Below are 57671 nucleotides of genomic sequence, written 5' to 3'. Positions count from 1 at the left end.
CATCCCGGTGCTGGCGCTGCCGGCGCATCGAGAGACGGAGATCGTGCATCTGGCAGAGCTCTCCCAGTCGGTCGCCTATGTGATCGCCGACATGCATGTCGGCTTCGATTACCGGTCGCTCGCCCGTTCGGTATGCAAGCGGGTGGCGAGCCTCCGGCATGTCCTCGTGGTGGGCGACGCAGAGGAGTTCGTGCCGCTCGCCGAGGTGGACGCGCCGCCGGAGATCATGGCCGGGCCGGACGCGCGCGACGTCGCCCTGCTCTTGCTGTCGGGCGGCACGACCGGCGCTCCCAAGCTGATCCCCCGTACCCACGACGACTATGTTTGCAACGTCCGCCTCAGCGCCGATGTGACTGGCCTGGACGCGAACACCCGGTACCTGGTGAGCCTCCCCATCGCGCACAACTTCGCCCTGGGGTGTCCAGGCGCCCTCGGCGCCCTCTACGCCGGCGGAACCGTGGTGTTCTGCAAGGACCCGAGCCCCGAGGCCGCGTTTCGGCTGATCGAGCAGGAGAAGATCACCGTGACCGCCCTCATCCCGCCGCTCGTCCTGCTGTGGCTCGAGGCGGCGGAGTGGGTGCAGGCCGATCTGAGCAGCTTGCGGTGGATCCAGGCGGGAGGCGCTCGCCTCAAGGCCGAGACGGCGGCGCGCGTCCGACCCGTCCTCGGCTGCGGGCTGCAGCAGGTCTACGGCATGGCGGAAGGGCTGCTCAACTTCACGCGGCTCGACGACCCCGAGTCCGCCGTGATCGACACGCAGGGCCGGCCGATGGCCGAGGACGACGAGGTGAGGATCGTCGACGCCTCGGATGTCGAGGTAGCGGACGGCGAGGTCGGTGAGCTGCAGGTCCGCGGTCCCTACACAATCCGCGGATATTATCGCGCGGAGGAGTACAATCGCCGGGCGTTCACCGCCGACGGCTTCTATCGGAGCGGAGATCTGGTGCGGCGGCTCCCCGGCGGGCACCTGGTGGTGGAAGGCCGGAGCAAGGACGTGATCAACCGGGGAGGGGAGAAGGTCCCGGTCGAGGAGCTCGAGAACTACCTCATGGCTCACCCGGCGATCCGTGACGTCGCCATCGTCGGCGTCCCGGACGCCACCCTGGGGGAGCGCACCTGTGCCTGCATCATCGCGCGCGGTGCGGCGCCCACGCTCGCCGAGGTGAACGCCTATCTCGGCCGTCTGGGGGTGGCTGCGTTCAAGCTGCCCGATCGTTTGATGGTCCTGGAGAGCTTTCCGCAGACGAGCGTGGGCAAGGTCAACAAGCGGGCCTTGGCGAATCAGGTCTGTGGCGCCTCGCCAGCCATGCCCAGGTAGTCGACGGCTTAACCTCGGTTCAGATGCCGATCGTTCCTCGAGACATCAACACCGACCCGAGAACCCATGAACAGCTCTGCCCGAAGTTTGCGCCGCATCGTGAGCGCGTCTGCCCCGTCCAGCCCGCACCTGATCGTCTGTCCCTTCGGTGGTGGGAGCCACAGCGCCTTCCGCAGCTGGAAGGCGATGTCACATGGGGACGTCTCGGTGTCCCTCGTGACCTACCCGGGGCGTGACCATCGTCTACACGAGTCCGGGATGCGGAGCGTTCAGCACACCGCGTCCGAGCTGGCGCACGAGCTGTGCGCGGAGCCGCCCAGCGGCCAGTGGCTGCTGATTGGCCACAGCGTGGGGGCGCAGATCGCGTTCGAAGCGTGCCGCTTGCTCGAGCAGTGGGGCCGGGCGCCAGCCGGCATCGTCCTGTCCGCTTGCCACGCTCCCCATCTGATCCCACGTCGCATGCTCAGCCCGCTCGATGACGAAGGGTTTGTCGAGGAGCTGATCCGCCTGGGAGGGTGTCCAGCGGAATTCCGCACCGACGCGCAGCTCAGAGAGGTATTCCTGCCGATGCTGCGCGGCGATTTCCTCGCCTCGGAGAGCTACCGCCTTGCGCTGGACCGCTGTACCAAGCGTCTCCGGACGCCGACCCTCCTGCTCCACGGATCCGCCGACGATGAGGCCCGTCAGGACGAAGTGGAGGCGTGGAAGCACTGGCTGGAAGGGCGGGTCGAGCTGCGCGAGATGGCTGGCGATCACTTCTACATCACGCAGGATCCACGGGCGTTCGTCTCGGAGGTGCTGCGCGTGTTCCGGCTCCCTTCCAGGTCGACGGCTCCCCTCGGACTGGCGCAGGTTCCTTGGGGCTATTTCCCCTGAAATTCCTCTGTCCAGTGGGCCGTTTGACCGGGACGGCCTGCGCGTGGGAGAACGCCCGGCCCGGACGCGATGACGTTTCTCCCGCTGCAGCCGCCCGATCTGCCCCCCATCCGCGCGCGCGGGACGCCGCGCTGCCGCGGCTGCGGTTTGCCGCAGGCGATGTGCCTCTGCGGCGCGCTGCCCCGGCTCCCCGTGCGCACGCGCGTCGTGCTGCTCACCCACCGGATCGAGCGCACGAGGAGCACGAACACGGGCCGGCTCGTCGCGCGCCTGCTCGAGGGCGCGGAGGTGCGCGTGCGCGGCGAGATCGAGCCGCGGCCGCGCCCGCCGCTGCCGGAGGGGCGCCGGCTCGTGCTCTTCCCTTCGCCCGAGGCGCGCACCCTCACGCCCGACGACGCGGGCGGCGAGCCGGTGGTGCTGCTCGTCCCTGACGGCAACTGGAACCAGGCGCGCCGCGTGGTCCACCGGGATGCCGACGCGCGCGGCGCCGAGCCGGTCACGCTGCCCGAGGGCGCGCCGAGCCGCTATGGCCTGCGCCGCGCGCCGCACGAGGGCGCCCTGTCGACGCTGGAGGCCGTCGCGCGCGCGCTCGGGCTGCTCGAGGGCCCGGCCATCGAGCGGCGCATGATCGAGGCGTTCGACGTGTGGGTGCACCGCGCGACGCGCGTGCGGCTCACCGGCAAGCTCGAGGAGGGCGCCGCGGCCCTGGGAGAAGGTGAATCCGCCGAGGCCCGCGCGAGCGCGGCTTCCGATGGATCAGGCGGCCCGTGAGCGTCTCCGTGCCCGTCACCGGAAGTTCTGCACCGCCCAGACGCTGCCGTCCGGGAAGGTGTGGAACCCGCAAGCCACCTTCGTGTAGCGGGTGCTGCTCATGTTGATGTAGTGGCCGTGCTTCTCGAAATCCTCGCCCGGCCCCTCGTCCCACATGAGCTGCAAACACGGGACGATCATCGAGTCCGGCGGGCCTCCCCACCCGGGGCACTCGTTCTGGGCGTTCTCGTCGCAAGCGCCGAACGCGCCGTGAAACTCGCCGGTGTTCCCATCGGACTCGGCCTCTCCATCGGAGCACGACTCCGCCTCGACCCAGCGCGCGAGGGGCGGCAAGCCGAGCGTGGCGCGGTGCTCGTTGATCGTATCGACGCACAGCTGCGCCGCGCCCGTGGCGCCGCCCGAGCCGCCGGCGCCGCTCCCGGAGCCCTCGCCGCTCGAGCCTCCGGTGCCGGCCGTGGTCGAGGCCGTGGCCGAGCCCCCAGCGCCCTGCGCGGAGGAGCCGCCGGCGCCCTCGGCCGACGAGCCGCCGGCGCCCGCCGTGGCCGAGCCACCAGCGCCGCCGGCGCCCTGCGCAGCCGAGCTGCTGGCGCCGCCGGCGCCCTCGGCCGACGAGCCGCCTGCGCCTGCCGTGGCCGAGCCGCCGGTTCCCTGGGCCGACGAGCCGCCGGCGCCCCCGGTCGCCGCGCTGGACGAGCCGCCCGTGCCCGCCGCGGTCGAGCCGCCGCTGCTGGTGCTCGGTCCGCTGCCGGAGTCTCCCGGGTGGATCACGACGCCGGCGCCGCTCGACGGCCCGCCGCCTTCGCCATCGAGCGACCCGTCGCCCACCTCACCGACGCAGCCCGACAGCACAGCACCGATGAACGTCGCGGCGAGCGCGACGGCGCATGAAGGAGTCCGAGGGTTAAGCATCCGTCGAGTCTATGGGGCATTCGACGCATGCTCAACATCGACCGATCCTGCTTCACTTTTGCATGCTTGAGCGGTTCAGGCTCGATTGGCGGGCTTCACGCGTGTCTGTGCGGAGAGAAGCGCGCTTGTCGCACGAATGTGTGTTCGTTTGCTTCGAATTCCACTCGTGCGAGACAGGACAACGCATGCCAGCGAGCTGCGACCGCCCTTCAGATGTCGCCCCCGCGGGCCGGCGGCCCGTGGAAACTTGAACGCTCGCCGGGGCCTGGCCTCGTCTTGCGCCGACCGAGGCGCGCGGCGCCTCCGCTGGAGATAAACGATCGTCGCGCCGGCGAGCGCGTTCGCGACCATGAGCGAGTTCGTCGCCACGAAGACCCAGCTCTCGAGCATCCAGCTGTAGATGACGAACCCGATCGACGCGGCCAGCTGGCCGACGAAGAGCCACCTCGAGATGCCCTGGCTCGTCTTGCTCCTCCACTGCTTGTAGACCTGATTGCCGATGGTCAGCACGAGGATGCCAGAGCTGACCCAGCCGATCGCGTCTTTCATGTCTCACCGCCGGACCGCCGCTCGACCCCTCTCCTCGAGCGGGCCTCGTCAGGCCCGGGCCACGCCGTTCGCGTGGCTCTCGTGGATCGCGTGGCTCGCCTGGTCAGCGGACGTCTTCTTGTAGCCCGCCGGCAGGAGCGTCTCGTAGCCCTCGGCCAGCCGCTGCTCGAACTCCGCCTTCATCGACCTGCCGAGCTCGCTGAGGCGCTTCTCGTCCACGGCCTTCTCGACCGCCGGGAAGAGCTCCTTTTCCTCCTCCTCGACGTGGTGCTGGATGAGCTCCTTCAGCGTCGTCACGCGCGCCTTGAACGAGAGATCCTCCGGGGAGGTCGAGAGCAGCCGCTTCAGCGCGAGCTCGGCGATGGCGTGCTCCTCGTAGCTCTCGAGGATCACGTCCTCCTTGATCTGCTGCACCGCGGGATAGAACGTCTCCTGCTCGATCGCCATGTGCGCGGCGAGCTCGTTGGCGAGCTCGGCGAGCACGAGCGCCGGATCCGACCTGCCGCTCTCGAGCTGCTTGAAGAGGGACTCCACCTTGCGATGCTGCTTCTCGAGCAATGACGTCGCTTTCATCTTCCTGCCTCCATGGTGCGCCGCGCCTCGGCGCGGCCGGGGTTGTTCGGGGTTCATCGCCGGCCGGGGCGATCTCGCGCCCGAGGCGCTCCGGCCGGCCTTGCTCACGGTTCGAGACGCAGCGAGGGGCGAGCGCACGGGCTCGCCCCTCGCCACGCGAACGGCCCGAGATCGCTCGGGGCCGCTAGTCGGTCTTCTCCTCGATCTTGTCACCCGCCTTCTCGGCCGCGTCGCCCGTCGACTCCGCGGCGTCCTTCGCCTCGTCCTTGACGTCGCGCGCGGCGTCGTCCGCGGCCTCGCCCGCCCTCTCGGCCGGCCCCTCCGGCTGAGGCTTGTTGCCTCCGCAACCGATCACACCGACGCAACCGATGACCATGCTGCCCAGGAGCAGCGATCGAATCCCTGTTTTCACGGTATCCTCTCCTCCGCGCTCGACCATGTCAGCAATGCCCGGGCCAAACCGCGCCGAGCGCCCGCGCGTGCTCCTCGTCACCCCACCCTCGGATCCGGGGATCGCGCCCCTGAGACACATCGCCTCGACCGTGGCGTCCTGCGACGCGCAATGGCCGCCCGCCCAGGATCCGGGAGGCGGGCGCTCTCGGCGCAGGGGCAGGGGAGGCCCCGCACCGCAACGTGGGCGCCTCCGCTTGGCCTCCGCGGCGATCGGAGCAAGACTCCGCCCGGAACCGCGACATGACCCACGACTTCGCCAGCGCGCTCAGCGCCATCTTCACGGGCGAGCGAGCCCGCCTGCTGCACGTGATCGTGCCGGCACACGTCCACGGCCACACGCTGGCGCTGCTGCGAGCGCTCGGTGAAGCAGGCCCGGCGCCCCGTCCCGTCTGGGTCCTGGCAGATCCGGTCTACGGGCCCAGCCGCGGCTGGGCGGCCCGAGAGCGCTCGCTGTCGCGCGAGCTCGGCGCCCCGGCGGCGCTCGCGACGCCCGAGGACGGCCCGCTGCGCGAGCCGCTCGACGCCTTCGCCAGCGCCCTCGCGGCGCACGTCGCCGCCAGCGCCCCGGACGGGACCGCGGTCGTCGTGCTGGCGCCGCAGCACGTCGACGACCCGCGCGCCTATGCCCGCGACCTCTTCTGGCTCGCGCATTGCCCCGACCTCCCGCTCGTGCGCTGGGTCCTCGTCGACCCTGTCCACTCGAGCGTCGGCGATCTGCTCGCGCGCCTCGGCGAGGGCGCGTCCCGCGTCGTGTGGCCGGAGGCCGACGGCGCGGCCATCGCCGATCTCGAGCGCGTGATCACCGATCTCTCGGCGCGCGGGCGGCGCCTGCCCGCCGATCTGGAGCTGCGCATCGCCGCCGAGTCGCCCCTCCGCGCCCCGGAGCTCCTCCCCGCGCGGCGCCTCCTGCACGAGGCGGACACGTGTTTTCACGCGGGGCGGCACGCCGAGGCCGCGCAGCTCCAGCAACGAGCCGAGGAGATGCTGGCGAGCCGGGGGCTGGGCGAGGAGGCCCTCCACATCGCCATGCAGCGCGCGCGCTCGCTGATCGCGGCGGGCGTTGTCGAGGAGGGGCATCGGGTGTTCGTCGCCGCGCTGAAGGAGGCGGAGCGGCGCGGCCTGTTCGCGATCGTGCCCGAGGCCTACGCCTCGCTCGGCAGCCTGCACAGCAAGCAGCGCCGCTTCCTGGACGCGTCGGAGGCGTACGCGCGCGCGGGAGAGCTCGCGGACCGCCGCGGGAGCCACGAGTTCGCGGCGGACATGCACCGCTGCTCCGGCCACGCGGCGCTCAACGCCGACATGCCGGACGCCGCGGCGACGGCGTGGCGGCGGGCGTTCGAGCTGCTCGGCTCCGTGGCCCCGACCGTCGGCGCGCTGGAGAAGCCCCAGCAGATCGTCGTGCTCGGGCTCTCCCTTGCCGACGTCTTCGAGGAGCACGGCAACCTCCCTGCCGCGCGCGGGCTGCGGGGGCACGCCGAGGCCATCGAGACCCGCCACCCGCGGCGCTCCGCGACGTGGAGCTGAGGCGCGGCGCCGGCCGGGTCAGGCCGGCGGGCGAGCGGGCGGCGGGGCAGCGCCTGGGCCGGGCCGCTCGGCGACGAGGAGCCGGGTGTTCGTGGCCGGGTTGGACGGCGCGAACGGGGCTCCGAGCTGCCGTGCCCAGTCCGCTGCGCCCGTGTCGCGCAGCGCTCGGAACCCGGCCCGCTCGACCTCCGCGAGCATCACCTCGCGCCGGCGCAGGCCGATGAGCGGCTCGCTCCAGAGCCACGTGAGCAGGCGGAGGATGCGCTGCGCCCGGCGCGGTTCGGGGGGTTCCATGTAGTACACGAGGAGGACGCTGCCCGGCGCCGAGGCGTCGGCGAGCGCCCGCAGCGTCGACCGCAGCGCCTCGTCCGACAGGTACATCACCACCCCTTCCCAGACCCACGCGGTCGGCTCGTCGGAGCGATGGCCGGCCGCCGAGAGGCACGCGGCGAGCGCGTCGCGCTCGAAGTTGACGGGCACGTAGGTCAGCTGCTCCACGAGCGGCGGCAGCCCCGCCGCCTTGCGCCGCTTGAAGGCCTGCGTCGCCGGGTGATCGATCTCGAAGAACCGGGTCGCCGAGAGCGCCTTCATCCGGAAAGCGCGCGTGTCGAGCCCCGCCCCCAGGCTCGCGACCTGGCGGCACCCGAGCGCCACCGCGCGCTCGAGCTCGATGTCGATGGCCATCACGCGCAGCGGGACCGCGGAGAGCCGGGCGAGGGCGCGCGCGCGCTTCGCGGGGTCCAGGCGCCGGAGCCGGCGCGCGAACAGCGCCAGCGCGGCGCTCCACCGGCGCGACAGCAGCCGGTGGACGATCGGATCCTCGAAGCCCGGGACATCGGTCAGGCCCTGGTCCGCGAGCGCCCGGATGAGGGCGACGATGGATGCCGTCTGGCTGGGGCGACGCTCACGCATGCCTCGTGCATAGCCTCCGGCGGCGGGCTTTCAATGCGCGAGGGCCTGGGCAGCGGCCCCGCGGCGCGGTGACGCGAGGAAATTTCGTCGATTCCGGTTCATCGATCCCGACCCGGCAGCTCCGAGCGGCGCCGTCGCCGTCCAGGCCGGACACGGGGCGGAGCGGCTCGGTGGTCATCGCCCCGGCGCGGCCTCAACACCCCACGAGGCGGACCGTCTTTCCCCCGTGCGCCACCTCGCGCACGAACAGCTTCTCTGCCCACGATCGCTCCTTGCGCAGGTCGAACATCACGAGCCATCCCTCGCCGAGCCCCGCGTGCTCCAGGTACCGCGCCACCTGATCGAGCGCCTCGGCCTCGGTCTCGGTGTCGCGGCGGACCTTCACCTCGATGGCGTGGCGCTCCTCGCGCCAGCAGATCGTCAGGTCGAGCGCCCCGCGCCCGAGCCCGTACTCGCGCTCCACCCGTCCGCCGCCGTTCACGACCCGCTGCAAGAAGGCCATCAGCATCAGGTGCGGCCCGGCCTCGCGGTACCCGAACCCCTCGGCGGCGAGGTGGCCGTCCTTGCGCCAGAACGCTTGCCAGTCGGTGAAGAGCTTGCCCATGTCGAGCGAGCCGTCCGGGTGGACGTAAGCGGCGGGCTCGGCCGGGATCTGCGCCTGGCGAATGAACGTGAGCGCCCGAGGGACGACCTCGCGATAGATCGGATTCGCGATTTCGAAGCGCCCGCCGTGGAAGCGGATCAGGCCCAGGCCGAGGACGTAGGAGAAATCGTCATCGAGCACATCGCTGTCCGTTTGCGTGCCGGCCAGCATGGGATCGAGCACGCGCCGCACCCGGGGCTCGCGCAGCCGGGCGATGAGCGAGTCGATGTGCGAGCGGCGCTCCAGGAGGAGCGTCTCCTTGGCCGCCTCGACGTGTGTTGTCGTGATCGGGACGGCGCGGTCCTCCACGTCGCGGCGGACGATCTGGTCGGCCATCGCGTTGGTCAGCCACGGGTGGCCCTGTCCCAGCTCCCAGATCCGCCGCACCGCCTCGGGCTCGAAGCGCTGTCCGGTCGCGGCGGTGTGCTGCGCGAGCAGCTCGGCGACCTCGGCCTCGGTGAAGGGGCCGAGCGTCGTCGCCTCGGCGGTGATGTTGAACGGCGACGTCGTGCCCAGCCACGCGACCGCGCGCCGCTCCTCCAGGGCGAGCGCGTAGTCGCGCACCTGGCGCTGGCCGATGAGGGCCAGGCTGGAGGGGAACGGGATCCGGCTCCGGTCGAGGTAGCCCTGCCGGAGCTGGGTCAGGAACGAGACCATCGCCGCCCCCACGAGCCCGTCCGCCTCGTCGAAGAGCACGACCAGCGGCCTGTCGCTGCGCGCCGCGAGATCGCGCAGGTAGCGCAGGACGAAGGTGCTCGCCGGATCGACGTGGCGGACGTCGTCCGCGGGGCGGCCGAGGTCGGGCAGGTCGCGGTCGATCGCGGTGTCGAGCGCGTAGAGGACGGCCTCGAAGGCCTTCGCCGGATCGGGCTCTTCGCGGGCGATCTGGACGTCGACCCAGACGGCGCCGAGGTCGCCTTTGTGGTTCAGGTGCTCGACGAGCCAGCGGGCGCTGGTGGTCTTGCCCGTCTGGCGGCCGGCGTGGAGCGTGAAGTACCTGCGTTCCTCGATCGCATCGAGCACCGGCCCGAGCCGGCGCTCGGGCGGCAGCATGTAGTGCTCGCCGGGGATGCAGGGGCCAGCGATGTTGAACGAGAGCTTCACGGGCGAAAGCTACCACGCGAGGGGCGGCCCGGCGGTCAGGCCGCTGGGCCGAGCGCGGGTCGGTTGCGCCGGTTGCGCCGGTTGCGCCGGTTGCGCCGGACGCGCCGCCGCCCTCGCTCGCGCCGTCCGTGGCGGCCGGGACTCCCGTGCTCGGATCAGCCGCCCGTGGTGTCGATGAACCGCATGTCGCGCCCGCTGCGCTCGGTCTCCTCGGGCGGCTCCCACATGTCGCTCGCCAGCTCGAACATGTCCGGTGGAACCACCATGGAGAACGTCTCGCCCTTCTCGCGGTTGCGCTGCTCGACCCGCTCGCGACGCAGCTCGCGGGGCGCGTCGAGCACGTAGACGGTGAGCTCGTACCCCGCAGCGTCGACCCGCCGGTACAGCCGCTCGCGGTCGCGCCGGCGGATCAGGCCGATCTCCAGCACGACGTTCGTGCCCACGTCGATCGAGCCCCTCGTCAGGCTCCAGATCTGCTCGATGCAGCGCGCGGTGCGCTCGTGATACCATTCGATGATCCCCGTCTCGGGCCGATCGGGGCGGAACAGCCGCGCCATCCATTCATCCAGGTTCAACCGGAGGGCGGCGTGGTCCCGGTAGAGCCGCTGTGCGAACGTCGATTTCCCTGCGCCCACGGGGCCGATGATCAGGTGGATTCGCGCCATTCCCCGACGCTATCCTGCGGTGCTGTCGGCGAGCAAGCGGCGTGCACGTTCGCGCGAGACAGGGCCTCTCGTGACGCCAGGAGTGTCAGGAGGGGACGACGCCGCGCCTGGAGCAGCGCCTGGCGAACCATAAAAGGACCATGACGGCCACCGCGACGGCCCCCATTCCGGCCCACGCCGACGGGGGCGCGTCGCGCAGGGCGTCGAAGACCCGTTGACCGAAATAGGCAGTCGCCAGGAGCGGCAGGGCGTACCCGGCCAGCGAGCCCCAGAAATGTGTCCAGAAGCGCACCCCGGAGACGCCGAAGAAGACGTGGAGCATGGGCGGCATCCAGAGGACAAGGCGGAGCACGAACACCGTCAGGAACGCCCGCCGCTTCAGGGCCTCGTCGTAGGCGCGGAAGCGCGCCGGCACACGCGCGGCGACCCAGTCGCGGGCGACGAAGCGCGCGAACGAGAAGCCCACGACGCTCGCCGCCATGGTGCCCGCCATCGAGAGCGCGAACGCCACCGGCCAGGGCCAGATGAGCGGCGCCGCCAGGATGAACACCGTGCCCGGCACGCCGAACGGCTGGAGCGCGGCGTAGGCCAGGACGAACGCGACATACCCCCACGGCCCGAGCGAGAGGAGCGCCTGCTTGATGCGCGCGGGCTCGCCGAAGATCTCGAACAGCCCCATGCGCTGCGCGACGACGAGGAGCGCGGCGGCCGCGGCGACCACGCCGATCTTCACCCCCCGGCGGGCGCGGAAGGGAGAGAGCGCGGGATCGGCCGGGGAGGCGGGCTGGCGCACCCGACGTACCTGACAGCCCACCTGCGCACCGTCAAGGTTCCTGTTGACAATTTGGTCTATTATTGTCAATATTGACCATCGTGAACGAGGGCGGCCCGAGCTCCACCGACAGACCCGCCGAGGATCTGCGCCGCCGCAAGCTGATGGACGCGGCGTTCGCGGTGTTCCTGCGCTTCGGCTTCCGGAAGACGTCGATGGACGAGGTCGCGCGCGCGGCGGGCGTCTCGCGGCAGGGCCTCTACCTCCACTTCGCCACGAAGGAGGAGCTCTTCCGCGCGTCCGTGGGGCACTTCCTCGACACCGCGCTCGCCGCGGCCGCGGCCGCGCTCGCCGACGCGGAGCGCCCCCTGGAGGAGCGGCTCGTGGCCGCGTTCGACGCGTGGATCGGCCGGTTCGTCGGCGCGCTCGGGGCCGACGCGGCGGATCTCTCGACCGCCGCGAACGAGCTCGTCGGCCCCCTCGTCGCCGAGCACGAGGCGCGGTTCGTCGAGGCCGTGGCCGAGGCCTTGCGCGCCTCCGGGCTCGCGGCCGCCTACGAGCCCGCGGGGGTCACCGGGCGCCAGCTCGCGGACACCCTGGTCTCCTCGGCGCGCGGCCTGAAGCACGGCGCCGCGACGCGCGAGGCCTTCCTCGAGGGCATGGCCATCGCCGCGCGCGTTGTGTGCTTGCCGGAGCGGCGCGCCCGGGAGGCGAGGGCGGGGCAATCACCGCAGTCACTGCAGGCGGCGCCATCACGGCAAGGAGAGCCGTCCGCGCCGGGCCCTCGCCGCGAGGCCAAGGGGCGCGGCAGCACGGCGCGCAAGGCGCGCGGCACGACACGATAGCCGGAGGGCCACCCGAGCTCGGCGCGGCGGCCCCTCGCCTCAGCCGCGGCTGAAGCGCAGCCGCGAGCGCTCGCGCGCCTTGGTCGCCTCGATCTCGCGGTCCCGCGGCGCGGCGGTCGTGGACAGCGACGCCATCAGCACGCGCGCCGCGGCCGCGACGTCCTCCACGGCCTGCGCGAACGCCGCTTCGTTGGCCTGCGACGGCCGGTTGAAGCCGCTCAGCTTCCGCACGAACTGCAGCGACGCCGCCCGGATCTCCTCCTCCGTCGCCGGCGGCTCGAAGTTGAACAGCGTCCTGATGTTCCGGCACATGGCGATCTCCCGAGGCTCGATGTGTACGGGGAACGATCCTAGTCTCGAGCCACGCCGGCGGTCCAGGCGCTCCGCGCGGCGGCGATGAACACCGGGACGCCCGCCAGCAACAAGAATCCAACGGCCCTTCGATCCACGCGAGACGTCCTCCTCGCCACGCGCGCGGCGTGCGCGGCGCCGCTCTCCTTCTCCCTATCGGTCTCTCTATCGGCCCTGGCGGCGAGCTGCTCTCGCGGCGCGCCAGCGCCTCCGCTGGCGCACACCACAGTCGTTGACGCGGCCACCGTGTAGGCAATTCGCGCATACACGCGGCCAGACACACGACGAGATCGCGGCGAGATACGTGACAAACGCGACACGGCCGCATCACGACATCGCCCTTGTTGGCTGCCCAACAGGAAGCACACTGGCGGCATCAGGAAGTTCTTGATTCCTCAAGGATAACCGTGCACTTCTACACTGAGGAGTCCTATTGCCAAAGCCCCCTGGCAAGGAGGTCGGTATGCGCCCACATCGTGCACTGCGCTCCCAGAATCGCCTGCTCTTCACCGCCGCCACGCTCGTTTGCCTCGCTGTCGGACCAAGCGCGGAGGCGGCTCCGTCGTACACCCTCTTCGAGAGCGGTCAGGTCCGACCGCTCGCGCTCTCACCAAGCCGTCACCTGCTCTTCGCGGCCAATACACCCGACGGCCGCCTGGAGATCTTCTACGTCTCGTCGGGTGGTCTGACACACATTTCGTCCGTGACCGTCGGCCTGGAGCCCGTCGCCGTCGCCGCGCGCAACGACGGCGAGGTATGGGTCGTCAATCACCTCTCCGATAGCGTCAGCGTCGTCGACGTCTCGTTCCCCTTGCGGCCGCGGGTCGTGCGCACGCTCCTCGTCGGGGACGAGCCGCGGGACATCGTCTTCGGCGGTCCTGGGCGGTCGCGCGCGTTCATCACCGCTGCTCACCGCGGCCAGAACGCGCCGTTCGATCCGCAGCTGACGACGCCCGGGGTCGGCCGCGCCGACGTGTGGGTGTTCAACGCGAGCGCCGTCGCGACCCAACCATCGCTCGGAGGCACGCCCCTCACGATCCTCTCCTTCTTCACCGACACGCCGAGGGCGCTCGCGGTCAGCCCGGACGGGACCTCGGTGTACGCCGCCGGCTTCCACACCGGCAACCGCACGACCGCGGTGCACCGCGCGATCGTGGAGGACGAGGGCGGGATGCTGCCGCCGTTCACCAACCACCTCGGGGAGCCGCAGCTGACGACGTCGCTCATCGTCCAGCACGACGGAACCCACTGGGTCGACGCCGGGGGCAACCCCTGGGACGACTCGGTCATGTTCTCGCTGCCCGACAAGGACGTCTTCGTCATCGACGCCACGGCCAATCCCCCTGTCCAGCGGCCCGGCAGCGCGGGCTTCTTCACCGGCGTCGGGACCGTCCTCTACAACATGGTCGTCAACCCGGCGAACGGGAAGGTCTACGTCTCCAACACCGAGGCGTTCAACCTCGATCGCTTCGAGGGCCCGGGCACCTTCGCCGGCACGAGCGTCCGGGGACACCTGCACGAGAGCCGGATCTCCGTGCTCGGCAGCGGCGGCTCGGTCCTGCCGCGGCACCTGAACAAACACATCGATTACTCGACGTGCTGCGCTCCGGTGCCCAACGCCGAGAACGCGAAGAGCCTGGCCACGCCGGTCGACATGGCGGTGACGAGCGACGGATCGAAGCTCTACGTCGCGGCGTTCGGGTCGAGCAAGGTCGGGGTCTTCCAGACGGCCCAGATCGAGAATGACACCTTCACGCCGAGCCTCGCGAGCCAGATCCAGGTCACCGGCGGCGGGCCGAGCGGGCTAGCGCTCGACCAGCCGCGCGGCCGCCTGTACGTGCTCACGCGCTTCGACAACTCCATCTCGGTCGTCAACACGACCACGAACGCCGAGACGGCGCACATCGCCCTCCACAACCCCGAGCCGGAGAGCGTGGTCCGCGGGCGGAAGTTCCTCCATGACGCGAGCTTCTCGTCGGCCCACGGCGACTCGTCGTGCGCGAGCTGCCACGTCTTCGGCGACCTCGATAGCCTGGCATGGGACCTCGGCAACCCCGACGGCGACACCGTGACGAACCCTGGGCCGTTCACGAACATCAACCCGCCGTTCCCCGCCGATACCTCGCTGAAGCCCATGAAAGGGCCGATGACGACGCAGAGCCTGCGCGGCATGGCCAACCACGGCCCGATGCACTGGCGCGGCGACCGCACGGGCGGCAACGACGCGTCCACCGCGCAGCCGGACAGCGGGGCCTTTGACGAGCGCGCGGCGTTCGAGAAATTCCAGGGCGGCTTCACCAACCTGCTCGGCCGGCACGCGCCCATCCCCGACGAGGACATGGAGGCGTTCACGGACTTCATCCTCCAGCTCTCGTATCCGCCGAACCCGATCCGGAACCTGGACAACTCGCTGAACACCGATCAACAGGCCGGGCGCGATCACTTCTTCCGCGAAGGCGGCGCCGGGACCTTCTCGTGCAATTCCTGCCATACCCTGGACCTTGACGGGAACGCCGGTACCAGCGATTTCCCTGGCTTCTTCGGGACGGACGGCGCGAGCATCGGCCAGGAGAACGGCCAGAGCTTCAAGATCCCCCACCTGCGCAACATGTACCAGAAGATTGGCATGTTCGGCATGGCCCCCGTCCCGAGCCTCTTCCACCTGGGAGACAACGACTTCAAGGGTGACCAGATCCGCGGCTTCGGGTTCATGCACGACGGCGTGATGGACACGCTCTTCCGCTTCCACCAGGCGATCGGGTTCGAGCAGAGCGTGTTCTCGCCGAACGGCTTCCCGCCCGGCGCGCCCGGCGAGCTCCTCCGCGAGCAGGCCGTGGAGTTCATGCTCGCGTTCGACACGAACCTCGCCCCCATCGTCGGGCAGCAGGTCACGCTCGGCTCGCACAACGCCACGGCGGCCTGGCCGCGCATCGACCTGCTCCGCCAGCGCGCCGAGGTCGGGGAGTGCGACCTCGTGGCGAAGCTCCCGTTCCTCCTCGAGGAGACGGGCCTCCTCTATATCGGAGGTGGCCAGTTCACCGCGGCGCGGGCCGCGGCCCCGCCCTTGAGCGATCTCGTCCTGCGCTCGCTCGCCGCGCTCACCGGGCACCCGGTGACGTACACCTGCGTGCCGCCGGGCTCGGGCGCGCGCATCGGCATCGACCGCGACGGCGACGGGTTCCTCGACGGCGATGAGTGCGACGCGGGCACGGATCCCGCGGATCCGACGAGCCACTGAGTCGCCGCTGCGTAGTGCTCAAATTTGAACATGAAGGCGGGAAGGCGGGAAGAAAAGATCAATGATCTTCCCGCCTTCCCGCCTTCATGTGAACTCTCTCCGAGCAAATTTGAGCACTACCCGCCGGCGCGGCGACGCGCGCCCATGCACCAGCGCAGCGCTTCCTTCAGGCTGCGCAGCGTCTTGACCTGCGAGAGATCGAAGCCGAGGCCGACCATCGTCTGCGCGACCGGCGGGCGGATGCCGGTGACCACGCCCTTGCAGCCGAGCAGCGTCAATCCATTGATGATCTTGATGAGGTGCTGCGCCGTCGTCGTGTCGACCGAATCGAGCCCGGTGAGGTCGAGGATGGCGAAGGCGGATTGCTTCTCCACCACGCTCGCGAGCAGCGACTCCATCACCATCGCCGCGCGATCCGCGTCGACCGAGCCGATCAAGGGGACGATGAGCACGTCCTGCCAGACCTCGATGATGGGGCTCGACAGCCGCGCGATCGACTCCTGCTGATCCTGCGTCAACCGCAGCTGCTCCCGCAGCTGCTTCTCGACGCGGAGCTGCTGCGTGATGTCCTCGCAGATGGCGCCGACGCCGGTGGTCTCCCCGAGGACGTCCTTCTGGGGAACGAACCTCGTCCGCCAGATCCTGTCTCGCCGGACCTGCTCGACCTGCGCGATCTCCCCGGAGAGGGCGTGCTCGAAGGCAGCGCGCACGTCCTCGGTGTCGCCGCACAGCTCGCGCATGTGCTTGCCCAGCTCGCCTCGCTCCGTACAACCGATCTGCGCGAGCGCCCCGCCCTGCGCGATCACGCAGAGGCCGGCCCTGTCGAACGCCAGGATGGCGATGGGCATGCTGTCGATGCACGCGCGGAGCATCTCCCCCTGCACGGCGAGCCTGACGTCGTCGGCCAGGTTGATGCCGAACGTCTGGACGCCCACGATCTCGCCGTCATCGTCCCGGCGGGGCGCGTAGTGCACGATCCAGTGCACGCCCCCGGCCACGGTGTCCGTGCGGACCGGCTCCCCCTCGAGGACGCGGTTGCACAGGCCCATGATCTCCGCGTCCGCGCCGTAGAGATCGAACATGTTCCTTCCGACGAGCTGATGTCGTTTGAGCCCCATGCTCTCGAGCCCTTTGCCGTCGGAGACGTGGAGCGTGCCCGCCCGGTCGCACCACCAGACGATCGCATCCATCGTCTGGAACACGTCGACGAGGATGCGCGCCTGGTCCTCCCACACCCCGCGATCGGGCTTCACGGCAGCCCAGAGCGCCGTGTCGTCGGCTCGCCACAGCGTCCAGTGCAGCGGGACGCTCTCCCCGCGGGCGCCCACGACGCGCGCCTCGGCGGAGACGCTGCCCGCGGCGGCGCGCGCGCCCGTGATCCGGGCTGACAGCTCGCCCCGATCGTCCTCGTGAACGCGCTCGAGGAGCCGCCCGGACGGGCCAACGCAGCGCTCCCAGGCCGCGTTGCAGGCCACCACCTCCCCCGCGCTGGAGAGCAACGCCAGCGGTGTGGGTGTGCCGTCGAGCAGTGTCTTACACGAGAGCGAAGCGAGCCTGTCGTCCATTGAATCCTTGCATGAATCCTTGCAACGGGCCAGAAGCGACGATCCTCGGCGCGCCAGCCCCAGGCCTGTCACGGTGGGTGAACAAACGCGCTGTGAGCGCCGTCCCGACACCGGGTGCGAAGAGGTGGGATGCTGCTCGGATTCTCGGCGCTGGGGTCATCGAGCCTGGCACCATGGCGAACCGTAACGTGGTGATATCATTTGAGGGCGCCGAGACGCCAGCCTCATCGCTAGACGCGCTGCGGCGGATCGAGGCCCGCGCGACCCCGGCCGGATGGTGAGCGCCCGCTGCCCCACCACATCGCCCCTCCGCGCTCGGCATGAAGCGATGGCCGACAGCGGTTCTGGCGGAAGGATGGTTCTGCTGCCTGTGCGAGGACGCGAGCGGGCGCGGCGCTCGGGGGGGCGCGTGCATCCGCCGAGAGGTCGGCCTGGAGCTCGCTGCGTGGAGAGGGGGAGCGGCCGCCGCTGTACGGCCGCCGACCGCGAGGCGGCCGCGCGGACACTGGCGGTGACGTGCGCTGGGGGACGTCGTTTAACGCGTCGCGCTCGCCTTGTCGTGCGCGCCAGCGCGCGTTAGAGACCCTGCCGAATGGAACCCGAGGGCCACGAGAGATTCGCTGACTCGGACCCGAGTTTCCGACAACTCCATCCTTGCGAGCGCCTCATCAGCGTCGTGCAGGACCTCTCGCTGGCCCGCGACCTCCAGACGATCATGCAGATTGTCGATCGGGCCGCCCGCGACCTCACGGGCGCCGACGGCGCGTCCTTCGTGCTCCGCGACGGCGATCTCTGTTACTACGCGCAGGAGGACTCGATCTCCCCGCTCTGGCAGGGGAAACGGTTTCCGATGTCGGCGTGCGTCAGCGGTTGGGTGATGTTGAATCGGAAGCCGGCGGTCATCGGCGACATCACGCGCGATCCCCGCGTCCCGATCGACGCCTATCGGCCGACCTACGTGCGGAGCATGGCCATGGTGCCGATCCGCGCGCGTGCTCCTCTCGGGGCGATCGGGACCTACTGGAGCTCCATACGAGAGATCCCGCAGGGCGAGGTGTCGCTGCTCCAGGCGCTCGCCGGCAGCGCCGCCGTCGCCCTGGAGAACGTCGCGCTCCACGACGGCCTGGAGAAGGGCAAGGCGCGGGCGCGCGAGGTCGAGGCGGCGAACCGCGATCTCGCGGAGAGGCAAAAGGCCCTGGAGGAGCTCCACCGGCAGAACGAGGCGCTGAGCGAGTTCCTCGCGCACGATCTCAGGAGTCCCGCCGCCGGCATCATCCTCGCCGCGCAGGCGCGCCTGAAAAAGCAGGATCTCCCGGAGCCGGAGCGGCGCCGATGGAATGCCGTCCTCACCTCGGCCGAGGTCATCCAGCGCACAGCGCTGAACCTGCTCGACGTCGCGAGCCGCCAGCACGGGATGTTCGTGCTGCGGCTCGCCGAGCTCGATCCTGCGTCGCTGTTCGAAGGTGTGGCCGAGATCCTGGAGCCGCTCGCCGCGTCGCGCGGGCAGCGCATCGAGCTCTGCCCCGCCATGCCGAGCTGTCTTCTCCGCGCCGATGAGGAGCTCGTGCGGCGCGTCCTGCTGAACCTCGTCGACAATGCGCTCCGTCATACCCCGCCCCGCGGCGCAGTGCGCCTCGAGGCGCGGTGGCTCGACCCGGGCTGGGTCGAGCTCAACGTGTGCGATGAGGGCCTGGGGATCCCGGCCCACCTGCGCGACCGCATCTTCGACAAGTACGCGCGGCTCGCCGACGGGGGCGCGATCTCTGCGGCCGGCCGCGGCCTCGGGCTGACGTTCTGCCGGCTGGTCGTCGAGGCGCACGGCGGCAGGATCGACGTGAGGGACAACGAGGGGCGGGGGAGCCGATTCTGCGTCCAGCTGCCGGCAGGCTGACAGAACAGCATCGAGAGCGCCGAGAGCCGGTGTCGTTCAGATTCCCGCCAAAGATGCCAGCGAGATGAGGGGATTTGTCGGGGATCGCTCCACGACGACGAAGCGATGATGTCGTCGATGTCGTATCATGTGATCTATCGATATCGCACCTCTTCCCGGGCGGCCGAGCGAGAGGCGCGCACGCGAGGACGCGTGCGCGCCTCTCGCTCGGCCGCCCGGCGATGCCTCTCGCGTCTTGCGATTCCGGAGGCGATCAGGTAGCGCAGGATCCACGGTGAGCTCTCCCGCGGACCCCGTGCACATCGCGACGCGCCCGCCGCGGGCGCCCTCCCTCGTGCTCGCGCCGCGGCCGCGAGGTGCCTCATGAGGGAGCGGCTCGAGAGCCTGCTCCTCGTCCTGGCCGTCGGTTCGGCGGTCGCGATCGGGGCGAAGCGCGTCGCGATTCCCTACAACGTCGCGCTCGTGCTCGTGGGGCTGCTGCTCGTCGTCGTCGACGTGCTCCCGAAGGCGCCGATGGACCCGGAGGTCATCCTCATCGCGTTCCTCCCGGTGCTCGTGTTCGAGGGCGCCCTGTTCGCCGACGCGGACAGCCTGAGGGGCGCGAGCCGGCCGATCCTCGCGCTCGCCGTTCCGGGCGTGCTCATCTCGCTGCTCGGCACCGCCGCGGTGGCGACGCAGCTGCTCGCGCTCCCGTTTGCGGCGGCGCTCCTCCTCGGCGCGCTGCTCTCGATCACCGACACCGTGAGCGTGCTGCTCGCCTTCCGCAGCGTCCGCGTGCCGCACCGGCTTGCGGCCATCATGGAAGGCGAGAGCCTCTTCAACGACGGCACCGCGCTCGTGCTCGTGGTGCTCGCGTCGCAGGTCCTCGCGAGCGGCTCCTTCGACGGCGCCGAGAGCTTCCGCGCGCTCGCCCTGGCCATGGCCGGCGGCGCGGCCGTCGGGGGCGCGCTCGGCGCCGTCGGCGCGTCCCTCCTCCGCCGCACGCCGGATCACCTGACCGCGATCCTCGCGTCCATCGTGCTCGTCTTCGCCACGGCCCTGCTCGCCGAGCGGCTCCACGCCTCGCCGGTCATCGCCGTCGTGGTCCTCGGGGTGATCGTCGGCAAGGCCGCGCGCCGCATCCTCGAGCCCTCGCGCGTGCTCGCGCTCCAGGGCTTCTGGGAGACGAGCGGCTTCTGCCTCAACGTGCTGCTCTTCGAGCTCGTCGGCATGCAGATCCAGGCGGAGATGCTCGTGCGCGAGGCGGCGTCCATCGGCCTCGCGCTGATCGCCCTGCACGCGGGCAGGGCGGTGGCCGTCTACGGCTGCTTCGGCGTGCTCCGGGCGCTCACGGGCGAGGTCGTGCCCTTCCGGTGGCAGCACGTGATGCTGGTCGGCAACATCAAGGGCGCGCTGTCGATGGCCGCGGTCCTCAGCCTCCCGAGCGGCCTGCCGTACCGCGACCGCCTGATCACGATCGTCTTCGGCGTCACCTTCGTCACGCTGGTCGCGCAGGCGCTGCCGTTCGCTCGGCTGCTCAAGTTCCTGCGGGTCGCGATCCCGACCGCGGACGCCGCGCTCGACGCCGCGAAGGCCACGCTCATCGCGGCGCGGCGCGGCCAGTCCGAGCTCGACGATCTGCTCGCGGCGGGCCTCGTGTCCCGCAAGGAGCACGCCGAGCGCCGCGCCGCGTTCCAGCGGCAGGTCATCCGGGCGGAGGTGGCGCTCCAGACGCCGCAGGGCGAGGTGGTCCGCGACCACCTCACCGATCTCGCCCTCCTCTCGGCGCAGAAGGCGGCGGTGCTCGACGCGGCGAGGCGCGGCCTCATCGCCGCCGACACCGCGCACGCCCACGTGAACCAGATCGACAGGGCCATGGTGGAGCTCCCCGGCGGACACGCGGCGCCCGGCGCGAACCCTCACGAGCACGAAGGAGAGAGCTGACATGCGCGTTCTCATCGCGGGCGCCGGGCGCGCAGGGCTCAGCGTCGCGGTCCACCTCGCGAAGATGGGCCACGACGTGACGACCGTCGATCGCGACGAGGCGATCGCCAACAGCGCGTTCGAGCGGCACGGCCTCGTCTCGCTCGTGGGCGACGCGACCGACGCCGGGCTCCTCCAGGAGGCCGAGGTGGCGCGCGCCGACGTGGTGGTGGCGATGCTCCGCCGCGACGCCGACAACCTCGCCGTGGCGCTCCTCGCGCAGGCCGGGGGGGCCAAGCGCGTCATGGTGCGCATGCGGGACCCCGCCTACCGGGGCGTGTACGTCCGCGCGGGCGTGGACCAGATCCTCTCCGAGATCGACGTCTTCATCGGCGCGATGGCCACCGCCATCGAGCACCCGGGCGTCCGCCACGCGATGGTGCTCGGCGCCGGCGAGTCGGTCGCGTTCGAGCTCGACGTCCCGGTCGACTCGGTGATCGCGGGCCGCACGGTGAGCACCATCGCGGGCAGCGCCAGCTTCCCTTCGTCGTGCGTCTTCGCCGGCGTCTACCGCCCGGATGGCCGCGTCGAGGCGCCGCGCGGCTCGTCCGTCGTCGCGGGGGGCGCCACGGTGCTCCTCGTGGCCGCGCGCGACGAGCTCGCCGAGGTCATCGCGTTCTTCCTCCGGCGCGAGCCCGCGAGCGGCGCGGTCCACGAGCGCCGCTGACACGAGGCAGGTGTTCTATGACGAGGTGCGCGGGGATCACGGGCTCATGGGCATGGCTTGCGGCGGCGCTGGCCGTCCTCTCCGCCTGCGGCGGCGATGACGCCGGGGCCGCGGCGGGCGGCGGCGTCCAGGCCGCCGTCACGTACTACCGGGACGTCAAACCCATCTTCGACGCGCGGTGCGCGGGGTGCCACAGCGACGGTGGCGTCGCGCCGTTCTCGCTCGAGGGCCACGAGACAGCGGCGTCCTGGGCCGCGCCCATCAAGCGGGCCGTCGTCGAGCGCACGATGCCCCCCTGGCCGGCCGACAACACCTGCGCCGAGTACGTGGGTGACCGCTCCCTGTCCGAGCAGCAGATCCAGACCATTGCCGCGTGGGTCGACGGCGGCGCGGCCCTGGGTGATCCGGCGGACGAGGGCCCGCCGATCGACCCGCCGGCGAGCGCCGCGCTCGCTCGTGTGGACCGCACGCTCGAGATGCCGGTCGAGTACACCCCGCAGACGGGGCCCGACGAGTACCGCTGCTTCGTGATCGACTGGCCGGAGGAGGCCGTGCGGTACGTCACCGGCTTCGGGATCAGGCCCGGCGAGCAGCGCGTCGTCCACCACGTGATCGCCTTCATCGCGGCGCCGGACCAGCTCGCCGAGCTCGACGCCCTCGACGCGGCCGACCCGGGCCCGGGTTATCCCTGCTACGGCGGCCCTGGGCTCAAGCCGCGCTGGCTCGGCGGCTGGGTGCCCGGCGGCGGGAGCATGATCTTCCCGCCGGGCGCGGGCACCCGGATCGAGCCTGGCTCCAGGCTGATCATGCAGGTCCACTACAACACGCTGACGGCGGGCAAGCTGCCGGATCGCACAGCGATCGACGTAATGCTGGAGAGCTCGGTCGAGCGGGAGGGCACGATGCAGCCGTGGGCGAACCCGGCCTGGCTCAGCGGCGACTCCATGCTGATCCCTGCCCTGGAGAGCGACGTCGTCCACCGCTGGGGGGCCGATCCCTCCCGGGCGCTCGCGGGCAGCGAGCCGATCGAGATCCACTGGGTGGGCCTCCACATGCACACGCTCGGCACGCGCGCGCGCCTCGAGATCGAGCGCGCCGGCGGCGGCTCGGAGTGTGTGCTCGACATCCCGCGCTGGGACTTCCACTGGCAGGGAAACTACAAGCTCGCCGAGCCCAAGGTGCTCGAGCCGGGCGACAAGCTGTCGATCGAGTGCCACTGGGACAACACGCCCGAGAAGCAGCCGATCATCGACGGACAGCCGCGGGTCCCCGGGGATGTCGTCTGGGGAGAGGGCACGACCGACGAGATGTGCCTCGGTACGTTCTACATGACCGGGCGCTGAGCGCAGGTTTGCCTGAAGCGATCTCCGGGGATCGCGGCGTGCCTGCGTATAGGATGCAAGATCACCCGCCGGATCCTCGTCCGTGAGCATCGCGAACCAGACCCCCTTCGCCGTCCAGCCCGTGCCGCTCCTCGATCGCGAGGGCAACGATGTCCTGGTCGCCATCGTCAAGGGCACGTTCGTCCTCGATCGGAGCGGGGGCTCGCGGCTCGCGGACGACCCTGCGCCGGTCCGTGTCGCCGACGAGCCCTGGGAGCCCGAGAGTCCGCGGAGCAGCCTCCGCTTCCCGTCGGATCTCGGCGTCGCCAAGCTGGGCACGGACGTGGTGGTGACCGGCGACGCGATCGCCCCCGAGAAGGTGAGGGTGCTCGACATCGCGGTGCGGGTCAGGCAGCGGCTCACGCCCCTGCGCGTCCACGGGCAGCGCTTCTTCTTCAAGGGCGTCCTCGGCGTCGGGATCGGGCCTGCTGCGCCGTTCGAGCGGGTGCCGATCGTCTACGAGCGGGCGTATGGCGGCATGTCGGAGGACCTCTCGGTGGTCGATCTCCGGAACCCGGCCGGCGTCGGCGCGGCGAGGAGCGCGGCGGACCTCGTGGACACGAAAGCTCCGCAGATCGAGCACCCGGAGCGGCCCCACGTGTCTGCGTCGGATCGCCATGCGCCGGTGGGCTTCGGCGCGATCATGATGCACTGGTCGCCGCGCCTCGAGCACGCTGGCACGTTCGACGAGCGGTGGAAGGCGGCGCGGATGCCGCTCCCGCCGGAGGATCAGGACATCCGCTTTGGCAACGTCGCCCACCCTTCGCTCCAGTTCGAGGAGCACCTCGCGCCCGGGGATCCGGTGGGCATCGTCGGCATGTCGCTCGAGCCGATCGTCTTCGCGCTACCGGGGTTTCCGGTGGTGGCGAGCGCGCGTTACGACACGGGGGAGCGCGTGGTCGTGCGGCCGCCGATCGACACGGTGCTGATCCAGCCCGAGGCGCGGCGGGTGGAGCTCGTGGCGCGCGCCGTCTTCCCGATCGGCAGGGGCCGGCGGGTGCTGCGCGAGGTCGTGGTGCGCGGCGATGGGTGACGCGGCGGGCGGCGCTGGGGAGCCTGTGGATCCCGAGATCGCGGGCGTGCCGCTCTCGGCCTATGCGGCGGTGCTGGCGTACACGGCCGAGGGCGTCTCGCTCGAGGCGAGCCTGGAGCACGCCGCGATCGCCGCCGGAGCCTGGCCGCCGGCGGAGGAGGCCTGGTCGGAGCGCCTCGCCGGGAGCGCGATGGGGGACGGGGCGTTGCTCGCGGCGTGCGACGAGCACCGCCTCGCGGCGCAGGCGCACGTGGAGCGCAAGGTGCCTCCGCTCGACACGGACCTGCGCGCCTGGCTCGATTTCTTCCGCGCGTTCACGGCGTCGGAGGATCCGCTCGGGTTCCTCGAGGCGCGCGGGCTCGGCGAGGGCGACGTGTTCCGGCTGCTGGGCGCTTGGCAGGAGTGGATCGTGGCGGAGGGGGGCGTGCGCGCCGAGGCGACGGCGATCCTCGCCGCCGCGCCCGGGCCGGTGCCGGAGGTGCGGCCGGAGGCGCCGGTGCTGAGGGCGTCGACGCGGAGAACTCGTGGCGGCGCGGCGGCGCGCGTGAAGAAGGCGCGGGCGGTGGTGGGGATGCCGCTCGAGACGGCGGAGCTGCCGCGGGATCTATCGAAGCTGATCTTGCCGTTCGTGAAGCAGCCGGGGGGCGCGGAGCGGGTGGAGCCGCCCGCGTCGGCGGCGAGGTCCGGGCCGTTGCCGCCGCTGGCTGCGCCGGAGCTCCCGAAGCCGGTGCTCGCGCCGAAGGAGATTGCCGAGACGGCGCCGGTGTTCCCGGCGCCGAGCCGGCCGGCGCTGCCGTTTGGGTCGCGCGTGGGGGAGGGCGTCGAGGTGAGCTCCGGGTTGCCGGCTGCGGAGCCGCCGGCAAGCGGCGGGGCGCCGGAGGAGTCGATTGCCGGGACGCCCGGCGTCGGGACGGCGCCTGTGATGTTCGAGGCCGCGAAGCCGGCGCTTCCGTTCGTCCCGTCGCCCGGGGGGTCGTCGTCGGGCGCCCCGCCGTCGTCGGGCGGCAGCGCGCGCTCGCCGGCGGCCGATGATCCCCGGCTATCGCTGGAGGACTACGCTGCGATGCTCGCGGAGATCGCGGCGAGCCCCGCGACGGCGACGGCGGCGATCGCGCGTTACGGGCTCACCCGCGAGGCGAAGAGCGCCGAGGACGCGGCGTGGCAGGCGAGGTTCGCGGCGGAGCCGGGGCTGCGGACGAAGTGGATGCGGGCGCTGGTCGAGGCGGGCGAGCGGATCCGCGGGAAGCGGTGAGGGAGCGAGGGAGGAGGAGTCGAGCACGGTATGTTCAAGGCCATCGCATCATCGCCGCAGCCCATCCGGTTGCACAGGCTGCATGGGGCGATCCTCGCCTCTACCGGGTTTCACGTCGCGCGGGCCCAGGGCGGCCAGCTCCACGAGATGCGGAAGCTGGAGTTGCCGGGGGCTCCGGACGCTCAGCCGCAGCTCGAGCCGTCCGTCCCGCCGCAGATTACCAGCATGGTGGGCCGGTGGCCTGACCAGGTCTGGGCTCTTGTCTATGCAGGGCCGGCGATGCGCGCCATCCAGGGGCCGATGCCTGGTGCCACGCTCTGGACCCAAGTCAGCAGGAATGTGGTGGTTCGTTGGGACGACGCCTCTGGTGGTTGGGTGGAACACCCCGAGAACGAGTGGGTTGGTGAGTGGGCTGATGGGGTGCTCGTCACGGGATCCGACGGCAGGTTCAGATGGACGGACGGCGCGGACACGCCGATCGATCCCGTGCTCACTCAGGGTATTTTTGCCTACAATCCTTATGTGACCAGGGCTGGCGAGGTCATCATCCGCGTCGTGAAATCCCCTCAGTATGAGCCTGGCTGGTGGATCTTTCGGCGAGGAGAGCGCGAGCCGGAGCGGTTCGAGTGGCCACCCGGAGTGGATGAGCAGAGCGCGGAGATTTTCATCGACTATCGGTCGAACGGGCTCTTCGCCTCAGGCATGCTGACGTCAGCGGAGAATTTTATTGCACATCGTGTTCAGGGGGAATGGAAGTGGCTGCCGCCCTTTCGAGAGAACTACGAAGTGCAGGGCATCTTGACCACATCCTCGGGGCAAGTATTTCTGTGCGCACAGGCGCACTCCATGCCAGTGCGCATTTACCGCCTGGCGGCGGGAGGGGACTGGGAGAGTGTCTCAGTGCCGTTTCATGCGAGGTGCAGCGGAACTTCTCTGTTTCATCTTATTGCTACGAGGTTCGGTGGCTGTCCTCCGTATCAGCTCGTGGCCAGCGAGAACGATGAGCTGTGGCTCGCCGCCGACTTCGGTGAATCAGACATGCATCGCGCCGTCCTTTACCACGCGCATGGCTGAAGCACGCGTGCAGCTGAGCGGATGTCGTCCGCGAGGCCGGTGTGTGTCTCGGACGCCGCGCATGAAGGGGATGCGGGAGCTATTCGAGACAGGCGACTGGCGTCGCGGGAAGCGATAAGACGGAAGGTGGATCGCGGCATGTTTACGGCCATCGCATCGTCACAGCAGCCCATTCGGTTGCACCGGCTCCAGGGAGCGATCATCGCGTCTACCGGTCCCTACATCGCGCGGGCCCAGGGTGGGCAGCTCCATGAGCAGCGGAAGACGGAGGTAGTGAGGGCACCGAACGCCCAGGGGGTGGTTCCGGAGGCGATCGTCCCGGACGAGATTGTTGGCATGGTCGGTCGATGGCCTGACTGCACCTGGGCTTCTGCCATCGGTGTGGGGTGGACGATCCGCATGGGCTCCCGGCGGCTGCGTCCGGCAGAGGCGATTGTGCTGGCGGAGGAGCTGAAGAAGCCGAGGGGCGCCGCGGTCCGCTGGGACGAGCGGCACGCGCGATGGGTGGAGCATCCCGATGTCCTATGGGTGCTCCAGTGGGCGGGCGGGGTGCTCGGCTTGGAAGCCGATGGCACCCTGAGATGGCTGGACAGCTCTGATAAGCCGATCCCTCCCGTGCTCGCCAAGAAGATCGTCTGGGATGGTTGGTACCCACCTGCGCATTTTCATAGGACGACTGCAGGCGATGTCGCTGTTCACATCGTGCGAGCGCGCCATCACCAGCCTGAATGGTGGATGTTTCCGCGAGGAGAGGAGCATGGTGAAAGGCTCGAATGGCCGCCCGGGGTGGATGAGAGCGGCATCGAAATGGTTGCCGGGTATCCACCCTATGAGTCCATGGCCATCGGAGAACTGGAGTCCGGGGAGCCCTTCCTGGCGTACCGCGCCCAGGGGAGGTGGCTCCCGTTGCCACCCGTTTCACGGGAGTTTCGGGTGATAAGCCTGGCGGCTACGCCCAGGGGCGAGCTTTTCCTCTTTTCAGAGAACGCCTCGTCAGCGCTCTACATTCACAGGCTGGCGCGAGGCGGGGAATGGGAGCGCGTTCCCATCCCCTTTCACACGACCCTGCAGGTCGGGCACGAACGCAGCTTCGTGGCCAGTGAGGACGATGAGCTGTGGCTCGCCATCGACTTCGGCAATTCGACGCAGCATGAAGCCGTTCTTTATCATGCGTGCAGCTGAGAGGATGCCTGCCGCGTGGTCGGAGGGCGACGTGTTCCGGCTGCTCGGCGCCTGGCAGGAGCGGATCGTGGCGGAGGGGGGCGTGCGCGCCGAGGCGACGGCGATCCTCGCCGCCGCGCCCGGGCCGGTGCCGGAGGTGCGGCCGGAGCCGCCGGTGCTGAGGGCGGCGACGCGGAGGCGGCGGGGCGGCGCGCGTGAAGAGGGCGCGGGCGGTGGTGGAGATGCGGGGCGAGACGGCGGATTTGCCGCGGGATTTATCGAAGCTGATCTTGCCGTTCGTGAAGCCGGGGGGCGCGGAGAGGGTGGAGCCGTCTGCGCCTGCGCTGAGGTCCGGGCCGTTGCCGCTGGCTGCGCCGGAGCTCCCGAAGCCGGTGCTCGCGCAGAAGGAGATCGCCGAGACGGCGCCGGTGTTCCCGGCGCCGAGCCGGCCGGCGCTGCCGTTCGGCTCGCGCGTGGAGGAGCGCGTCGCGGTGAGCTCCGGGTTGCCGGCTGCGGAGCCGCCGGCAAGTTGCGGGGCACCGGAGGAGTCGACTGCCGGGACGGCGCCTGTGATGTTCAAGGCCACGAAGCCTGCTCTTCCGTTCGCCGGGTCACCGGACGCTCCGTCGTCGGGCGGCGGCGCGCGCTCGCCTGCTGCCCAAGGGCCCCGGCTCTCGCTGGAGGACTACGCTGCGATGCTCGCCGAGATCGCGGCGAGCCCCGCGACGGCGACGGCGACGATCGCTCGCTACGGGCTCACTCGCGAGGCGAAGGGCACCGAGGACGCGGCGTGGCAGGCGAGGTTCGCGACGGAGCCGGGGCTGCGGATGAAGTGGATGCGGGAGCTGGTCGAGGCAGGTGAACGGATCCGCGGGAAGCGGTGAGGGCTCGCGAAGGGGAAGGAGTGAGGCAGGCATGTTTACGGCCATCGCATCATCCCGGCAGCCCATCCGGTTGCACCAGCTCCAGGGAACGATCATCGCGTCCACGGGCCCTTACATCGCGAGGGCCCAGGGCGGGCAGCTCCTCGAGCAGCGGAAGACGGAGGCCGTGGCCGCACCGGATGATCAGGGGGTGTTCTCGCCGCCTTTCGACCTGAAGGATATTCGTACCATCGACGGACGGTGGCCAGACTGCGCCTGGATCTCGGCTCAGGTGGGGTGGGCGTTCTCGGGCAGAACGCCCTATCCGAGGGAAGGGATGCTCCGCTGGGACGAGGGGCGTGGGCAATGGGTCGAGCAGCCGGGCATCGCGTGGGCCCGTGGTTGGGCGGACGGGGTGCTTGCCGCGGCCGTCGACGGCAAGCTCAGATGGGTAGATGGCACGGACAGACCCATCCCACTTCTGTTCGTCGAACGTCCCGTTCCGGATTTCTTGAGTTTGTCGTCCTATAGGGTAAAGAAGGACGGCGACACTCTCTTCGAAATCCAGCGGTCACCACACTTTGCGCCTGGATGGTGGTTGTTCCCGCGAGGGGGAAGCGAAGGGGAGAGGCTCGACTTCCAGTCGCTCCCCGAGTTGGCCGGGTCGAGCCTCTTCGTGAACTTCGGTCCTTCTCCCTATGATTGGATCGCGCAAGGTACATTGGCGTCCGGGGAGCCCTTTGGTGCTTACCACCTTGAAGGAAGATGGCACATGCTTCCGCAAATGCCATTGAGTAGCAAATGGGTCCAGCGCGAGCTGGTGGCCTCGCCCTTGGGTGGATTATATGTGGTTTCGTTCGAGCGCTTTGGCTCATTGTCTATTTGCCGGCTCGTGGAAGGGCAGGTTTGGGAGCCCATTTCGATTTTCTTCTATCCGAACCGATGCTTTCCATCGGACTATCAGCTCCGCATTGGCGAGGAGGGCGAGCTGTGGCTCGCCATTGACTTCGGAGATCTGAAGCAGAATGATGTCGTTCTCTATCATGCGCGCGGCTGAGCAACGCATGCCGCTGACTGGATGCCTTCGCGAGGTCGATACGTGAGGCTCCGTGGAGCGCTGGGTTGGCTCGCCGGGGTCACCGGAATGGTAGCGGACCTTTCGGCGGAGACACATGGATTGGCTGTGTCTTGGTCAGCGCCGTGTGCTGGTCGTACACGTTGTGGCTGTCCTCGCGCGGTTTGCCATTCCTGAAGTGGTTCCACTGGCCGGGGCGCGTCGGATCGGGCTTGCTGGTGCTCAGCTCCTCGGCCGTGGGCCTCCAGTGCACGCTGTTGGCTACTCCAACGGGAGGCGCGATGGAGTGGCCGAGCCCCCAGACGAGATCGTTCGGTCCGCGGACGTCGCGGTTGGGGAAGGCGGAGGAGACATGCTGGGCGACGCCATTCGCGATGCGACCCGTGTTGCACGAGTTGAGAGTGATGAGCAACGCGCCGTTGTAATTGCCGGCCGCGTGGATCATCTGCACCAGCTGGTCTGGTGTATGCCTGGTGTTCATCCCGTTGACGTCCGTCGACGCGACATGGTGAGGCTCCCCGTGGATCACGACACGATAATTGTGCTCGTCCGGCGTTATGCGCGCTATGGCATGGCGGACGCCCTTGTCGTGCAGCGGGTTGCCGATGACGAGACAGGAAAGGCCCAACGGGTCCGCGTGGGTGGTGGGGCTGCCGTCGAAGGCGAACAGGTTGCGGCTGCCGAACAACTCGAGTGGATCCGGGCTCAAGAAGCGCGCCGTCCCGGGATCGAAGTAGCGGTAGCGGACGTAGCAGAGACCCGTCTCCTCATCGTGGTACTGCCCGAGCAGCCGGAAGGGGGACGCCACGGGCGGGCCCCCCGCGGGGCGCGCGGTGTCGACGACGAGGCCGAAGGCCGAGTGGCGCGCTGACCACGCGACTTCACCCTTCGGGTCAATGAGCTCGGTCGGGGTGCCAAGGTGGTCGGTGATGACCGCGTAGATCGCCGTGCCCTCCTGCTGGAGGAGCGGGCTCATCGTCCCCGGCTCGTGCACGAAGACGCGTACACCGCGCTCCGAGTCGATCTCGGCGGCGAGGCAGAGGCCGTCCCACAGGTACTCGACCAAGCGGGGCTTCGGCGCCTCTGCCGCCTCGAGCGCGCTCGGGGCGGAGGGCGGGACGATCTCCTTCCTGATCCGTCGGCTGAAGGCATCGTAGGCGAAGAGGACGCGTGTGCCGTTGGGGCGACGGATCTCGCGGAGCTGGCCGCGGCAATCCCAGAGGTACTCCGTCTCTCCGTCGGGCCGTGTCTCGCGCGTGCGCCGGCTCGCGTCGTCATAGGCATATGCGACCTCCTCGGTGCGGAGCAAGAGCCCGCCCGGCGCCATCTCCCAGGCCGAGCTCGCGGGCTTCAACGATCCCCCGGCGTCGTACACGAAGGACTCGCGCCCTTTCGAGCTGCTCGCCTCGAGCAACATCCCGAGCTTGTCGTAGCGGTAGTGGGTGACACCCCAGCGCAGGTCGTTGCGCTCGACGAGCGCGCCGGAGGCATCGTGGGTGTAGAGACGATCCACGAGCGTGCGTCCGGCGGTGCCGACCCAGTCGCGGGTGGGGCGCGCCATCGGGTCGACCCCACGCCGCGCCTCCACGCCCGCGCTCGAGAAGACCTTACGAATCACCGAGCCAGCGAGGTCGCGGTGGATCTCCACGCGATAGCCGTCGTGATCGAGCGACGACACGTTGCCCTCCTCGTCGTAGGTATAACGGGTTACGTGTCCGGTCGGGAGGTGGCGTGCAATGCAACGATTCTGGGCATCGTACGCGTAGCGGATGGTCCGTCCGTTCTGTGTCTCGGTCACCACACGGCCGAGCAGATCGCGCTCGACGCGCACTCGCACCTCCCCCGCTGGATCCTCGACGATGTGCTCGACGACGAGTTCCTCGGGCGTCTCGATCCTCACGGCTCCGTGCGGCGTCTCCTCGGCGACGATCTCCCCCGCCCCGTCGTGGCGGAGCAGGCGGAAGGTGCCGTCGGGATTCTCCACGCGCGCCAAGCGGCCGTTCTTTCCGTGCCGGGCGCGGGAGACGCGGCCGTCATACGAGCGGTACTCACGGAGGTTGCCGGCGCGATCATACCGGAGATCGAAGGTCTCTCCCTTCGGGTTCTTCACCTGCTGGAGCCGCTCGTTGAGATCGAAAGATAGGGACCAGACCGAGCCGTCGGGCTCGGTTACTTCTACCGGGGATTTCAGTCCCGCATAGCGGAATGTCTCAACTCGTCCGAGCGCATCGATGCGGCGGGTGAGGCGGCCGAGCGCATCGTGCTCGAAGCGCATCGAGGTCCCATCGGGCAAGTGGAGCGCGATCGGCCGGCCCAGTGCGTCGAGGTCACGGCGAGTCATTCTTCCCAGAGGATCGACGTAGACGACTGGCCGTCCTAGCGCGTCGTGGCGCCATCGACGGACCCCTCCGCGGGGCGTGTGCTCTTCGATCGCGTTGTGCTGCTCGTCGTAGAGGAAGCCGGCGCGAATCCCGTCCGGTCCGTGCATCGCGGCGACGCGCCCGTAATCGTCGTACGTCAGCGACAAGTGAGCTCCGGACGCATATTTTGCCGAAATGAGTCGATTCCGGTGGTCGTAGCTGTACTCGGTGGTCAGACCGTCGGCGCGGCGCCGTACGAGGAGATCTTCCGAATACTCGAGCTCAATCGCTCGGCCCAGGGGATCGGTGATGCTCGTGATGTTCCCCCGCCCGTCGCGGGTGAGCGTGAGGGCGTCTCCCGTCGCGTTCTTCGCCGTGAGGAGCAGGCCATCGGCGTCGAACTCAAGATCGCGCACGAAGAGGCCATCGGTCGATGCCTCGCGTACCACCGAGCCGTCCCCGGGCCGCCACGTGAAGACGCGGGGCTCCGGGGTGCCGGTGAGGTGAGTGATGCCCTGTTGGAGATCGTAGGTGAGATCGCCGGCGTGGAGGTCGCCGTCTCCCCAGGAGCGGACGCAGCGGCCGGATTCGGGATCATAGAGGTAGTAGAACGAGAGGCCGGTCGGCAGCGTCTTGCGATTGAGGTGACGCTGCTCGTCGTAGCCGTACGTCTCCGCGTGGCCGAGCGGATCCGTCGCCCGCACGAGCTCGCCGCCGTCGCTGTACGCGTACGAGATCGAGTGGACCGGAGCGCGCCGCTCGCCGCCGGGAAGAAAGACGTCGAGGCGCACGATATGGCCGTCGTCGTCGTGGGTCAGGGCGATCGTTCGGCGCGCGGTGTCGATGATGCGCGCGAGCCGCTCTGCGTCATACTCGAGGATAACCCTGTGCCCGGATCCATTGCTGATCTCGTGGAGGAGCGCGCGGCTGCTGCCGCTCGGGCGAAAGGTCCGGGTGAGGCGCGTGTCGAGCGAGAACACGGTGGCGCCGCCACGTGTATCGCGGGTGACCACGAGGCGCTTACCGCGGTGGAAGGCTGGCTCGCGTGGTGCCGTATCGTGTACGGTGATCGTCGCGCCGTCCGCGTCACGGAGGTGCAGCGTGTCGCCGTCGATCTCGATCCATTGGTGGTAGGTATGCGTCCAACCGCCGCGACCGAGCGGCGTGTGCTCGCCGGCGCGCGCGGAGCTATAGAGGCGCTTCCAGTCGATCGGAATGAGCCCCGGGATCGATAGATCCAGGGTCTCGTCGATCATGGCGCCGGACGCGACGGAAATCGGATCGAGCACCACCGTCATGTTCACGGTGGCGTTGTCAGCTGTTGCGACTTGGATGATATCAGCCGCCAGGAGCACCCCGCTGAGCTGGGCGAGTTGCATCTTTACGCCTGCTGCGTTGAGAACCGCCATGTCGCCGGTACAGACGAGCCCACGATGGCCTGCCGCAACGATCATTGACGAAGTGTAGACATTGCACACGTTGTTCACGACGTGCGACACAACATCGCCGCCCGTCGACTGGCAAGGGATGTTGCCCGGCGCCTGGACACCCATCGAGCTGCCGTGCACGAGCACCGGCGCGCCGCCAACCTCGATCCGTTCGCTGGTGTCCGTCGCGGTCGACGATCGGGCGACGTACCAGAATGGGCCTGGTACTGGCCCGGTCGGCGGCGGCGGCGGCGATGCGCTGATGGCCGCGACGGGGCCAGGACAGAAATGATTGCTCCGCGTCGTCGCGATATATTTGTAATTGATCGTCGCCACGGCGTTCTCTCCCTCTTCCTCTCCCGCTCGCCCCCGCCCCTCAGCCCCGGCTCCGCGCCACCTTCAGCAACGCCGCCAGGTTCGCCTCCGCCCTCGCCCAGAACCCGCTCACGTCAACCGCATCGGGCAGCCTCAGCCGTGCGCGCAGCTCATCGACCCGCGCCTCCACGGCGACGCGCGACAGCCTTCCCGATGCGCACTCCTCCGCCGCCACCGCGATCGAAAGCGCTCGCCCCCCGCGGTAACGCGCCCTCGGATCGAGCCGCTGCGCCGCGATCGCCTCGCGCCAGGCCCCGGCCTCCAGCTCCCGCGCCTCCTCGACGACCGGCCCGAACAGCGTGCGCAGCGCCTCCGCCGCATCGTCCGCGAGCGTCTCGTCGTCGAGCCGCTGGATCATCCACCCGGCGCTCGCCGGGCAGCCGAAGCGCGCCACCGCGGAGAGCGCCCCGCGTGTCGCCCGGTGGCGGCCGAGCAGGCTCTCGAGCCGGGGCCAGTCGCCCGGCTCCCCGGCCAGCGCGAACAGCTCCGTCGCGTACGGCCCGAGCCGTGCGCACAGCGCCTCGTCGCGCACGAGTTCCACCTCGCCGCCGATCACGAGCACCCGCGCCGCCGACCAGGCCACGGCGGGGGATGCCTCTCCACTCAGCCTTCGCAAGTGCTCGACGAAGCGCGCACGCTGCGCCGGCGACAGCCGCTCACAGCCCCAGATCCCGGCGCGCACCACCGCGTCGTGCTCGTCGGCGAGCGCGGCGCCGAGCGCCTCGACCGGCAGCTCGCCGCGCATCGAGCGCAGGTTCACGCCGGCAGCCCGCGCGATCGGGTGCGCCGACGCCGACAGCGCCCGCGCCAGCCCCGCGAGCCCAGGCCGCTCGACCAGCGCGAGCGCCTCGGCCACGGCGATCGCATGGTCCTCGGCGTCCTGCGGGAGCAGGTGCGCCGCCCGGTGGATCGCGGCGAGCGCGTCGTCCCCCGCGAAGGCGGTGAGCGAGATCGCGCCCGCGAACGACTTCCACGCGTCATCCATCCAGCGCTCCCAGAACGCGGCGACCTCGATCAGCGCCCGCGGCCCCGCGGCCACGATCGCGTCGATCTGCCGGAGCATCCGCGCCTCCGTCTCAGGCAGCCACGAGCGCCGCCCCTCGACGCGGTCGCGAGCGAGCGCGGCCACGAGCTCCGCGCAATGATCCACGACCGACGCGTAGAACCCCGCCAGCGTGACCTCGGTCACGCGCCTCGCGTCGAGCCGCACCAGCGGCGCGGGTGCGCTCTCGCGCGGCAACTCCGGGAGCGCCGGCGCCACATCGTTCGCCGCCGCGACGGTCGCCGCCGCGATGCTCGCCGCAGCGATCGCCGCCGCCGCGCCCACCTCCCCCGCGCCCTCCTCGAGCCACGCCTCGTCTCCCGGCTCCTCCGCCTCGACCGGCGGCGGGACGAACGCCTCGCGCTCCACCCCCCGCGCGATCACCGCCCCCGAGAGCGGCGTCATCACCGGAAGCGCCCCCTCCGCTCCCGCCGCGACCTTGCCCGCTCCCGTGCGCGGCGCGGCGCCGAGCGCGATCCCGCGGGTGCCATCCCGGGAGATCGCCCAGGCCACGAACGACCTCCCGGCCTCGGCCGGCGCCGCGCCGTGCCGGAGCGTCGCGAACGCACACGCGAGGCCCATCACGCCCGCCGCGGCGCCGAGCTCGCCGATCTCCGCCTCGAGGCAGCGATCGAAATACGTCGGCGAGAGCCGCTCCGCGCACCGCGCCGTCGTGAACTGCCACTCCCGGCACCGGAGCGCGCCAACACGCCCTTGCCCGAAGACGGCCTGGATCGACCCGGCATCGGCAGGCAAGCTGCGGAGGAGCGCGGTCATCGCCGCCGCGTCGACGGGCTCGTCGTCCTCGTCGGTCGCGCGCCCCGGCGCGTGCCGGCTCGCGACGATCTCTCCCACGGCCGCCACCCCCCACCGCGACGCCTGCTCCGCGGAGGCCACGAGCAGCGCCCCCGCGCCCTCGGACGGCGGCGGCGGCGCGAGCAGCCACGGGCTCTCCGGCCTCCGCCGCCGCTCGGCGAGCGCGTCCACCCCGGCGTACGAGTCGACGCCGACGAGGAGCGCGGCGCCGCCCGCGCCGCCCGCGCCGCCCGCGAGCAGCTCCGCGATCCGCGCCAGCGCCGCGAACGCGCCCGCCGCCCCGGTGAAGCGCTGCGCCGCGGGGCCGAGCGCGCGGGCCAGCTCCGAGAGCGCCCCCTCGGGCAACCCCGGCCGTGGCGCCGGCGTCACGACGAAGCGCGGGATCCCCGCGGCGTCGCCCCCCGGCAGCGCCGCGAGGGCCTCGGCGACGGCGCCTCGGGCGAGCGCGAGGAGGCGGCCCGCGTCGGCCTGCGAGGGCCTGATCCACGGGCAGTGGCGCGCGTCGATCCGGCGCCCGTCGGGCCCGATGAACGGCGACGGCGGGGGCGGCGGCGCCCCGGCGCGCGGAAAGAAGACGTGATCGCGCGCCGAGGCGCCGGCGGGCGAGACCAGGCCGAGGCCGAGCACGGTGAGCTTCATCGGTGCGTGAGCGAGCCCGACTGCTTCGAGCTCCCGGTGATGGTGATCGAGGGGGACTTGATCGTGACGCCCGCCGGCGTCGCCGAGATCTCGGACGCGCCGCACCGGAAGGTGATCGGGCTGCCGCCGAGCTTCAGGTTCCCGCTCACCTCGAGCGTCAGCGCGCTCTTCGCGGTGAGCGTGTACGAGCCGCCCGCGCTGATCCTCAGCGCGCCCTTCACGTCCGAGGTCATGGCCCCCGCGACGCTCCGGGTGATCGCCCCCCGGCTGCCGATGTTCAGCGATCCGAGCCACTCGCCGAGGCCGCCGCCCACCTGGAGGCCGGCGCTCGCCGCGCTGCTCGTGTGGCTCCCGTTGATCACGGTCGTCGCGGGGCCGGCGGTCACCCACGAGACGGGGCCCGGCGTGGTCAGCGCGTAGAGGGCGCCCACCGTCTCGGTGTACGAGCCGCTCGCGACGACGCTGCGGTGGCCCGGGCCGGGGCCCGCCGGGCCGCCGCCTGCGCCGCTGGCCCCCGCGGTCCCGCCGCCCGGCGCCGCCTCGCCCTGCGCGGGCCGGCCGTGATCCCACGGCATCGGGCTCGACGACCCCTTCACCGCCGCCAGGATCGCCTCGCCCCCCGGCAGCAGCGACATCGCGCTGCCCGCCGCGCTGTCCTTGATCGCGGCGAGCGCGCCCTCCGCGCCCTTCGCCTGGTAGCCCTCGTAGGCCGCGCGCGACGCGCCCATCGCGGACGCCGCGATCTGCCCGGCGGCGCCCCGCGCGCTCACCTTCGACAGCAGCGCGGACGCGGCGAGATTGGCCGCGCCCTTCACGGGGTTGCCGGCCTGCTCCACGAGCATCCCCCCCACCACGGCCGTCTCGGCGCCCACCTCGCTCACGAAGTTGCCCCCCGCGCTCTGTCGCTGCGCGGCGCCCACCGTCACGCTGCGGGAGCCGTAGCCGCCGATGTACCCGAGGTGCACCGAGGTCGACTCGTCGCCCCCGACCTCGGCCTGCAGGGCGGCGCCGACCTGGAGATCCTCGTTCTTCAGCGTCTGCGCCTCGTGGTCGCCCCCGACTGTCGTCTCCTTGGCGAAGGGCGCGTGCACGAGGACGTGCTCGCGGCCGGCGGCGTCGTCCATCTGGATCGCCGTCCGCGCCCCTGCGCCGGGCGAGCTGTCGGTCGCGATCGACGTCACCGTCTTGTTCGCGGGCAGCGCGAGGGGCGGCCGCTGCTTCTCGTTGTACGAGCGCCCGAGCACAACGGGGCGATCCGGATCGCCGTCCTCGAACATCACGAAGACCTCCCAGCCCACGCGCGGCAGGAGCATCGGATCCGGCAGGTGCGGCTGCGCCACCCGCACGGGCAGGCTGCTCCGCTGGTCGCCCTCGCCGTGCAGATCCCAGTGGAAGCGGAGGTGGACGCGGCCGAGCGCGTCGGGGTGGATCTCCTGCCCGCGCTCCCCGGTGACCCAGGCCGACTGCACGCCGGCGATGCGCGGCCTCGGCGTGACCTTCGGCAGGCGGAACGGCACGCTGGCCGGGATCGCCCCGACGCTGGCGCGGAGGACCCCGTCGCTCGCGTCCCAGCGCAGCGCGACGTCGGTCACCACGCAGTCGCCCGCCGCCTGGACGACGCCGTGGTGGTCCGGCGCCTCCACGAGGCGGCAGCGCGCGCCGGGCGAGAGCGCGAGCGCGTTGCTGTCGAACGACAGGCGCGCGGCCTCGGCGCGCAGCGACTCGAGCCGGATCCGCGCGCGCGCCGCGCCCTCCGCCGGCGAGGCGAAGCCGCCGGGCGCCTCGTAGACCTCCACGTCCCGCTCCGCCTCGACGCCCCCCGAGGCCTCGGCCTCGAGCGAGAGCCGGGGCTGATCCGGGTTGTGATCGCGGAGGACGACCTTGCCGACCGCGCGCCGGAGCCGCCGCGCCGCGTCCACCGCGACGGGCCCCGGCTCGTCCAGCGTGCTGCGGGTGACCAGCGCGACGCCGCCCGGGTAGGCGTCCTCGGCGGAGGCGGAGTCGTCCTCGAGGACGAACACCTCGCCCTCGCCGTCGTCCTCGAACCGGAAATACAGCCCGTGCTCCTCGCAGATCCGCCGGACGAACGTCGCGTCGCTCTCCTGGTACTGCACGACGTAGCGGCGCTTCGGGTAGGACGTCGCGAGCCGCTTGCGCACGGTCCTGTAGCCGCCCCGTCGCACCACCTGCTCGACGATCTCCGGCGCAGTCATCTCCTGGAACGTGCGCGCCCTCCGGGTGAGCGCGAGCAACGCGAAGCGCGACGCGAGCGTGAGCCGGTAAGCTCGCAGGTGCTCGTGATCGCTCGCGATCACGGCGAACCGGGTGACGACGCCGAGGAACGTCCGGCTCCCCGTGGGGGCGTCCAGAGCGAGCCGTCCCGCCTTGCGGAGCACGCTCCCGGGCGCGACGAGCGCGTCCCTCGGGCCATGGAGATCGATCTCGAACGCCGAGGCCTCTCCGAGCCGCTCCACGCCGCGGACGCGCGAAGGCGAGAGATCCGGATCGCCCTCGATCGTCAGCGCGACGCCGCTCACGGCAGCTCCACCCGCGCCGAGAAGATCCGCACGAGCGCCGCCATGTCGATCACCAGCCGGTCGCCCTCGATCCGCACCGCGCCGCCGGGCTCGATCCGGAGGCTCGATCCCGGCACCTCGAGCTCCAGCGTCTCCCTGGCGCGGAGCCGGAGGTGGCGGGCGTCGAGCGCGAGCGTCCCGTGCGCGTCCGGCGCCGGCGCCGAGGCCGTCTGGAGCGCGCCCAGGATGGCGACGCCCCCGTGCGCGTCCGCGAGCACGACGGTGCGGCCCTCGCGCATGCACTCCTCGATGAACGCGGGTGAGACGCCGGCGGCGAGCGTCGCGAGGAGCCGGCGCCCGTCGCTCGAGCGCACCTGGAACGCGGGGCGCGCGTCGCTCTCCTCGCCGCGCGCGACGATCATCTCCACGACCCCCGGGTGGAGCCCGGGGCCGAGGGGCTTCGCCTCGCCCCGCGCGGGGCGGGCGGTCGATTGCTGAACCGTGCGCGACCTAGCCATAGTGATGAACCCCTTCCTCCACGCTCGACGTCGGGCCCTCGAGCTTGCCCGAGATGGTGATGGAGCCGGGGGTCATGGTGATCGTCACCCCCTGCGCCTTGATCGTCAGCTTCGCGGCCGCCTCGACGGCGATCTCGGCGCCGGCGATGTCGGCGGCGCCCCGCGAGGTGGTCGTGATCTTGCCGAAGCTCTCGGCGACGTCGCCTCCCGCGGTGACGCTGCGCGAGCCGAAGCTCTCTGCGTAGAGCCCCCGCACGGTGAGGCCGTAGGAGCCGGCGTCGATGGTCTGCGCGCCCGAGACCTTCACGATCGCCGCGCCGGCCACGCCCACCGACTCCGACGGGCCCGCGGTGGTGCTCACCGAGCCGCCGACGAGCAGCGTCGAGGCGCCCTTGACGAACACGCTCTGGTGCTCGACGCCGACCTCCTGTTTCACTCCGCCCACCATCCGGACGAAGCTCGGCGTCACGGTGAGGTAGTCGCCGCCGGCGCGGATCACGCGGGCGCCCCCCACGGTGATCGCCTCGGAGGCCGCCTTCAGCCCGTAGTTCGAGTCGACCGCCACCTTGCGCTCGCCGCCCACCTCGAGCGACAGCGCGCCCGCCACCTTCTCGACCCGCCGCTCCTTGACCTCGACCGTCCGGGCGCCGCCGACCACGCGCTCGGATCGCCCGGCGATCTCGGTCCGCTTGTCGTTCTCCGTCCGCTCCCGGTAGTCGCCCGACGTGTCGAGCCCGAGGCGCTCGTTCCCGGCCTCGTCGCTGATCCCGACGCCGCTGCCGCCCGAGCCGCCGGGGGTCGCCCGCGTGCCGAGGCGGGTCTCGACCTTCTTCGCGGGCAGCGCGGCGGGCGGCGCCTGGACGGCGTTGTATAGCCGGCCGAGGATCACGGGGATCTCCCCGCCCCGGTCGCTGAAGCCGACGAGCTCCTCCCAGCCGACCCGCGGGTTCAGCATCGCGCCCGAGAGCTGCGGCTGGGTCACGCGGGCGAAGCCGGAGCTCCGGTCGTCTGACGTGCCGCACGTGCCGCACGTGTCGCGCGTGCCCTGGCGATCCCAGCGGAGCCGGAGGCGGCTGCGGCCGTGCTCGTCGAGGGCGATCTCCTTGCCCGGCGGCCCGGTGACCACCGCGGTCCCTGCGCCGCCGCGAGGCTCGGGGGCCCGGCGCGCCGGGCGGAAGCCGTCGCGCGCCGGGACCGCCTCGAAGCGAGCGCGGTAAGCGAGCTCCTCCGGACCCCCCTCCGCCCTCGCCTCGTGCACGACGGCAAGCACGAGCCAGCGCGCGTCGCCGAGCTCCTCGGGCGGGTCGGTCACCTCGACGATCTCGCCGGCGCGGAGCTCCGGCGCCGTGGCCTCGCCCTCGAGCGAGGTCGCCCCGGCCCGGCGCTCGGCGAGGCGGATCGCCGCGAGCTCGCGGCCCGCGTCCGGATCGTCGAGGCCGCCCGGGACCTCGTACCACTCGAGCGCGCCCTCGCCCGAGGCGCCGCTCAGATCGAGCATTGGCCGGGTGAAATCGTACGCCTTGAGCGCGACCTTCTCGACAGCCACCCGCCTGCGGATCCGCGCCGCGGTGAGGGCTCGCCCGGGGACGAGCCCCGCCTCGTCGCGCCACGGGATCGCCGCGCCGGTGTCGAGGAACGTCTCGGGCGCGTCGGCGACGTGGAGGAGCGTGGGATCGCCCTCGTCCGGGAACCAGCTCATGCCCTCCTCGGCGAGGAGGCGGGCGCAGAAGCCGAGGTCGCTCTCGAAGACCTGCGCGCAGTGGGGCCGCTTCGCCGCCGCGCGGCGGGCGCGGAGGTCGAGGCGGACGCCGTGATCGCCGAGGACGCGCGCCGCGATCTCGGTGGCGCTCTCGTCGACGAAGACCCGGTAGTCGCGCGTCTCGTCGAGCCGGGCGACCGGCGAGGCGAGGGTCACGCGCGCGTGGGCGTCGCGCTCCTCGACGGCCTCCACCGCGAGCGCGAAGCGCCGCTCGACGCCGTGGAAGCGCAGCGTGAGCGTCGCGGCGCGGCCGATCAGATCGAGCGCCGCGAGCTCGGTCGGCTCGCCGCCCACGAAGGCGGCGCAGCGCGCGTGGGCCACCGTCGGGGCGCAGGCGCGCTCCTCGACCTGGCACGCGTGGACGCGGAGCTCGGCGTCCACGCCGGGGATCTCGAGCAGGATGGGTCGCTCGCTCACTTGCCCGCCTTTCCGCTGGCGCGCCGGGTCGTGCCGCCGTCCACGTGGGTGACGCCGCCGGTCGTCTTCAGCTTGCCGCCGCCCAAGCTCATCGTGCCCGCCGCGATGCTGCCGCTGGCCTGGATCGTCACCACCGGCGCGCTGATCGACACCTTCCCGCCCGCGCCGATCGACACCTTCCCGGCCGTGATCGTCCCGATCGACGCCTTGACGCCGACGTTCCCCGCGGCCCGCTCGTGCACCGCGCCCGCCTGGCTCCGCTTGCCGCCGTTGATCGACTCGGCGTAGCTGCTGCAGCGGATCGTCCGGGAGCCGCGGCAGGCGTAGGTGCGCGCTCCCGCGACCGACTCCGTGACGCCGAGGCCGCTCGCGATCGACGTCGTCCCGAGCACCACCCGGGAGCAGCCGCCGCTCACGTTGACGTTGGACTGGTTGCAGAGCAGCGCGTAGCCGCCGCCCACGACCTCGACGCACGACCCGCTGGCCAGCACGGCGCGGTTGCCGGTGACGTCGACGAGCTCCGCCCCGCCGACGAGCTCGGAGCTCGCCCCCTCGACCGAGAGGAGCATCTCCTGCCCCACGTCGACGCGCTGGGTCGCCCCGACGCGCGCGGTGTGGCTCCCGAGCACGTTGCTGGTGAGCGACAGGCCGACGACCTGCGCGTCGTCGCCGTCGATCCGCGTCGTCTCCGGGCCGCCGACCTTGACCGACAGATCCCGCGAGGCGTGGACCGAGAGCGCCTCCGCGCCCGCGTCGTCGACCATCGTGATCCCCTGGGTCTCGCCGCTCCTCGGCGTGGTCCACGACTGGAGCGCGGTCGTCGCCGACGCCGCGGGGAGCGGGAACGGCGCGACGGCGGTCGCGTTGTAGGCGCGGCCGAGGACGAAGGGGCGATCCGGCGAGCCGTCGAGGTAGCCGACGTGGACCTCCCAGCCCACGCGGGGCAGGAACATCGAGGCGCCGAGCGGGTGCTGGAGGCAGCGGATCCAGTGCGAGGCGCGGTCGTCCGCGATCCCGGAGCGATCCCAGAGGAAGCGCAGCTTGATCCGGCCGAGATCGTCGACGTGGATCTCCTCGCCGGGCGGCCCCGTGATCACCGCGCTGTCGATGTGCTCCACCGCGGGCGCCGGGCGGAGCGCGGGCCGGAAGGGCGGGTGATCTCCGCCGTCCGCGGCCTTCGTCGGCCTGAGCGCGATCCGGTTTCCGTAGGGCGTGGCCGCGCCGCCGTCGCGGCTCGGCCGCGCGTAGCGGTGGGAGAGCTCGGCGACGAGCATCCGCTGCTCGAAGAGGTCCGCCCCCGCGCCCGTGATCTCCACGAGGCGCCCTGGCCCGAGGCGGATGCAGTCGCTCTCCCCCGTGACGGTGACCTTGTCGCGCTGCAGCTGCTCCAGCCGCCTCCGGGCCCGCGCCTTCGCGGCCTCGGCCGTGGGGACGCCGGCCGGGACCTCGAGCCACGCGAGCTCGCCCTCGCCGGCGTGGCCGTCGACGTAGACGTCCGGGTGGCGCACGTCGAAGTCCCGCACCGTGACCCGATCGGCCACGGCCCGCTCCTCCCACTCGAGCGACGAGAGGGCGCGCGCGCCGAGCTTCGCCCCGCGGGCCCCGGCGTAGGGGAGCGCCGCGCCGCCCTCGATCCCGTCGTGCGAGCCGTTGCCGTCGCCGAGGACGATGCGGTGCTCGCCCTCGGCCGTGGTGTCGAACCAGTACGAGATCCCCTCGTCGGCCAGCAGGCGCTCGATGAACGCCCACTCCGCCTCGGCGTACTGGACGCACTGGGGCCGCACCGGGTACGCGTCCGCGAGCCGCGGCTCGATCGCCGCCGTGGGGATGTCCGCGCCCGCCAGCACCTCGGTCACGACCTGCTCGGTGGTCTTCTCGAGGAAGACCCGGTAGCCGCCGCGCAGCGTGAGGAGCCATGGCGGATCCGAGAGGCGGAGCGCGTAGATCCGCCCCCGGCCGCGGCGGAGATCGCAGCTCGCCTCGACGACGAGGAGGCGGACGAGCCGCTCGGAGCCCTCGGCGGGGTCGACGAGCGCGAGCGTCGCCGGGGCGCGGAGGAGCGCCGCGAGATCCACCTCGTCGGGGACGGCGACGCGCACCTCCCAGGACGAGAGGGCATCCATGGCCTCGCGCCCCGCGAGCTCCAGCACGACGCACTCACCGAGCGGCTCGCAGGCGAGCCGGACGTCGATGTCGCTCATGGCTCCCAGGTCCGTGAGCCACGGGGGAGGCCGGCGTCGTTCCGCGGGGATCTGCGCATGTTCGCTGCCACCTCGAGATCGCTCCTGGCCACGCGAGGTCGCCGTGGCCGGTGTAGACAACAGCCGCAGCACCGTAACAGAGCAGATCTGCGCGCCCGTTGGCCAGCCCGTCGCGCGGCGTCGGGCGGCGGACCGCCTGGGGAACGCTCGGATCGGTTCGAGCATGCACGCGGGGCTCGTCCTCGGAGGGCGGCACGACCATGCCCGCCGGCCGTCGTGAGTCTCCGGGTCCCCGGCGCACCCAGGCTCACGCAATTACGCGCGTCCTGCCGGAATGATCTCTCTATTTCTGCCGAGGAGAGTGGTTATTTCAAGTGCGCTTGTGCCCGAGCATCGATATCAGAGCCGTGTGGGAAAGCTGGACCGGTTCGCGAAGCAGACGTTCGCGGAGGAAGCGGTGCGGGTCACGGGCGGCGCCGCCGAATGGCAGGAGGCGCCCGAGGTTCGCCTCGATCGGGTGCAGGCCGACGGCTACCTCCGGGTGCTGCGGCCCGACGGCCTGGCTCCCCTGGCTGCGCCATGGCCGGAGGCTCGGGGACATGACGAAACGCTCGTCGAGCTGAAGATGCCCGGCGATCACGTGGACGTGGTGGAGCTCAAGCGGGCGCTGCTGCGCCGGCAGGCGCGGGAGGTCGAGCGGGTCGAGGAGCGCGTCCCGCCGTGGATGGGGGAGGAGCCGCTGTGGTTCGTCGCTCCCCACGTGCCGTCGTGGCTCCACGGCGTGCGGGCGCTGGAGCGGTTTGCGCCAGGCTGTTACCGCATCGGCCCCTCGCCGTTTCAGTTTCTCTGGATCGCGGCCAACGAGCTGCCGCTGCGGGACGAGCTGGTGCCGTTCCTGGTGGCGCGCTCGGGACGGGCCCTGGACGATTTCGCCCGGTGGGTCGCACCGCGGCGGGAAGTGGAATGGGTGCTCTCCATGCTACAGTACATGCCGATGTCACCGTGGACCCAGGAGGAATTGAAGCGGCGGTTCGCTCGCTCCGATGATCCGGAGATCGAGGCGCGCCGGCAGGGGATCCTGCGCACCTTGCTCGCGGATAGCCCGGAGGTGAAGGAGGAGCTCATCGAGGAAGGCCAGCAGGAAGGCCGGCTGATCGAAGCGCGCGCCGCGCTGCGCACGGTGCTGGCGCGGCGTGGGCTCGCGCTCAGTCCCGCGCTGGAGGCGCAGATCGACGGCTGCGTCGACATGCCCACGTTGCACCGATGGCTTGAGCAGGCCGTGACCGCGGCCGGTGCAGAGGAAGCGCTGACGTAGATCGCGACACCTCGCGGCAGCCGCCTCCTTCAGCGTGACGAGGGAGACACCGACTGCCCCATGGCGCGGGACAGCAATTGGGCCTTGCGACGCAGAGCCGCTCCTGAAAACTTTCGTGGGGGCGTTCACGAGACGCGACGATCTGGAGAGACCTGGCCCGGCGGCTTCGGTGGACCAATCGATTGATAGTTCGGTGGGCAGAGGCACCAGTGAAACGACGGTTTCGGGAGGAATACGATCACAGCCCGAGACCCATCACTCCGGGTTCGGTGACGATCCTCCTCGTCGCCTGTCCGCGCTGCTGCGAACGTGCCGAGTTGGCCCGCCGCCATGAGCCGCCCCAGGAGGCGCTGAGCTGCTCGCGATGCGGGCACATCGAGCAGAACCCGAGCGGGTATCGGTACTGGCTTCGGGTCGCGTGCTGCGGCCACACCCTCCATGCGATCAACAGCCATCACCTCGCGCTCCTGGAGATCTACATGGCCTGTCCCCTGCGCGAGCGGCTGCGGATGCATTGGGCCGACCGCGACTACCTGGCCACGCTACCCCGGTGGATGTGTCTCGCCAAGAACCGCAAGAGGGTTCTCCGCGGTATACGGGCCTTGCGGAACAAAATCGTTGATTCATGATCGGGTCGATGGCTACGCGGTTGACGCGGCCTCATGAACCGAATTGAAAGATGCGCCTGTTCGCGCGCCCCGCGATGCGCCCCAAGGCCTTCGGACCCCCAGGCCGCCGCCGTCCGATGCCCGCGATCCTGCCGGCGCCGTCCGCCACGCCCCACCTCGTCGCGGCCTGACTTCACCGTCGACGGCGTCAGGGCGCACGGGTAACACTGCGTGGAGCCGCGGACCTCCATGACCGACGAACACCCCGCCTTCGGGCAAGCCATCCGTGACGTCATGGAACGCCGCGCCCGCGCCCTGGTGAAGCGCGACCTCGCCGAGCTCGCGCTTCTCCTTGCAGACGACTTCTCGTACGTCAATTCCCAGGGGACCCTCTGGGGCAAGGCCGAGTACCTGACGGCGGTCGAGGGGGGCGCGCTGCGCTGGAGCGCGCAGACCGCGGAGGAGGTCAGCGTGCGCAGCTACGGCGAGCTCGCCGTGGTGACCTGCGTGGTGCGCGACGAGGGGACCTGCCACGGCGAGCCGTTCAGCGCGCGGTTCCGCTCCACGCAGGTCTACGCGTGCCGCGAGGGCGTGTGGCGCTACATAGCGGGCCAGTCGACGGGCCTGGATCAGGGTTGAGCGCGGGTGGACTGCGCGGCGTCGGGCGGCGGACCCCACAGGGGACGCTCGGCTCGAGTATAGTCCCCGGGCGCTTGGCGCGAGGCGGGCCCTCGTGAAAGAGAAGATTGCTTCAACCCTCTCGCAGGCCATCCTGCGCCCCGGCGGCGCGGAGACGCAGCCGCGGGCGGGCGACGTCCTGCCGCCGTCGAGCGTAGGCCCGGAGAGCCTCGCCCCGTCGAGCCTCGCCCCGTCGAGCTTCGGCCCGGAGAGCCCCGGCCCGTCGAGCTTCCACCCGCCGACCCGGTTCGAGGAGTACCGGCTCCTCCAGAAGCTCGGCAGCGGCGGCATGGGCGACGTCTACCTCGCGCACGACACGCTGCTCGACCGCATGGTCGCGGTGAAGTTCATCCGCGCGGCGACCGCGGACGCCGAGGTGCGCGCGCGTCTGCTCGCCGAGGCGCGCGCGGCCGCCCGCATCCAGCACCCGAACGTCGTCGCCATCTTCCGCGTGGGCGAGCTCCGGGGACGGCTGTTCGTCGTCTCGGAGTTCGTCCGCGGTCAGAGCCTCGACCGCGTCGACATACCGATGCCCTCGCGCCGCGTGCTCGAGCTCGGCGCGGGCCTCGCGCGGGGCCTCGCGGCCGCCCACCGCCGGGGGGTGCTGCACCTCGACATCAAGCCGGCCAACGCGGTCCTCACCGCGGAAGGCGAGGCGAAGCTCCTCGACTTCGGCCTCGCAAAGCTCCTCGAGCCGGCGGCGCGGCCCGACACGCGCGGGGCGCGATCCGACGTCCCAGGAGGACGATACGACATCCCTTTCGTGCGATCCGACGTCCCAGGAGGGCGATCGGACATGCCCGGAGGGCGATCGGACATGCCCGGAGGGCGATCGGACATGCCCGGGACCCGATCGGACATGCCCGGAGGGCGATCCGACGCGCTCGGCGAGGACGCGCTCTCTGGCGGCGAGGCCCTGCGAGGAGCGCATGGCGACGCCGACGCGGCGATCCCGCCGGGCGATGAGCCGCTCGAGGGCGAGTTCCGCGAGGCGGCCGAGATGGCGGCGCGCCTGCTCGACGTGACGACGAGCGTCGGCGGCGGCACGCCCCACTACCTGCCGCCCGAGCTGTGGCGCGACGAGCTCGCGACGCGCCGCTCCGACGTGTACTCGCTCGGCGCGCTGCTCTTCGAGCTCTGCGCCGGCGTCCCGCCGCACGACGACGTGCCGATGACCGAGCTCCCGCTCGTCGTCCAGACCGAGGCGCCCCGGCCCCTCGGCGCCCTCGCGCCGGGCGTCGATCCGCGGCTCGCGGCCGTCATCGAGCGGTGCCTCGAGATCGACCCGGCCGACCGCTTCGCCTCGGGCGACGAGCTGCGCGACGCGCTCGAACAGCTGCTCGCCAGGAGCCGCCACGCCTCCGTCGCCCCGGAGGGCAACCCCTACCGCGGGCTCCTCGTCTTCGATCTCGAGCACCGCGCCGTGTTCTACGGGCGCAGCTCCGAGACGGGGACGATCCTCGACCGGCTCCGCTCCGAGCCCATGATCGTCGTGGCCGGCGACTCGGGCTCGGGCAAGTCCTCGCTCTGCCGGGCCGGCGTGCTCTCGCTCGTGCTCGAGGGCGCCCTCGGCGGCGGGCGCGCCTTCCAGGCAGCCATGATGGTGCCCGGCCGGCAGCCGCTCGCCGCGCTGGCCGCCGCGCTCGAGCCGGTCCTCGGCGCGCCCGCCGAGCGCATCGCCCAGGCCGTGCGCGCCGCGCCGGGCTCCCTCGCCCGCGACCTCCGCGCGCGCCTCGGGGAGCGCGGCGGGCTCGTGCTGTTCATCGACCAGATGGAAGAGCTCGCGACGCTGAGCAGCCCGGGCGAGGCGGCGCTCGTCGGCGAGGTGCTCAGCGCCTTCGCGGCGCGCTCGCCCTCCCTGCGCCTGCTCGCCACGGTGCGCGGCGACTTCCTCGCGCGCGTCGCCGGCATCTCCGGCCTGGGCGACGACATCGAGCGCGCGCTTTACCTGCTCCGCCCGATGTCGGCGGACAAGCTCCGCGAGGCGATCACCGGGCCGGCGCTGGCCAAGGGCGTCGCGTTCGAGTCCGACGCGGTCGTCGACGCGCTCGTCGAGTCCACCGCGCGCGCCGAGGGCGGGCTGCCGCTCCTCCAGTTCGCGCTCGCCGAGCTCTGGGACGCCCGCGCCGCGCCCGACGCGCCGCTCAGCAGCGCCGATCTCGCGCAGATCGGCGGGGTCGAGGGCGCGCTCGCCCGCCACGCCGATCGCGTGCTCGGCCGCATGCCGCCCGAGGTCCACGCGGCCGCGCGGCGGCTGCTCGGCGCGCTCATCACCCCGCAGGGCACGCGGGCGCGGCGCGCCGAGGGCGAGCTCGCGGAGAAGGGCGGCGACGGGGCGGCGCGCGCCGCGCTCGACGCGCTCGTGCAGGGTCGCCTCCTGTTCGCGCGCGAAGGCGAGCAGGGGACGGTCTACGAGATCGCCCACGAGGCCCTGATCCACGGCTGGGGGACGCTGCGCCACTGGCTCGAGGAGCAGCGCGAGCAGCGCGCGACGCGCCAGCGCCTCGACGCCTCGGCCGCCGAGTGGGAGCGGCTCGGTCGGCGCCGCGACGCGCTCTTCAGCGCGCGCCAGCTCAAGGAGGCGAGGGACCTCGACCCGGCCGACCTGCCGCCGCGCGAGGCGGCGTTCCTGAGGGCGTCGCGGCGCGCCGTCCTGACGCAGCGCGTGGCCAGGTGGGCCCTCGTCGTGGGCGTCCCGCTCGTCGCCGCGCTGCTCTACGGCGCGCTGGAGCTCAGGGCGGCGCGCCAGCTCGCCGCGCGGGCGGACAGGAAGATCCACGAGGCCGCGCTCACCTCGTCCGCCGCGGCGATCGAGCGCGCCGAGGCCGAGGCCATCCGCGCGGAGGCGCTCTCGGCGTTCGATCGCCGGCGCCGCGACGAGGGGGAGGCGCTCTGGGAGCGCGCGCAGGGTCGCGCCGCCGAGGCCGAGCGGCTGCAGCTGCAGGTGAGCCAGAAGCTGGAGGCGGCGCTCACGCTCGACGGCGCCCGCAACGACGCGCGCGCGCGGCTCGGCGACGTGCTCTACGAGCGCGCGCTCGCCGCGGACACGCGCGGCCACGCCTCGCTGCGCGACGAGCTGCTCCAGCGCATGACCACGTACGATCCCGACGGCGCGCGCCGGCAGCGATGGAACGCGCCCGCAGAGGTCGCCATCGAGACCGATCCCCCCGGCGCGGACATCACGCTGGAGCGGTACGAGAGCGACGCGGAGGGGCGCCGGCAGCTGACCGGCCAGCGCCTGCTCGGGACGACGCCCTTCGCGAGCATCGCGCTCGCGCAGGGCTCCTACCTGCTCACCTGCGAGGCGCGGAATCGCACCATCGTGCGTTATCCGTTCCTGGTCCAACGCGGAGAGTCATTGAAGCTCTCCATCCCGCTGCCGCACGCCGGGGACGTTCCTCCCGGGTACATCTACATCCCGCCGGGCCGGTTCCTCTTCGGCGCCGCCCTCGACGACATGTACCGGTGGGCGTTCCTCTCCACCGTTCCTCTCCACGAGATCCGCACAGGCGCGTACCTGATTGCGCGACACGAGACGACGTTCCAGGAGTGGCTCGACTACATCCAGGAGCTCCCGAAGGAGTCCCGCGGCAGCTCGTCCATCCAGGCGGGCAACGGCGCCATGACAGGCGCCCTGGGGCTGCGTCGCCTGCCAAGTGGTGTGTGGCAGCTCACGATTCAGCCCACGGTCCAGGCGTATACCGCGCGGGCAGGAGAGCCGCTCGTGTATCCATCGCGGGCGGTCCGCGCGCAGCAGGACTGGCTTCGTTTCCCCGTCACGGGCATCTCCTTCGCTCAGGCCACCGAGTATGCCGCGTGGCTCCACAGGACAGGCCGCGTGCGCGGAGCCCGCCTCTGCAGCGACTACGAGTGGGAGCGCGCGGCGCGGGGCGCCGACAGCCGCATCTTCCCGCACGGGGACAGGCTGTCTCCCGGCGACGCCAACTTCGATGAGACCTACGGCAAGGAGAGCTCCACGATGGGGCCGGATGAGGTGGGCTCCCACCCCGCCTCACGTAGTCCGTTCGGGGTCGATGACATGGCGGGGAACGTGCTGGAGTGGGCCATTTCTTCGATCGAGACCGACAAAGTGCTGTTGCGAGGTGGTGCTTATATCTATGATCAAACCTCGGTCCGAAGTGACAACCGGACCGTCGTTGATGGCACCTTCCTCGACCCGGTGATCGGGCTCCGCATCTGCGCCTCGTTCCCTCCACCACCGTGAAGGCGACGAGGCCTGCGGCGCTCGAGCCGCCGCGGGCTTCATCGCTCGCGTGATCGGGGCCCGACCGCCCGAGGGAAGACCGTCGATGCGCAAGGCGTCACGGCTTTAGCGGCAGCGTTCGGAGGCGATCATGTTGAAGCGAGGGTTCCTGGCAGGGGCGATGGTCGGGCTCAACTCCCTCGGCGCCGGTTGCGCCGCGGACATCGACGGCGGCGAGGACGAGGAAGCGCTGGCGGAGAGCTCGTTCGCGATGAGCACGCTCAACGGCGTGAACCTCAACGGGGTCCGCTTCAACGGGGTTCGCTTCAACGGGGTCCGCTTCAACGGGGTCCGCTTCAACGGGGTCTCGCTGGACGCGACGACGCTGGTCGGGACGCGCGAGGGCGACGGCGCGCCGGTCGCCGGGGCCGACTTCATCGGCGCGGACGTCGAGGCGGTCCTGGACGATGGGTCGTCGGTGCTCGTCCGCGTCACGAACGTCGTCGAGCGCGACGGGATCCAGTACTACACGGTGAAGTACAGCGCCGGCCCCGGGGTCTGGGTGAACATCTGCGGCGAGGGCCTCGATGCGATCCCGGTGAAGGGGACGTGGAACGCGGTGACGGGGGTCCACTCGGACGACGGGGGCATGTTCACGTTCGCCTGTCAGGGCGCGGCGATCGGGAAGTGCGCGGAGTGGGGCTACAGGGAATGGGTGACCGAGGCGGAGTGCAATGCGAGCGGCTGCGAGGACAGGGATCTCTCGTACTTCCATCAAGCGTGCATCCGCATGGTGCGCGCGGACTACTGCGGCGACGGCGTGCCGCACACCCAGACCGGGACGGCGATCGACGTCTGGGATGCGCTCGGCATCCAGACCGAGACCGTGGACTCTGGCATGAGCCTCGAGGCCGAGTGGACGGCGGACGGCGCCGCCTGCATCAAGCACACCCGGTGGACGGGCCCCGGCGGCAGCAATCCGGATCGCGACTACATCCTGGCGCATTGCCCGGAGCGGTGGGGCGGGGACGATCCGAGCTGCGGCGGGAGCACCTCGACCTTCCACAAGGAGAACGGCTTCACGACGCCGCTCGGCCAGCGGCGCATCCTGCGGAACGCGTCGTTCACGACCAACGTGAGCCCCCTGTAGGCGGCGCCGTCGCGCAGGTCCGGGCGCGGCCACGGTCGCGCCCGGGCGGGGCAGTGCCGGAGTGTGTCAGCGCTGCGGCGTGACGATCGAGGGGGGCCGCTGCGCTCCCCGCGAAAACCGCTGGTCTCGACGCGATCGCGCCCCGCGCGGCGGTGGACCATGTCTTGCGATGGGGGCTGGAGCGTCAGGTACAAGCCGCCCTGTTCCGAGCTCCTCGCCGTGCTCATGAGGCAGCGGGCAGGGGCTGGAGGTGCACGTCATGCTGCTCGACCGATCCTTTCGACGAACGCTCATCGCCCGTCTCTTGCAGAGCGCTGGCCCCTCGGCGGCCGCAGCGCTCCTCGTCGCAGCGCCGGGCTGCGGAGAGGCCGCGGCCGAGGCCGAAAGCGCCCAGGAGTTCCGTTGCTTCGATTGGTTCGACGAGCTCGGGGCTTGCCTGGACCGCGAGGCGGCGCTGGAGGAGTTCATGACCATCTACCGGCCCTGCGACGGCAAGGACAGAGAGCTGGAGAAAGACACGATCGTGTCGGTGGAGAGCGACGCGACCCGCCGTGACGGCGCGTGCTGTTACGAGGTGATCGTCGAGGAGAACACCCTCGACTGCGCCGCGGTGGGACGGCCCTTTTCCCTGGACGGGCACCACCTCACGGCAGCTCCGCGGCCGGCCGAGGCGGGGTGGCTCGCGCGTGCGACGGCGAGCGGCGCCGGTGGGCAGCAGCCTTCGCTGGCGGATCTGACGGACGAGGAGCGGGAGACGCTCGCCGGGGGATGGCTCCGGAGCGCGCTCGAGGAGCACGCGTCGGTGGCGTCGTTCGCGCGCTTCGCGCTGGATCTCATGGCGCACGGCGCGCCGTCGTCGCTCGTCGAGGCGGCCCACATCGCCGCGCTCGACGAGGTCGGTCACGCCCGCCTCGGGTTCTCGCTCGCGTCCGCCTACCGGGGCGGCCCTGTCGGTCCGGCCGCCTTTCCGATGCCGCCGGCGGTGCCGATCGCCGCGGATCTCGCGGCGCTGGCGCGCGCCGCCGCGGAGGAGGGCTGCGTCGGCGAGACCGTGGCCGCGGTGATCGCGGCGGAGCAGCGCGCCCGCGCCGAGGATCCCGCGGTGCGGGCGGCGCTCGAGGTGATCGCGGAGGACGAGGCGCGGCACGCCGAGCTCGCCTGGCTGACGGTGGCGTGGGCGATCGGGGCCGGCGGCGAGCCGGTGCGCCGCGCCGTGGCCGAGGTGTTCGAGGCCGCCGCGGCGTCGCTCGGGCGTCCGCCCCCGCCCGGGGCCGAGCCGGGCGGCGGCCGCGCCGCGGCCGGCGGCCGCGCCGCGGCGCTCGTGGCGCACGGGCACCTCGCCGTGGCCGAGATGCGCGCGCTGCAGGACGCCGCGCTCGCCCAGGTGGTGCTGCCGAGCGCGCGCGCGCTGGGGCTTTGGAAGGCCTCGGCCGTTCAAGGGTCAGGTCGGCCGGCGGCGAGCGCGTCGTAGGAGCGCGCCGGCCAAGGTCGTGCCGGGCTCTACTAGTTCCGCGGATCAGAAATCCCGCCCGGGAGATCTGCATCGCGAACGGAGAGAGAGTTCAACGCAAAGGGGCCAAGAGCGCAAAGACGCAAAAATGCACGACAATTGTTCATTCGTTTGCGCCTTCGCGCCTTTGCGTTGAACTCTCTCTCCGGATCCCTGGCCGAACTTCTGGCGGGCGGAACTAGGAACCTATCGCGGGCACGCAACCAGGGTCGAGTTCGGACTGGCACCCTGGTGCGGCGGAGCGGACGACGGCAATCATCTCAACAGCTTCACGGGACACGGGCGGCTGGACAGGCCGCCGATCGACTCGTCTCGCTTGATCTCCAGTTCGAACTGCCAGCACACCCGGTACGAGTCGAGCACCTGATCGGTCGCGAGTCGGCTCCTTGCCACTGTCGCTGTGGCGGTCCGATCTGCCCGCGCTCGGTCGCCAGCTCTTCCCAGCCAGGCGGGAAGTGCGCTTTGGGGTCATCTCGTGACCAAGAGATGATGATGCGCGCGGAGGATGTCGCCGGACTGTGACCGGGGACGATTTGACGCTCTGCGTGAGGACGCTGCGTGACGGCGCGTCACGCGTGTGGGGGCGTCAAACGGCCTTCCGCCACCGTGCGTGAGCTCATGGCCGCAGCCGTGCGGCCGTGCTCGGCCGGCGACAGCAAACAACACATGATCGTCGACACGCGTCACGCGTGGACATACCCCGGGACCCTCGAATGGCGGGGACGCATTTGAGATTTTCAACGAGACGCGCCGTGGTAGTTCAAAGCACGTCCAGCAGACGCGTCGGCGGTCGGCCGCTGACGCGCGCCAGGTCGAAGAGGGAATCGACAGCAAACAACTGATGTCTCGCGGAACCGCGAGAGCGTGGTCGCGCTGAGCGATTGGCGCGCGAATCGTCGCGCCGATCGCTCAGCAGCGGCCCTCCTCGTCATCTCCTCCGCTGTCGACCGACGGCGACGAGGCGCACCGACCGCGGCGGCTGAACGCTGCGCCAACTGGTGGTTCTTGACCATGGAATCGAAGGGAGCTCGCATGAACAAGTATAAACTCTCCGGTCGGGTCGTCCGAGCCAAGACCGAAAGAGGTGTCGAGAATGTGCGTGTCGAGGCGTGGGACAGCGCGGAGGTCACCACGGATCTCGTCGCCGTCGCCGTGACCAATCTGAACGGCGATTTCGAGATATCGCTCGACCAGGCCGCCGTGGATCGTCATTTCCAGGGGCGGAAGCCGCTGATCGCGCTCCGCGTGTTCTCGGCCGGGGCCGCGGAGTACGTCACGCGCTACACGCAATGGAAGGTGTCGCCGACGCCTGCGACCGTGCGGATCGAGGTGGACCTCGCGTTGACCTCGACCAAGCGCGCTCCAGCCCAATCGGTCGTGCGCGGCGATGTGCGGACCGAGCAAGGCACGGTAGTCGCGAACGCGATGGTGCGCGCCTACGACGTGAAGCTGACGTCAGAGACCGAGCTCGGTTCGTCGACGACCGACGCGTCGGGTCATTACAAGATCTCGTACTCGAGCATCCTGGCATCCGGCAAGCAACGGCCGGATCTCCGGGTGATCGTCTACAACGGGTCGAACCAGGAACTGGGCCGCTCTGCGCTCGTCGTCCGGGCCTCGTCGACAGCGGTCGTCGACCTGATCACCAGCCAGAACCAGGAAGTCCGTGGCCTCTCGGAGCTGCAGCAGCTCAAGTCCCGCACCGCGGCCCATATGCAGGGGGTGGTCCTCGGAGCCCTCCAGAGCGAGCAGGTCGATTTCGTCGCGAAGGCGACCGAGGTGGAGCGCGGGCAGGTCGAGGCGCTCGTCGCGGCCGACTCCCTCCTGACGTCCGTCGGCGTCGGCGGGGCCGCCGATTCTTTTTACCCCTTCGTCCGCATGGGCTTGCCGACCACCCAGCGCGGGCTCCTTTCGTACCCCAAAGCCACGCTGCGCCGCGTGCTCGACGAGGCGAAGGAGGCGAAGATCGTGGGCCACGAGGTCAGTGACGGCATCGTCGATCTCCTTACCCAGGCCGCCGTCGACCTCGCCATGGAGGCGCCCGCGGGGACGACCTGCAGCCTCGGTCAGCTCCTCGATCTCGAGCTGGGCGGGCTCTTCACGCAGGACTTCATCGCCGAGTACATGGCGTTCGATGGCACGCCGGAGGCCTTCTGGACCCACCTGGCGTCCCTGCCCGACTACCAGGGCGAGGCCTCGCTCCGTATCCCGCGGCTCAAGCTCCTGCTGCAGCTGGGCGCGCTCACGCGCTATCACTTCCCGCTCATCGAAGAGCTGTGGGATCGCTGGCAGAATTCCCAGTTCCAGGGCCTCAAGGACCTCGCGGCCTACAGCGAGGCTGACTGGATCGCGACCCTCGCCGTCCAGCGCAACGGCTCGCCCATCAACTACCCGAGCGACACGCCCGGAGCGACGGTGACCGAGAGGCGCGCGACCTACGCCAAGGTCATCCGGCACGCCCTGGAGGTGGCGTTCCCGTCGAAGGCGGTCGCGTCCGCGATCTCCGTGGTCGGCGGGAGCGAGCTGCCCACGTTCTTCAACAACAACCCTTCGTTCAAGCTCGGCAAGACGCGCGCCGGCCACTACGTCGCGTTGAACCCGGCGGCGTTCGCGGGGCTCTCCAACCCCGCGACCGCGCAGCGCGACCTCAAGGCGGTCGAGCGGCTGTACAAGCTCACACCCAAGTACGAGGAGGCGAAGGTGCTCCTCGACGCCGGGCTCAAGTCGGCGCGGGAGGTCGCCCGCCGCGGCCGGCTCCGGTTCGGCGCCGAGTTCGGCGCTGCCCTCGGAGGTGCCCATATCGCGGACGACATCTACGACAAGGCGGTCGCCATTTCCGAACATGCGTTCGCGCTGTCGCTCAAGTTCGGCGCGGCTTATAACCAGACGTCGGCCTACGTCCTGTCCGATCCCACGCGCCGCGCGAGCCAGGCGGCGTCAGACTTCGCGACGTACGAGGAGCTCTTCGGCTCGACCGACGCGTGCGCGTGTGCGCACTGCGCCTCGGTCTACGGCCCGGCGGCGTACCTCGTCGACCTGCTCCGCTTCCTCGATCGTTACTACTCCACGCTCACGAAGAGCGGCAGCACCAAGTGGACCGCGAAGGAGCTGCTCCTCGGCAGCGCGCCGGGCTCGACGCCGGCGCTCGCCGGGCGGCGCCCGGACATCGGCCGGATCGACCTCACCTGCGAGAACGCCGACACGCCGCTGCCGTACGTCGACCTGGTGAACGAAATCCTCGTCCACGCCTTCGTGGGCGAGACCAAGGCGCAGAACGAGGCCCTGCCCGTCTTCCCGGAGCACATCGCGACCGTCGGCACCGCCGAGGTGCTCGCGGCCATGCCGAACCCGCCGAGCGGCGAGGAGGACTGGCACGAGACGGCTTACGAGCGCCTGGCGGAAACCGACTTCCCCTTCAGCTTGCCGTATCACCACCGGCAGCACGAGGCGCGCGTCTATCTCGAGCACCTCGGCGTGCCCCTGCACACGTTCCTGTCCGAGCTGAGGGCGAGCTGGTCCAGCCCGGACTCCATGTATCCCGAGGACCCGGCCGCCCATCGGCTCGGGCTTTCTCCGCGCGAGCGCGATCTGATCCGGGGCACCCCGATCTCGGGTGCGAGCCTCGCGAGCGCCTGGGGCGTCAGCTGGATCCCCGGCGGGCTGCTCGACGTGCGGGAGTTCCTTAAGCGTTCGGGGCTGTCCTACGACGAGCTGCGCGATCTGCTCGAGACCTCCGTGCTCCATCGCTTCGGGTCGCCGACGATCGAGCCCGCGGGGAGCTGCAAGATCGAGGAGCAGAGCCTCGTCCTGAGCGGCGACCTGAGCGAGCTGAGCTTTCTGCACCGCTTCCTGCGGCTCCGGCTGCGCCTCGGCTGGTCGATCCGCGAGCTCGATCAGGTGCTGGCCGCGTGTGCGCCCAGCGGCACCGACCTCCTGAACGGCCGCGCGCTGCGCGTGATCGCGGTGATCCAGGCGCTGCGCGCCGAGCGGGGGATCTCGCTGCCGATCGCGGTGCTCGCGAGCTGGTTCGGGCTGCTCGACACCCAGCGCCGCGACGCCGGAGCGACGCCCTCGTTCTACGAGCAGCTCTTCCAGCACAGGGCCGTGACCAACCCGGTCGACGCGGCGCTCGCGCTGCCGGGGGTCGCCAGCCTCTCGACCGCCACCCTGCTCGACGACCACACGCCCGCGATCCTCGCCGGCCTGCGCATCAGCCGGGAGGAGCTGTCGCTGCTCACCGAGAACTCCGGGCTCGGGCTGGCCCCGCTCGTCCCGGCGGACACCGCCGATCTCGCGCCGGTGACGCTCGCGAAGCTCCACCGCATCGTCACCTTTGCGCGGGCGTTGCGGCTGTCGTTGCCCGATTTCCACGTGCTCTACAACCTGAGCAAGTACAGGCCGTTTGAGGCCGACAGCCCAGAGCATACGCTGCGCTTTTTGGACACGGTCGATCGCGTCAGGCGTTCGGGGCTGTCGCCTGCCGACCTGGATGTCGTTTTCCGGGGCACGTCGTCTCCGCGCGCACGGATCGCCGTGACGGACGAGGCCGTGAGCCCCGTGCTCGACCAGATGTTCGGCTCGCTGCTGGCGCTGCGCGGCAAGAACGGCGCCCCGGACAGCGAGGCCGAGGCGGCCCTCATCGAGGACACGCTCGGCACGGCGCTGAAGCTGAACGCGCGGTCGACGCACCTGCTCGTCGCAGACATCC

At 71.2% G+C, this 57671-nt stretch carries 40 protein-coding genes (2 of these 40 cut by a window edge); 23 read left to right on the top strand and 17 right to left on the bottom strand.

The window, feature by feature from the left end; translation table 11 throughout:
• The 3 genes from WMF39_RS40605 to WMF39_RS40595 form a co-directional block, all read left to right on the top strand.
• Positions 1-1318 carry the 3' portion of a (2,3-dihydroxybenzoyl)adenylate synthase gene (locus tag WMF39_RS40605; protein ID WP_437741808.1) on the top strand. Its footprint begins 299 nt before the window's first position, so 1318 of the gene's 1617 nt are visible here — the last part of the coding sequence; its start codon lies off the left edge, out of view; its stop codon occupies positions 1316-1318.
• 66 nt (positions 1319-1384) lie between these two features.
• Complete coding sequence (locus WMF39_RS40600) at positions 1385-2194, top strand: thioesterase II family protein (RefSeq protein WP_437741807.1); 810 nt, start codon at positions 1385-1387, stop codon at positions 2192-2194.
• Between the two features lie 69 nt (positions 2195-2263).
• A complete protein-coding gene (locus tag WMF39_RS40595) occupies positions 2264-2965 on the top strand; it encodes a tRNA-uridine aminocarboxypropyltransferase (RefSeq protein ID WP_437741806.1) in 702 nt (233 codons plus the stop codon).
• 15 nt (positions 2966-2980) lie between these two features.
• On the opposite strand, the gene WMF39_RS40590 is transcribed toward WMF39_RS40595, so the two are convergent.
• The 4 genes from WMF39_RS40590 to WMF39_RS40575 all read right to left on the bottom strand — a co-directional run bounded on the left by WMF39_RS40590 (position 2981) and on the right by WMF39_RS40575 (position 5408).
• Complete coding sequence (locus tag WMF39_RS40590; protein WP_437741805.1) at positions 2981-3874, bottom strand: CAP domain-containing protein; 894 nt, start codon at positions 3872-3874, stop codon at positions 2981-2983.
• Positions 3875-3949: 75 nt separating this feature from the next.
• Positions 3950-4423 (bottom strand): hypothetical protein, encoded by a 474-nt coding sequence (locus WMF39_RS40585; protein WP_437741804.1) that lies wholly within the window; start codon positions 4421-4423, stop codon positions 3950-3952.
• 48 nt (positions 4424-4471) lie between these two features.
• Positions 4472-4996 (bottom strand): hemerythrin domain-containing protein, encoded by a 525-nt coding sequence (locus WMF39_RS40580; protein WP_437741803.1) that lies wholly within the window; start codon positions 4994-4996, stop codon positions 4472-4474.
• Between the two features lie 184 nt (positions 4997-5180).
• Complete coding sequence (locus WMF39_RS40575) at positions 5181-5408, bottom strand: hypothetical protein (protein WP_437741802.1); 228 nt, start codon at positions 5406-5408, stop codon at positions 5181-5183.
• A gap of 281 nt (positions 5409-5689) precedes the next feature.
• Here WMF39_RS40575 and WMF39_RS40570 point away from each other — a divergent pair, with 281 nt between their 5' ends.
• Positions 5690-6973 (top strand): hypothetical protein, encoded by a 1284-nt coding sequence (locus WMF39_RS40570; protein ID WP_437741801.1) that lies wholly within the window; start codon positions 5690-5692, stop codon positions 6971-6973.
• 18 nt (positions 6974-6991) lie between these two features.
• On the opposite strand, the gene WMF39_RS40565 is transcribed toward WMF39_RS40570, so the two are convergent.
• The 4 genes from WMF39_RS40565 to WMF39_RS40550 all read right to left on the bottom strand — a co-directional run bounded on the left by WMF39_RS40565 (position 6992) and on the right by WMF39_RS40550 (position 11090).
• Positions 6992-7885 (bottom strand): class I SAM-dependent methyltransferase, encoded by an 894-nt coding sequence (locus tag WMF39_RS40565; RefSeq protein WP_437741800.1) that lies wholly within the window; start codon positions 7883-7885, stop codon positions 6992-6994.
• Positions 7886-8078: 193 nt separating this feature from the next.
• The gene (locus tag WMF39_RS40560; protein ID WP_437741799.1) at positions 8079-9632 is read right to left on the bottom strand and encodes an AAA family ATPase; all 1554 of its coding nucleotides are present in this window, start codon (positions 9630-9632) and stop codon (positions 8079-8081) included.
• Positions 9633-9787: 155 nt separating this feature from the next.
• A complete protein-coding gene (locus WMF39_RS40555; RefSeq protein WP_437741798.1) occupies positions 9788-10297 on the bottom strand; it encodes an AAA family ATPase in 510 nt (169 codons plus the stop codon).
• 85 nt (positions 10298-10382) lie between these two features.
• Positions 10383-11090: a TVP38/TMEM64 family protein gene (locus WMF39_RS40550; RefSeq protein WP_437741797.1), complete on the bottom strand. Its 708-nt coding sequence runs from the start codon at positions 11088-11090 to the stop codon at positions 10383-10385.
• A gap of 80 nt (positions 11091-11170) precedes the next feature.
• Between WMF39_RS40550 and WMF39_RS40545 the strand changes: the two genes are divergently transcribed.
• Positions 11171-11914: a TetR/AcrR family transcriptional regulator gene (locus WMF39_RS40545; RefSeq protein WP_437748097.1), complete on the top strand. Its 744-nt coding sequence runs from the start codon at positions 11171-11173 to the stop codon at positions 11912-11914.
• Positions 11915-11953: 39 nt separating this feature from the next.
• Here the strand turns inward: WMF39_RS40545 and WMF39_RS40540 are convergent, their stop codons facing one another.
• Positions 11954-12226 (bottom strand): DUF2277 domain-containing protein, encoded by a 273-nt coding sequence (locus WMF39_RS40540; RefSeq protein WP_012240078.1) that lies wholly within the window; start codon positions 12224-12226, stop codon positions 11954-11956.
• A 502-nt stretch (positions 12227-12728) separates the two neighbouring features.
• On the opposite strand from WMF39_RS40540, the gene WMF39_RS40535 reads away from it, so the two are divergent.
• Positions 12729-15503, top strand: a complete 2775-nt coding sequence (locus WMF39_RS40535) for a hypothetical protein (RefSeq protein WP_437741796.1) — start codon at positions 12729-12731, stop codon at positions 15501-15503.
• Between the two features lie 116 nt (positions 15504-15619).
• Here WMF39_RS40535 and WMF39_RS40530 read toward each other — a convergent pair whose 3' ends face one another.
• A complete protein-coding gene (locus tag WMF39_RS40530) occupies positions 15620-17068 on the bottom strand; it encodes a PAS domain-containing protein (protein ID WP_437741795.1) in 1449 nt (482 codons plus the stop codon).
• Between the two features lie 592 nt (positions 17069-17660).
• Here WMF39_RS40530 and WMF39_RS40525 point away from each other — a divergent pair.
• The 10 genes from WMF39_RS40525 (at position 17661) to WMF39_RS40480 (ending at position 29410) form a co-directional block, all read left to right on the top strand.
• On the top strand, positions 17661-18959 hold the full coding sequence (locus WMF39_RS40525) for an ATP-binding protein (RefSeq protein ID WP_437741794.1): 1299 nt from the start codon (positions 17661-17663) through the stop codon (positions 18957-18959).
• Positions 18960-19322: 363 nt separating this feature from the next.
• Positions 19323-20882, top strand: coding sequence for a cation:proton antiporter (locus WMF39_RS40520; protein ID WP_437741793.1), 1560 nt, complete (start codon positions 19323-19325; stop codon positions 20880-20882).
• 1 nt (position 20883) lies between these two features.
• Entirely contained in the window at positions 20884-21588 is a 705-nt protein-coding gene (locus WMF39_RS40515; RefSeq protein ID WP_437741792.1) for a potassium channel family protein, read from the top strand.
• A 17-nt stretch (positions 21589-21605) separates the two neighbouring features.
• Positions 21606-22931 (top strand): monooxygenase, encoded by a 1326-nt coding sequence (locus WMF39_RS40510; protein WP_437741791.1) that lies wholly within the window; start codon positions 21606-21608, stop codon positions 22929-22931.
• 82 nt (positions 22932-23013) lie between these two features.
• Entirely contained in the window at positions 23014-24003 is a 990-nt protein-coding gene (locus tag WMF39_RS40505) for a DUF2169 family type VI secretion system accessory protein (protein ID WP_437741790.1), read from the top strand.
• A complete protein-coding gene (locus tag WMF39_RS40500; protein WP_437741789.1) occupies positions 23996-25255 on the top strand; it encodes a hypothetical protein in 1260 nt (419 codons plus the stop codon). Before WMF39_RS40505 ends, WMF39_RS40500 begins: the two co-directional genes overlap by 8 nt.
• A 30-nt stretch (positions 25256-25285) precedes the next feature.
• Positions 25286-26329, top strand: a complete 1044-nt coding sequence (locus WMF39_RS40495) for a hypothetical protein (protein WP_437741788.1) — start codon at positions 25286-25288, stop codon at positions 26327-26329.
• A 138-nt stretch (positions 26330-26467) separates the two neighbouring features.
• The gene (locus WMF39_RS40490) at positions 26468-27511 is read left to right on the top strand and encodes a hypothetical protein (protein WP_437741787.1); all 1044 of its coding nucleotides are present in this window, start codon (positions 26468-26470) and stop codon (positions 27509-27511) included.
• Positions 27512-27705: 194 nt separating this feature from the next.
• Positions 27706-28374 (top strand): hypothetical protein, encoded by a 669-nt coding sequence (locus tag WMF39_RS40485; RefSeq protein ID WP_437741786.1) that lies wholly within the window; start codon positions 27706-27708, stop codon positions 28372-28374.
• A gap of 31 nt (positions 28375-28405) precedes the next feature.
• Complete coding sequence (locus WMF39_RS40480) at positions 28406-29410, top strand: hypothetical protein (protein WP_437741785.1); 1005 nt, start codon at positions 28406-28408, stop codon at positions 29408-29410.
• Between the two features lie 79 nt (positions 29411-29489).
• On the opposite strand, the gene WMF39_RS40475 is transcribed toward WMF39_RS40480, so the two are convergent.
• Genes WMF39_RS40475 through WMF39_RS40450 form a run of 6 tightly spaced genes read right to left on the bottom strand, consistent with a single transcriptional unit; the run spans position 29490 to position 43498 of the window.
• A complete protein-coding gene (locus tag WMF39_RS40475; protein WP_437741784.1) occupies positions 29490-33551 on the bottom strand; it encodes a DUF6531 domain-containing protein in 4062 nt (1353 codons plus the stop codon).
• 40 nt (positions 33552-33591) lie between these two features.
• Entirely contained in the window at positions 33592-36087 is a 2496-nt protein-coding gene (locus WMF39_RS40470; protein ID WP_437741783.1) for a hypothetical protein, read from the bottom strand.
• Positions 36084-38624: a type VI secretion system Vgr family protein gene (locus WMF39_RS40465; RefSeq protein WP_437741782.1), complete on the bottom strand. Its 2541-nt coding sequence runs from the start codon at positions 38622-38624 to the stop codon at positions 36084-36086. The genes WMF39_RS40470 and WMF39_RS40465 overlap by 4 nt, the downstream gene beginning before the upstream one ends.
• Entirely contained in the window at positions 38621-39121 is a 501-nt protein-coding gene (locus WMF39_RS40460; protein WP_437741781.1) for a hypothetical protein, read from the bottom strand. Before WMF39_RS40460 ends, WMF39_RS40465 begins: the two co-directional genes overlap by 4 nt.
• On the bottom strand, positions 39114-41297 hold the full coding sequence (locus WMF39_RS40455; protein WP_437741780.1) for a type VI secretion system Vgr family protein: 2184 nt from the start codon (positions 41295-41297) through the stop codon (positions 39114-39116). Before WMF39_RS40455 ends, WMF39_RS40460 begins: the two co-directional genes overlap by 8 nt.
• Positions 41294-43498: a type VI secretion system Vgr family protein gene (locus WMF39_RS40450; RefSeq protein WP_437741779.1), complete on the bottom strand. Its 2205-nt coding sequence runs from the start codon at positions 43496-43498 to the stop codon at positions 41294-41296. Before WMF39_RS40450 ends, WMF39_RS40455 begins: the two co-directional genes overlap by 4 nt.
• 334 nt (positions 43499-43832) lie before the next feature.
• Here WMF39_RS40450 and WMF39_RS40445 point away from each other — a divergent pair, with 334 nt between their 5' ends.
• The 6 genes from WMF39_RS40445 to WMF39_RS40420 all read left to right on the top strand — a co-directional run bounded on the left by WMF39_RS40445 (position 43833) and on the right by WMF39_RS40420 (position 52924).
• Positions 43833-44813 (top strand): hypothetical protein, encoded by a 981-nt coding sequence (locus WMF39_RS40445; RefSeq protein ID WP_437741778.1) that lies wholly within the window; start codon positions 43833-43835, stop codon positions 44811-44813.
• 269 nt (positions 44814-45082) lie between these two features.
• Positions 45083-45442: a hypothetical protein gene (locus tag WMF39_RS40440; RefSeq protein ID WP_437741777.1), complete on the top strand. Its 360-nt coding sequence runs from the start codon at positions 45083-45085 to the stop codon at positions 45440-45442.
• A 228-nt stretch (positions 45443-45670) separates the two neighbouring features.
• Complete coding sequence (locus WMF39_RS40435; protein WP_437741776.1) at positions 45671-46060, top strand: nuclear transport factor 2 family protein; 390 nt, start codon at positions 45671-45673, stop codon at positions 46058-46060.
• Between the two features lie 94 nt (positions 46061-46154).
• Entirely contained in the window at positions 46155-50324 is a 4170-nt protein-coding gene (locus WMF39_RS40430) for an nSTAND1 domain-containing NTPase (RefSeq protein ID WP_437741775.1), read from the top strand.
• 130 nt (positions 50325-50454) lie between these two features.
• Complete coding sequence (locus WMF39_RS40425; RefSeq protein ID WP_437741774.1) at positions 50455-51453, top strand: ADYC domain-containing protein; 999 nt, start codon at positions 50455-50457, stop codon at positions 51451-51453.
• Between the two features lie 259 nt (positions 51454-51712).
• A complete protein-coding gene (locus tag WMF39_RS40420) occupies positions 51713-52924 on the top strand; it encodes a ferritin-like domain-containing protein (RefSeq protein WP_437741773.1) in 1212 nt (403 codons plus the stop codon).
• Between the two features lie 294 nt (positions 52925-53218).
• On the opposite strand, the gene WMF39_RS40415 is transcribed toward WMF39_RS40420, so the two are convergent.
• On the bottom strand, positions 53219-53356 hold the full coding sequence (locus WMF39_RS40415) for a hypothetical protein (protein WP_437741772.1): 138 nt from the start codon (positions 53354-53356) through the stop codon (positions 53219-53221).
• A gap of 639 nt (positions 53357-53995) precedes the next feature.
• Between WMF39_RS40415 and WMF39_RS40410 the strand changes: the two genes are divergently transcribed.
• A protein-coding gene (locus tag WMF39_RS40410) for a neuraminidase-like domain-containing protein (RefSeq protein ID WP_437741771.1) crosses the window boundary here: on the top strand, positions 53996-57671 show its start. Its footprint extends 5303 nt past the window's final position; only the first 3676 of its 8979 coding nucleotides appear in the window; it begins with the start codon at positions 53996-53998; its stop codon lies off the right edge, out of view.

Origin of the sequence: Sorangium sp. So ce1504, assembly GCF_051521635.1 — a bacterium.
GTDB classification, from domain to species: domain Bacteria; phylum Myxococcota_A; class Polyangia; order Polyangiales; family Polyangiaceae; genus Sorangium; species Sorangium cellulosum_B.
Note: the sequence above shows the minus strand (reverse complement) of the source record. Positions and strands in the feature narration are given on the sequence as shown.

What these genes read in the sequence shown, in the direction of transcription:
- WMF39_RS40580 (WP_437741803.1), bottom strand. Translation starts at nt 4,996, where the DNA reads ATGAAAGCGACGTCATTGCTCGAGAAGCAGCATCGCAAGGTGGAGTCC.
- WMF39_RS40590 (WP_437741805.1), bottom strand. Translation starts at nt 3,874, where the DNA reads ATGCTTAACCCTCGGACTCCTTCATGCGCCGTCGCGCTCGCCGCGACG.
- WMF39_RS40520 (WP_437741793.1), top strand. Translation starts at nt 19,323, where the DNA reads ATGAGGGAGCGGCTCGAGAGCCTGCTCCTCGTCCTGGCCGTCGGTTCG.
- WMF39_RS40530 (WP_437741795.1), bottom strand. Translation starts at nt 17,068, where the DNA reads ATGGACGACAGGCTCGCTTCGCTCTCGTGTAAGACACTGCTCGACGGC.
- WMF39_RS40470 (WP_437741783.1), bottom strand. Translation starts at nt 36,087, where the DNA reads ATGAAGCTCACCGTGCTCGGCCTCGGCCTGGTCTCGCCCGCCGGCGCC.
- WMF39_RS40490 (WP_437741787.1), top strand. Translation starts at nt 26,468, where the DNA reads ATGTTTACGGCCATCGCATCGTCACAGCAGCCCATTCGGTTGCACCGG.
- WMF39_RS40445 (WP_437741778.1), top strand. Translation starts at nt 43,833, where the DNA reads ATGATCTCTCTATTTCTGCCGAGGAGAGTGGTTATTTCAAGTGCGCTT.
- WMF39_RS40460 (WP_437741781.1), bottom strand. Translation starts at nt 39,121, where the DNA reads ATGGCTAGGTCGCGCACGGTTCAGCAATCGACCGCCCGCCCCGCGCGG.
- WMF39_RS40480 (WP_437741785.1), top strand. Translation starts at nt 28,406, where the DNA reads ATGTTTACGGCCATCGCATCATCCCGGCAGCCCATCCGGTTGCACCAG.
- WMF39_RS40525 (WP_437741794.1), top strand. Translation starts at nt 17,661, where the DNA reads ATGGAACCCGAGGGCCACGAGAGATTCGCTGACTCGGACCCGAGTTTC.
- WMF39_RS40565 (WP_437741800.1), bottom strand. Translation starts at nt 7,885, where the DNA reads ATGCGTGAGCGTCGCCCCAGCCAGACGGCATCCATCGTCGCCCTCATC.
- WMF39_RS40540 (WP_012240078.1), bottom strand. Translation starts at nt 12,226, where the DNA reads ATGTGCCGGAACATCAGGACGCTGTTCAACTTCGAGCCGCCGGCGACG.
- WMF39_RS40600 (WP_437741807.1), top strand. Translation starts at nt 1,385, where the DNA reads ATGAACAGCTCTGCCCGAAGTTTGCGCCGCATCGTGAGCGCGTCTGCC.
- WMF39_RS40425 (WP_437741774.1), top strand. Translation starts at nt 50,455, where the DNA reads ATGTTGAAGCGAGGGTTCCTGGCAGGGGCGATGGTCGGGCTCAACTCC.
- WMF39_RS40570 (WP_437741801.1), top strand. Translation starts at nt 5,690, where the DNA reads ATGACCCACGACTTCGCCAGCGCGCTCAGCGCCATCTTCACGGGCGAG.
- WMF39_RS40500 (WP_437741789.1), top strand. Translation starts at nt 23,996, where the DNA reads ATGGGTGACGCGGCGGGCGGCGCTGGGGAGCCTGTGGATCCCGAGATC.
- WMF39_RS40510 (WP_437741791.1), top strand. Translation starts at nt 21,606, where the DNA reads ATGACGAGGTGCGCGGGGATCACGGGCTCATGGGCATGGCTTGCGGCG.
- WMF39_RS40595 (WP_437741806.1), top strand. Translation starts at nt 2,264, where the DNA reads ATGACGTTTCTCCCGCTGCAGCCGCCCGATCTGCCCCCCATCCGCGCG.
- WMF39_RS40495 (WP_437741788.1), top strand. Translation starts at nt 25,286, where the DNA reads ATGTTCAAGGCCATCGCATCATCGCCGCAGCCCATCCGGTTGCACAGG.
- WMF39_RS40420 (WP_437741773.1), top strand. Translation starts at nt 51,713, where the DNA reads ATGCTGCTCGACCGATCCTTTCGACGAACGCTCATCGCCCGTCTCTTG.
- WMF39_RS40515 (WP_437741792.1), top strand. Translation starts at nt 20,884, where the DNA reads ATGCGCGTTCTCATCGCGGGCGCCGGGCGCGCAGGGCTCAGCGTCGCG.
- WMF39_RS40585 (WP_437741804.1), bottom strand. Translation starts at nt 4,423, where the DNA reads ATGAAAGACGCGATCGGCTGGGTCAGCTCTGGCATCCTCGTGCTGACC.
- WMF39_RS40555 (WP_437741798.1), bottom strand. Translation starts at nt 10,297, where the DNA reads ATGGCGCGAATCCACCTGATCATCGGCCCCGTGGGCGCAGGGAAATCG.
- WMF39_RS40435 (WP_437741776.1), top strand. Translation starts at nt 45,671, where the DNA reads ATGACCGACGAACACCCCGCCTTCGGGCAAGCCATCCGTGACGTCATG.
- WMF39_RS40450 (WP_437741779.1), bottom strand. Translation starts at nt 43,498, where the DNA reads ATGAGCGACATCGACGTCCGGCTCGCCTGCGAGCCGCTCGGTGAGTGC.
- WMF39_RS40535 (WP_437741796.1), top strand. Translation starts at nt 12,729, where the DNA reads ATGCGCCCACATCGTGCACTGCGCTCCCAGAATCGCCTGCTCTTCACC.